Source organism: Limnohabitans sp. Jir61 (assembly GCF_003063545.1).
Lineage (GTDB): Bacteria > Pseudomonadota > Gammaproteobacteria > Burkholderiales > Burkholderiaceae_C > Limnohabitans.
In genome coordinates, this window is the sequence record NZ_NESD01000001.1 from 171,666 (window position 1) to 225,630 (window position 53,965).

Here is a 53,965-nt window from a genome sequence, read left to right on the forward strand (position 1 = left end):
TCACATGATGGCCACGAAGTCTTCAAAGGCTGGGAACAAATCAAGCCAGGCAAGATGTCTGAAAAAGAGTACGACGAAGCCATTGCTGACCTCGTGGGTTACCTGACATGGATGGCTGAGCCAGCACAAACAACTCGTACACGCCTTGGTGTGTTTGTGTTGTTGTTCTTGGCGGGCTTTATGTTCATTGCATACCGCTTGAATGCTTCCTTCTGGAAAGACATCAAGTAATTTGCGCAAATTCGGCAACAGTCTTCGTGCCTGTTGCCACCTCACGGAGTGACAGGTTAGCCTGCCACTCTTTTTGATTTTTAGGAGACACCCATCATGATGGTGCTTTATTCGGGAACTACGTGTCCCTACTCACATCGCTGCCGTTTTGTCTTGTTCGAAAAGGGCATGGACTTTGAAATTCGCGATGTAGATCTTTACAACAAGCCCGAAGACATCAATGTGATGAACCCATACGGTCAAGTGCCAATCTTGGTTGAGCGCGATTTGATCTTGTATGAATCCAACATCATCAACGAGTACATCGATGAGCGTTTTCCACATCCACAGTTGATGCCTGGCGACCCTGTTGAGCGTGCTCGCGTGCGTTTGTTCTTGTTGAACTTTGAAAAAGAGTTGTTCACACACGTGACCAATTTGGAGTCTCGCGCTGCCAAAGCCAACGACAAAGCCTTGGAAAAATCACGCGCTCACATCCGTGACCGTTTGACTCAGTTGGCTCCCGTGTTCTTGAAAAACAAGTACATGTTGGGTGAGAACTTCTCCATGCTCGACGTGGCGATTGCACCGTTGTTGTGGCGCTTGGACCACTACGGCATCGACTTGTCAAAGAACGCTGCGCCTTTGCTCAAGTACGCAGAGCGCATCTTCTCGCGCCCTGCCTACATCGAGGCATTGACGCCTTCTGAAAAGGTCATGCGCAAATAATTCGTATGTTGAACGCTCCAGACGCATCTTCAACCCGTCCTTACCTGCTGCGTGCTTTGCACGAGTGGTGCACGGACAGTGGTTTCACGCCGTATGTGGCTGTCTTGGTAGACGAGACAGTGCAAGTGCCCATGGAGTACGTCAAGAACGGAGAGATTGTGCTGAACGTGGGCTATGACGCCACGGCCGGTATGACCCTGGGTAATGAGTTCATCGAATTCAAAGCCCGCTTTGGTGGCGTGCCGCGTGAAATCATCATCCCGATCAATCGCGTGATGGCGATTTATGCACGTGAAAATGGGCAAGGCATGTCCTTCCCAATGGGTGCCGCTCCAACTGAAGTCGTGCCCTTGCAAAAGAAATCAACACCGGTCCGTCCTGTGTTGAGCGCGGTAGAGACATCTCACACGGAAGGTGGTTCAGATGACGAACCACCAACGCCCACATCACCTTCTGGTCGTCCCGCGCTCACGCGCGTGAAATAACGTACAAAAGTTAGGTTAGAATTCTGCCTGCGCCGCTTTAGCTCAGTTGGTAGAGCACCCGCCTTGTAAGCGGTAGGTCGTCAGTTCGATTCCGACAAGCGGCACCAAAATAAAACCCGTTACACCTCAGGTGTAGCGGGTTTTTCTTTGTGCATTTAACTTTAGCGCGTCGCGATGACCTTCACACGAATGGTGTTCACATTCCAGCCCTTGGTCCGCAGATGCGCGCATAAAGCCGGTAGGGTTTGGCGCAACTTGGCTGCTACTGCGCTGTTGGGTACCAACAAACACCACGCATCGTCTTCAACACCGCCCGATTGCACCAAAGGACGCAGTGAGGCGGGTAGCAGTGGCGCAATGGCTTTGAGTCGATTTTGGGTGTCACGAGCTACTGCTGAAAACTGAGCCAAGCCAGGCGCTGAGTCCACCACTTGCTCTAGGGTTTGCAATCTGCCACGTACCGACACCTTGGCTTTTGGGGGCGTGCTGTAGCCCAAAGCACGATATGCCGCGAGAGTGTCAGGGTGAGGCGTGGAGCGAGTAGCCATGCAGCAATTATGGGGCTGTGGACGGTTAAAATCCGTAGCTTCTATTAAGCCTTATCAAAAGGATTTTGCGACCCTTGTTTTCAAGTGAAAACAAGATACCCGCAGTGCTCGCATGGCCCTATCTTTCCTGACTCATATTTTCGGTAGCCGCAATGAGCGCCTACTTAAGCAATACCGCAAAACCGTCGCGCAGATCAATGCGTTGGAGCCATCGTTAGAGAAGCTCAACGACGAGGCCTTGCGTGCCAAAACCGACGAATTTAAAACGCGGGTGGCCAATGGCGAAACCTTAGATGCGTTGCTTCCCGAAGCCTACGCCGTGGTGCGTGAAGCATCGAAGCGCGTCATGAAGATGCGTCACTTCGATGTGCAGCTGCTCGGAGGTATTGCGTTGCACCAAGGCAAGATTTCTGAAATGCGTACGGGTGAAGGTAAAACCCTCACCGCTACATTGCCCGTGTACCTGAATGCCCTCACAGGCAATGGTGTGCATGTGGTGACCGTGAACGACTACTTGGCCAGTCGCGATGCGCAATGGATGTCGCGCCTCTACAACTGGCTGGGTTTGTCTGTGGGCATCAACTTGCCACAGATGCCACGCGAAGAAAAGCAAGCCGCTTACCGTGCCGATATCACTTACGGCACCAACAACGAATATGGCTTCGATTATTTGCGTGACAACATGGTCTATGAGGCCGCAGACCGTGTGCAACGCAAACTCAACTACGCCATCGTAGACGAGGTGGACTCGATCTTGATTGATGAGGCGCGCACACCACTGATCATCAGTGGTCAAGCGGATGACCACACAGCTCAGTATGTGGCGATCAATCGCATCGTGCCATTGCTTACACGCCAAGTTGGCGAAGAAGATCCACGCACAGGCGAGGGCATCATCACGCCAGGCGACTTCACGGTAGACGAAAAATCACACCAAGTGTTTATGACCGAGCAAGGCCATGAAAACGCCGAGCGCATTTTGAGCGCCAATGGTTTGTTGCCCGAAGGCGCGTCCTTGTACGACCCTGCCAACATTAGCTTGATGCACCACTTGTACGCAGCTTTGCGTGCCAACCACCTGTATCACCGCGACCAGCACTACGTGGTGCAAAACGGCGAGATCACCATCGTCGACGAGTTCACGGGTCGTTTGATGTCGGGTCGACGCTGGAGCGATGGCTTGCACCAAGCGGTTGAAGCCAAAGAAGGTGTGGAGATTCAAGCCGAGAACCAAACACTGGCTTCCATCACGTTCCAAAACTATTTCCGCTTGTACAGCAAGCTCGGTGGCATGACGGGTACGGCCGATACCGAAGCCTACGAGTTTCAAGAAATTTACGGTTTGGAAACGGTGGTCATTCCACCCAACCGCATCAGCAAGCGCGAAGACCAATTGGACCGCGTTTATAAAACCACTGCGGAAAAATACGTCGCAGCGATTGAAGACATTCGCGAGTGCTACGAACGTGGCCAACCCGTGTTGGTGGGTACGACCTCAATTGAAAACTCAGAGCTGATAGCCGAGATGTTGGAAAAGGCCAAGTTGCCTCACCAAGTGCTCAACGCCAAACAGCATGCCAGCGAAGCCACCATCATTGCGCAAGCAGGCCGTGCCAAGATGATCACCATTGCCACCAACATGGCCGGTCGTGGAACCGACATCGTGCTGGGCGGTAACGTTGAAAAAGCCATTGCCGAAGTGGAAGCTGATGAGTCGTTAGACGCTGCTGCAAAGCAAAAACAAATCGACGCCCTGCGCGTGCAATGGACCAAGGACCACGATTACGTGAAGTCACTCGGTGGCTTGCGCATCATCGCCACAGAGCGTCATGAGTCACGCCGCATTGACAACCAATTGCGTGGCCGCTCAGGCCGCCAAGGTGACCCAGGTTCCTCGCGTTTTTACTTGAGCTTGGATGACTCGCTGATGCGCATCTTCGCGGGCGAACGTGTCAAAGCCATCATGGATCGTTTGAAGATGCCAGAGGGCGAAGCTATCGAAGCAGGCATCGTCACGCGCAGCATCGAGAGCGCACAGCGCAAAGTCGAAGCGCGTAACTTTGACATCCGTAAGCAACTGCTGGAATACGACGATGTGTCCAACGACCAACGCCGTGTGATTTACCAGCAACGCAACGACATATTGGATGCCACCAATTTGACCGCTCAAATCGCCAGCTTGCGTGAAGGCAGCTTTACAGACCTGGTGCGTCAATACGTGCCAGAAGAATCAGTGGAAGAGCAATGGGACATCGCTGGTTTGGAGCGTGCCCTGTTGAATGAGTGGCTCATTGAGATGCCATTGCAAGCAACAGTGCAACAAGCATCCGCTATCACTGATGAAGAAATTCTTGAGCAAGTCATTGAAGCTGCGCACGTGGCTTTCCAAGTAAAGCTCGATCGCGTGGGCATTGAGCAGTTCACGCCGTTCATGCGCGTGGTGTTGTTGCAAAACATTGACAGTCATTGGCGCGAACACTTGGCGGCCTTGGACTATTTGCGTCAAGGCATCCACTTGCGTGGCTACGCACAAAAGCAGCCTAAGCAAGAGTACAAGCGCGAAGCGTTTGAGTTGTTTGGCCGGTTGCTCGATTTGGTGAAAAACGAAGTCACACGGGTGTTGATGACGGTCAAGATTGAATCGAACGAGCAAATCGAACAAGCTGCCTCAGAGCTAGAAGACCGAGCAGAGAATTTGCACAACGTCACCTATACCGCGCCCGATGAATCAGGCCAAGCCGTGACCACTGCCGATGAAGCTACTTTCGCAGCGCAAATGCCACCTGTCGGTCGCAACGATCCCTGTCCATGTGGCAGCGGTAAGAAATACAAACAATGCCACGGTAAGTTGGCCTAAGTTTCATGGCAGTACATCTCAATCCTCCCAATCCCGCAGATTTGCACGCTATTGCTGGCGTGCGCATTGGTGTCACCCAAGCTGGTATTCGCAAAGCAGGTCGTAAAGACTTGACTGTTGTGTTGATCGACGAAGGTGCATCCGTCAGCGGCGTGTTCACTCAAAACCGTTTTTGTGCGGCACCTGTGCAGGTATGTCGCGAGCACTTAGATGCTGGCCAAGGCATTCGTGGCATGGTGGTGAACACCGGTAATGCCAATGCGGGTACAGGTGAAGAAGGTTTGAAGCGCGCTCGCGAAACTTGCGTGGCATTGGCCGAAGCCTTGCACATTTCTCCGAATCAAGTGTTGCCGTTTTCGACGGGCGTGATCATGGAGCCGCTGCCGCACGACCGCATCATCGCGGGTATGCCAGCAGCCATTACCGCAGCCGGTAACGTGGGTAGTGCTCAACAATGGGCCGACGCTGCCGAAGGCATCATGACCACCGACACCGTGCCTAAAGCTGCCAGCACGCAAGTGCAAATCGGCGGTGCGACAGTGAGCGTGACTGGCATCAGCAAAGGTGCGGGCATGATTCGCCCCAACATGGCCACGATGCTTGGCTATGTAGCGACTGATGCGTGTGTGGCACCTGTGTTGATGAAAGAACTGTCCTTGGCTTTGGCCGAAGGGTCCTTCAACCGTGTCACGGTAGATGGCGACACATCAACCAACGACTCCTTTGTGGTCATTGCTACCAACAAAGCTAACCACGCGTCAATCACCAGTTTGCAAAGTGCAGAAGGCCAGGCCTTGTTGCAAGCCATGCTGCAAGTGGCGCGTCAACTCGCCCAAGCCATCGTGCGTGACGGTGAAGGTGCGACCAAGTTCATCACCATTCGCGTGGAAGGTGGCAACACCAGCGCCGAGTGCCGTCAAGTAGCCTACGCCATTGCACACTCACCTTTGGTGAAAACAGCTTTTTTTGCCAGCGATCCCAACTTAGGCCGAATCTTGGCAGCCGTGGGTTATGCCGGTATCACCGATCTCGATCAAACAGCGATTGATTTGTATTTGGACGATGTGCATGTCGCCATTCAAGGCGGCCGTCATCCCGAGTACCGTGAGGAAGACGGCCAACGCGTGATGAAGCAATCCGAAATCACTGTGCGTGTGGTCTTGGGGCGCGGCACTGCCAGCGACACCGTATGGACCTGTGACTTGAGCCACGACTATGTCAGTATCAACGCAGATTACCGCAGCTAATGACAGACCCAATTCACCCCCTAGAACGTTTGGTGCAACGCGCCGAGGCATTGATGGCGCGCATCGAACAGGTGCTGCCGCAGCCGATGGCAGAGCCTGACTGGTCAGCCAGTGTGGCCTTTCGCTACCGTAAGCGCACCAATGGTCGTGGCGGCTTAGAGCCCGTGCGTCATGTGGCCAAGCTGGGTTTGGCAGACCTGCAAGAGATCGACGGCCAAAAAGAAAAAATCCAGCGCAACACCGAACAGTTTGTGAAGGGCTTGCCCGCCAACAACGTGTTGCTCACCGGCGCACGTGGCACGGGCAAGTCATCGCTCATCAAAGCCTGCTTGAACGAGTACGGCCCTCAAGGTTTGCGTTTGATCGAGGTCGACAAAGACGACCTGACTGATTTGCCCGACATCATTGAGTTGGTGTCAGAGCGCCCCGAGAAGTTCATGATTTTTTGTGATGACTTGAGCTTTGAAGATGGCGAGCCCGGCTACAAAGCACTCAAGTCGATCTTGGATGGCTCGATTGCGGCAGCCACGCCCAATGTGCTGATTTACGCCACCAGCAACCGCCGCCACTTGTTGCCCGAGTACATGAAAGAAAACCTCACGTACACGCACACCGATGATGGCGAAGTGCATCCAGGTGAAGGCGTCGAAGAAAAAATTTCTTTGTCCGAGCGCTTTGGTTTGTGGGTGAGCTTTTATCCGTTCAGCCAAGACGAGTACCTGACCATTGCGGCGCAATGGTTGTCGTCGTTCGGTTTCAAGCCCGCCGAGATCGAGGCTGCCAAGCCTGAAGCTTTGGTGTGGGCGCTAGAGCGTGCGTCGCGTAGCGGCCGTGTGGCGTATCAGTTTGCACGCGATTACGCTGGCAAACACGCTGCGTAATTACACTTGATTAATCATGCGTATTAGCAGCATGACAGAAACCCTTGTACGCGTGGTCGATGCAGACCAGCCGCGTTCCGCTGATCGCAGTTTGGTACAGGTTGCTGTCGGCGTTTTGGTGCGTGACGACGAAGCATTCCTGTTGACCAGTCGCCCCGAAGGTAAGGCCTATGCTGGCTATTGGGAGTTTCCGGGCGGTAAGCTTGAAGCCGATGAAACGGTAGAGCAAGCTTTGCGTCGCGAGCTACAAGAAGAAATTGGCATCACCATCCAAGACTGCACCCTATGGAAGACCGAGCGAATTGACTATCCACATGCCTTGGTGCAACTGAACTTTTGCAAGGTCACGCAATGGACGGGTCAGTTGCAAATGTTGGAGTCTCAAACATTTGCTTGGCAGCAATTGCCGGTGATGGTGACGCCAGTCTTGCCAGGGACAGTGCCCGTGTTGCAATGGTTTGCCCAAGAGCGTGGGTTTGTGGGCGAGACTCACAACAACCAAGACTGAGCATGAATCTTTAGACATTAAAAAAGCGCCTTTGAGGGGGCGCTTTTTTTATTGCAAAGGTGTGTTCTCGAAGTCGGCGTCGTCTTGCGGCGTTTGGTCGGGCAAGCGATGTTCTTCGTTGGCCCAAGCGCCGAGGTCTATGTTGCGGCAGCGTTCGCCACAAAAAGGGCGGTATTTGTTGGCACTCTCGTAGCGGCTAGGGCCGCCACATTGGGGGCATACGACGATGCGAACCTCAGCTTCACTCATGGCTTAAACGCAAAGAGCCATTTCAAAAGGCACATCATCTGTGCTGTGCTGCAAGCGGCCATCTCCGTCTTGGCGCATCATGCGCACCCAAATCATCAAACGGTTACCGCTGATCTCGGGTACGAAACCGAGTGCGGGGTCAATCGCTACGCGCATGAGTTGGAACTTGCCTTGTGCCAGCGATTGCTGGAACTGGCCGCCCATGGCCATCATTTTTTGTGTCGTGCCGGTGTCACGCATGAGTGAGAGCAGCAGGTTCACGGACTCTTTCATAGGAACGAACACTTCAAACCAGCGCATGATGTCAGCGCTGCGAACATCAGGGCCTTGCTGTTGCCAAGCATGATAAGCAGGTAGGTCAAAACAGCACGTACCGCCAGGAATCGCCACACGGTTGCGCAGCGCAGACAGCCATTCGTTCTCGGTGATGTTTTGTCCGATTTTGCCCAAGGGCCCACTGAGGCCGCTGTAGCAATGTTCGATGTTGTCTAGCAACTGTTGCAATGCTGACTCAGAGACCGATGGGTTACCACGCAGCGCGCCAAATTGCTGTTTATGACGCTCTAAATCTTTGAGTACGTCTGACTTGAGGTCAGTCCGTCCACCAGCCTCGACCAACTCAAACAAGGTGGTGAGTGCAAAGTGGTTGTCCACTGGGTGATCGCGTTTGGTGAGTTCTTCGAATCTCTGAAACAGGTGTTCCAAGCGCAGGTAAGTGCGCACACGTTCGTTGAAGGGATGTTCGTACAGAATCACGCGGAAAACGGCTCAGGGCTGGACTTTGATAATGATCCGAATCATACCCGCTTGGCAAGCGGTTTCTAGGGCTTTAGTCAGCTTGAATCGGCAGCCAGTTCACCTGGTTTTCTAAGGTGTCGAGCGAGATGCCATCGTTATAGATGACCCAGTCAGCAGCGGTTAGTTTTTGCACGCGTGAGGCTTGTGCTGAAATGATGCGCTGGACGGCTTCGCGGCTTAGCCCATTGCGTGCAATGACCCGCTGAATTTGCGTTTCTTCTAAGCAGTCCACTACCAAGATGCGGTCGACTTGCGGGCGCCAGCGCTCGCCTGCCTCAACCAGCAACGGCACATCGAACACCAAGGTGCGATGGCCCTTTGAGATGGCTGCTTGCGCCTGTTGTTGGGTTTCTTGCGAGACCAAGGGGTGGATGATGGCTTCAAGGGCTTGCTTGGCCTCAGGCTGACTGAAAACATGAGCACGCATGCGTTCGCGGTCGAGTGCGCCATCTGGCGTGATGAACTCTGCCCCAAATGTTCGTGTGATTGCGGGCATGGCTGCCCCGTGTGCTGCAGTGACGTTGCGCGCAATGGCATCCGCATCTATGACCGCCGCCCCACGCGCTTGAAGCAATTGAGCCACAGTGCTTTTGCCACTGCCAATGCCGCCGGTCAATCCAATGCGAAGTGGGGAAGGTGTGGGTGTCATGGTGCTGAGTCTATGTAAAAAATCACCAGCCCATACCGAGTCCGATGGCCTCAATTCCGATCATGGCAACTGTCATGCCAGATGCAGCCAAGAAGGGGCCAAAGGGTACATAGCCATCATTGGGTAAACGATTTGTAAATTTGAGAAATAACCCCAAGCACGCGCCACAGATGCTGGCCAGCACGATCACAGGCAGTAGGGCCAGGGGGCCTAACCAAGCGCCTAAACCAGCCAATAGTTTGAAGTCACCAGCACCCATTCCCTGCTTGCCGGTGAGGCGCTCAAAAGCAGTTGCAACGGACCAAAGTGAGGCGTAGCCAACGGCGGCACCAAAAACGGATTGCGACGCGGGTAAGGTCAACCATCCCAAGGCAGAGGCTACCAGACCACTCCAGACCAAAGCTTGTGTGAGATCGTCTGGCAACAGGGTCGTTTGCCAATCGATGACCGACATCGCCAAAAGGACGGATGCACAGCTAGCCCAACAAAGACCGGCAGCATTCAAGCCCCAGTGCCATGTGCAGACAGACCAAATCAACGCTGTGACAAGTTCGATGATTGGGTATTGCAGGTCTATGGCGTGTTGGCAAAAGCCGCAACGGCCCTTGAGCCATAGGTAACTTAAAACTGGAATGTTGTGCCGGAGCTTGAGTTTGGTTTCGCAGTGTGGACAGTGTGATGCGGGGGTACACAAGTCGTAGCGTGGCGCATCAACCGCGGTTGAGTGACCAGCCATCACCATGCGCGGCAAGCGGTGAATGAGTACGTTCACAAAACTGCCAATCAGCAGACCTAAACCAAATGCGAGAGCCATGTCCGACGTCATACCACTTGCCCCAGTTGAAATATTGGAAGATACAAAGCCATGACCAAGCCGCCAATCAGTACGCCCAACACCACCATGATGAAAGGTTCTAAGAGTGTAGACATTCGCGCAACGGTGCTTTCCACTTCTCGCTCATAGTGTTCAGCAGTTTTTTCAAGCATGTGGTCTAGGGCGCCAGACTCTTCCCCGATGGCGCACATTTGTATCACCATGCTCGGAAACAGGCCGTGCGTATGTTCTAGGGCATAGGACAGCGTATGGCCCTCAATGAGCTGGGCTTGAATGCTTTGAGTGGCGGATTGAAACAGCAAGTGACCCGTGACACCTTGGACGGCTTCTAATGCTTCAGTCAGCGGTACACCCGCTGCAAACATAGTGGCTAATGTTCGCGTCCATCGCGCAGTGCAAGCATGTCGCGTTAGTTGGCCTGCGATGGGAAGGCGAAGCAACAAGGCATGTAAAAATTGTCGCCACTGTTCTCGTTGTTTGATTTGTTTTTGTAAATACCAAATAGCCATACACAAGCTTGTCAGCGCCCAGAGTCCGTGGTGTTGAAGTCCTTCACTCAGGCCAATCACACAACGTGTGAGCCAAGGTAGTTCAGCGCCAAAGGACGCAAAAATGTTTTGAAATGCCGGCACGACAAAAGCCAAAATCAAGATAAATACCGTTGCGGCAATGCCCAAAACTGAGCATGGATAAACAAGCGCAGAGCGAATTCTGACCCGCAAAGCCTCTGATTTTTCTAGGTGGTTTGCCAAACGCTCAAGCATGGTGTCGAGCATGCCTGCCAATTCGCCGACGGCAACGAGATTGCAGTACAAATCGTCAAACTCAGGGTGCAGTCGTAGCGCTTGGTTCAGAGCTGTTCCACCTTCAATTTGTTTGTGTATCGACTCGATGATGGTTTTTAATGACTTGCTTGTCTTGCCGCGATGCAGAATGGCAAAGGCTTGTAGTAAGGGCACCCCAGCTTGAATGAGTGTGGCAAGTTGGCGTGTGAACCGAGTAATTTCTTCGGTAGATGTACGTGACTTGGTAGTGAATAGAAGCCATTTTGGTGGATTGAATTCTCGTTGGATGCCGGTGATGCGAATGCGTTGTTGACGCAGAGTAGCTACAAGTTCTTCTTTGCTTGCAGCATCTAAACGTCCCCTGAGCGGATGGCCTTTGCGATCCACGCCGCGCCATGAATAACGGAATTTATCCATGATGGGTAAGCGCCATCACTTCTTCGACGGACGTGATGCCTTGCCAAACTTTCATCCAGCCTGCTTGCCGTAGCGTGCGTACACCCTCAAGCGCTGCGTGAGCTGCCAGTGCTTGGGTGTCGCTGTCTCGCATGATCAGTGTTTGCATGGCGTCGCTGATGGGCATGACTTGGTAAAGACCAATACGCCCCTTGTATCCCTTGTCGCAGGCCTCGCAGCCGATCGCTTTGTAGGGGCTCGCTGCAGTGTGCATGTGAGATGTGATGGCTTGTTTGTCTCGTTTGCCAAGTGTCCTGAAAAAGAAATCGATTTCAACCTCGTTCATCGGCTGTTTGCAGTGTTCACATAAACGTCGCACCAGGCGTTGTGCGGTGATTAGCCGAATACTGGCTGCGACATTGAATGCGGCAACACCCATATGTCTTAGGCGAGCCAAAGTTCCTGGTGCATCGTTGGTATGTAGCGTAGATAACACCAGATGACCTGTCTGTGCAGCTTGAATAGCAATTTCAGCGGTTTCAAAGTCGCGGATTTCACCGACCATGATCACGTCTGGATCTTGTCTAAGCAAAGCGCGCAATGTGGTGGCAAACGTTAGCCCTGCACGCTCATTGATGTTTACTTGATTAGCACCCGGCAAATGAATTTCTGATGGATCTTCGACGGTGGAAATGTTCACCTCTGTGCGATTGAGTAATTCAAGGCAGCTATACAAAGACAATGTTTTGCCAGAGCCGGTAGGGCCGGTCATCAGAATCAGTCCGTGAGGCTGTGCAATGGCTTGCACAAGCTTGGCTCTGTCGTCAGGTTCATACCCAAGAGCTGCAAGTCCAGGTCGTTCGCGACTGAAATTCAAAATACGCACAACGATTTTTTCGCCATGCAATGTGGGTAAAGAGCTCACCCTTAGATCAATGGTTTGGCCTTGAAATGGATATTGAATACGCCCGTCTTGAGGTAACCGCTTTTCAGCGATATCCATGCGAGCCAAGACTTTGAGTCGAGACACGATGGCATCTCGCAATGTCATCGCTGGCGTCGCTGCAAGGCGCAGTAAGCCATCAATTCGGAATCGAGCACGAAAGAAGTCCTCTCCACTTTCTAAATGAATATCGGAGGCGCCTTGAAAGAGTGCTTGATTCAGCAAATCATCGAGCGTTTTGACGGCAGTGTCCGGAGGCGTTGGCATGCAATTCCTCATTTGAAAATAAGTGGATTTTTGGAAAATAGCCCTTCGACTGGGTAAGGCGCTTGTCAAAAAATAAGATGGCGATGCGTGGTTTTTCGTACGCCAATTAGCGTATTTATTTTTTTACCAATTTAAGTAAACTGATGAAGTCAGCATTGCTGATAAACAAACCAACAATAGGAACAAGAACGTGAACAAGACCGAACTGATTGAACACATCGCAAGCAAATCTGACATTTCTAAAGCAGCCGCCACACGCGCTCTCGCTTCTATCATTGAGGCCGTCAAAAAGACCCTCAAAAAAGGCGACACCGTGACTTTGGTGGGTTTTGGTACCTTCAGCGTCAGCAAGCGTGCTGCACGCACAGGCCGTAACCCACGTACTGGCGCAGCCTTGAAGATCAAAGCCGCTAAGGTGCCACGCTTCAAGCCAGGCAAGGGTTTGAAAGATGCTTTGAATTAATATTAAATTCAAATCAATTTAACAAAAGCCCGCTTTGTGCGGGCTTTTTAATTTTTAAGAATATGTTTATAATATGTTTGTTTTCATTAAACATATTAAATAGGAATATCTCTCATGGCACGTACCACTGTCGAAAATCAACTCGCCGCCATTCGTAAACAGCGCGAACTCTTGGATAAAAAAGAACAAGCTTTGAAATCCAAATCTCATGAAAAAGTTTTGGCAAAAATTGTTGTAATGGCTAAAGATGCGGGTTTGTCAGCCTCTGATATCGCAAAAGCTTTGAGCTCAGGTAAACCAGCCAAGGCTGGTAAAGCCCCTAAAGCTGTAAAAAAAGGCGCATTGGCAGGAAAAAAAGTGGCTCCTAAATACCGCAATCCAGCAAATCCAGAGCAAACTTGGACTGGTCGTGGTGTTTCGCCAACCTGGGTGCAAGCACTCAAAGCGGCTGGCACTTTGGATTCGGCGTTGATTGCTCAGCCAGCACCTGTTGCTGCTTAATTAACCTACGGCCGAGATTGAATCATGAATCGTTTTAAATATTTGGTTTATGTCTTGGCTCTGATAGGTTTTGCCGTTGTGGCAAAACCGATTGGTCCATATCCCTCAATTCAATTGAGTGAGTTGCCAGATCCGTTGCGCTCAGTATGGAAAGAGCTCAAGCCTGAAATGGATCAAATGAGTCATTGCGCCACTGCATTTGACAGTCATTCCGATGGTGAAAAAATGGCATTTCGCTGCTCGATTCACATCAAAATGTCGGCCGAGGGTGAGCGCCGAGCTATGCGCTATTGCGAAGAAAAACGCCAAGAAAAGGGCATCAAAATGCCCTGTAAATTAGTCGAAGAATAAAATATCTGATGCGCAGTAATCAGCGCACCAGATTTAATTTTTGCATGATCTGTTGGCTTGCTTTAATAATAGGCTCAGCAGCTTTTGCTAATAGCAGCGCGTCTGTCGATTGATGTGCCCACTGATCTGCTCGATCTAGTATCAAATAAAAGTCGCTCATATCGCCAATCTCGAATGTTTCATCCTTGGCTTTCATGATTTCGAGTAGCGTGATGTAGCCTAAGAAATACAAAGCAAACATCAACGAAATCGAAGCGTTTTGAGAGAGTTCGTGATCGTCAACGATCTCAGCAAACATTTCACGAATCGTATCGATCGTGATAATTTCATTTGGATCAAATTTAAATTCTGCTTTGAAACAGTCGCAAGCAATATCCCATTGCTGAATGCTGTCGGTATAGGGTTTGTCTAAATCGTGCATTCGGTATTCAGTTAAGTTAATGACGGCGGTCTAATAGCTGGGCGGCCAATGTGTGCATTGCGTCGCGGTAGGGGCTTGCAGGCAAGATGTTAAGCGCTGCAATTGCCCGCTCGGCTTCTGCATTAGCGGCCGCTCGGGTGGCTTCAAGTGCACCTGTCGAGCGCACGATGTCGACAATGTCATCTAATGCATCCATCTCACCATTTTCAATTGCACTTTGGATGGTCTGGCGCTGTGCAGGTGTGCCACGTTGCATCGCAATGATGAGCGGCAAGGTGTTTTTGCCTTCACGCAAATCGTCGCCCAAGTTTTTACCCAGTTCTTTGGCGTCGCCGTCATAGTCGAGCACATCGTCGATTACTTGGAATGCGGTACCCAAAGCTTGGCCGTATTCAGCACAGGCAGTTTCGACTTCAGGTGAGCATTTCGCCAAGATGGCGGCCAAGCGGGTGCTGGCTTCAAAGAGCTTGGCCGTTTTAGAGCGGATCACACGCAAATAGCCCGCTTCGTCCAGCGAGGCGTCGTGCATGTTCATGAGTTGCAGCACTTCGCCTTCGGCAATTACGTTGGTGGCCTCTGCCAATACTTCCATGACGCGCATTTCGCCTGAATCCACCATCATTTGGAAGGCGCGGGAATACAAAAAGTCGCCTACCAGCACGCTAGCAGGGTTACCAAACGATTCATTGGCGGTAGGTCGGCCACGGCGCAGGGTGGATTCGTCCACCACATCGTCATGCAGCAAGGTAGCGGTGTGGATGAACTCGACCACGGCTGCCAAGTTGTGGCGCTGGGCGTTGGTGTAGCCCAAGGCGCCGGCCATGAGTAAGAGCAGGGCGGGGCGAATGCGCTTGCCACCTGCCGAGATGATGTACTGAGAAACGGTGCCCACCAGCGGCACGCCCGAATCCAAGCGTTGCGCGATGACGCGGTCAACTTCTGCCATATCGGCAGCAATCAGGGCTAAGGGGTTGGCGGGTGTAGTGGACAAAGCGTGACTAGGAAAAATGGGACGAAACGCGCCGAAACGCTGCTGGATTATAGGGATTGGCCAAGCAAGCCCTTTCACTGCTATAATTTCGGGCTCTGCGGAAATCCGTCCGTAGATATCCACATAGATTCTTATCTAGAGGTCTCACATGTACGCGGTCATAAAAACCGGTGGCAAACAGTATCGTGTTGCTGCTGGTGAAAAAATTAAAGTAGAACAGATTGCTGCGGACGTAGGCCAAGAGATTGTGATCGATCAAGTTTTGGCAGTCGGTAACGGCGCTGAACTCAAGGTCGGCACACCCTTGGTGTCCGGTGCAACTGTCACAGTGACAGTTTTGTCTCATGGCAAACACGACAAAGTTCGCATTTTCAAAATGCGTCGTCGTAAGCACTATCAAAAACGCCAAGGGCATCGTCAGCAATTCACTGAATTGCAGATTGCTTCCATCAACGGCTAAGGAGCATTTGACATGGCACAGAAAAAAGGCGGCGGCTCTACGCGCAACGGGCGTGATTCCAAGCCCAAAATGCTCGGTGTGAAGGCTTTCGGCGGTGAGTTGATCTCCGCTGGCTCCATCATCGTGCGTCAACGTGGTACCAAATTCCACCCCGGCGTTAACGTCGGCGTGGGCAAAGACCACACTTTGTTCGCATTGGTTGACGGCCACGTCTCGTTCGGCGTTAAAGGCGCTTTGAACAAGCACATGGTCAACATCACACCCGTTTGATTTTTTCAAACTGATTTGTGACAAAGCCCCGACTTGTCGGGGCTTTACTTTTTACACTAGACCCATGAAATTCGTAGACGAAGCCTATATCGACATCGCCGCTGGTGATGGGGGGAACGGCTGCGTCTCCTTCCGTCATGAGAAGTACAAAGAGTTCGGCGGCCCCAACGGTGGCGACGGCGGGCGCGGCGGCCATGTGTTCGCCGTGGCTGATCCCAACCTCAACACCTTGGTTGACTTCCGTTACTCACGCCGCCACGAGGCCAAACGCGGCCAACACGGCATGGGCTCCGACATGTTCGGCCATGCAGGCGACGACATTATTTTAAAAATGCCCGTGGGCACCATCATCACCGACGTCGAAACCGGCGACGTGTTGTTTGAGTTGCTCACCCCAGGTGAAGTTATCACTATCGCCAAAGGTGGTGACGGTGGCTTTGGCAATATGCGATTCAAGAGCGCGATCAACCGCGCACCGCGTCAAAAAACACCAGGCTGGCCTGGCGAAAAACGCGAGCTCAAACTTGAGTTGAAGGTGCTGGCCGATGTTGGTTTGTTGGGCATGCCCAACGCTGGCAAGTCCACTCTGATTTCCGCCATTTCCAATGCGCGCCCCAAGATTGCCGACTATCCCTTCACCACCTTACACCCCAACTTAGGCGTGGTTCGTGTGGCCGCAGAGCAAAGCTTTGTGGTGGCCGATGTGCCGGGTTTGATTGAAGGCGCGTCTGACGGCGCAGGCTTGGGTCATCAGTTCTTGCGCCACTTGCAACGCACACGTTTGTTGCTGCATCTTGTGGACATTGCACCGTTCGATGAAGGCGTGGACCCTGTGGCGCAAGCCAAGGCCATCGTCAACGAACTCAAAAAATACGACAAAGCCTTGTACGACAAGCCGCGTTGGATTGTGCTGAACAAGCTCGACATGGTCGCAGCGGATGAGCGCGATGCCTTGGTGGCTGACTTCGTTAAGCGCATGAAATACAAAGGTCCAGTGTTCCAAATCTCTGCGCTCACGCGGGAGGGCTGCGAGCACCTGATCAAAGACATCTACAAACACATCAAAGCGCAGCAAGTCTCTGAGCAACCACCAGAGTATGTTGATCCGCGCTTTGCTGATCCCACGCCTGAATAAGCAGCCATGACGCTTTCCACCTCCACCGTGTTGCGCGATGCACGCCGCATCGTGGTCAAGGTCGGCTCTAGCTTGGTCACCAATGAAGGCCGTGGCTTAGATGAGCAAGCCATTGGTGAATGGTGTCGCCAACTCAGCGCCTTGGTGCGTGATGGCCGTGAAGTCATCATGGTGTCCAGCGGTGCGATTGCTGAAGGCATGAAGCGCTTGGGCTGGACTACCCGCCCACAAGAACTGCACGAACTTCAAGCCGCCGCCGCTGTCGGCCAAATGGGCTTGGCCCACATGTACGAAACCAAGCTGCGCGAAAACGGTTTGGGTTCTGCCCAAGTCTTGCTCACGCACGCTGACCTTGCTGACCGCGAGCGTTACCTCAATGCCCGTTCTACTTTGCTGACTTTGCTCACACACGGCGTGTTGCCTGTGATCAACGAGAACGACACCGTGGTGAACGACGAAATCAAGTTTGGTGACAACGACACCTTGGGTGCTTTGGTGGCCAACTTGGTCGAGGCTGATGCGTTGATCATCTTGACCGACCAAAAAGGTTTGTACACCGCCGACCCGCGCCGTGACCCATCTGCCACCTTTGTGCACGAAGCACGCGCGGGTGACGCCAAGCTCGAAGAGATGGCAGGTGGTGCAGGCTCTAGCATCGGTAAGGGCGGCATGATCACCAAAATTTTGGCGGCCAAACGCGCGGCAGGTTCGGGTGCATCCACCGTCATTGCATGGGGCCGCGAGCCTGATGCCTTGGTACGTTTGACCCAAGGCGAAGCCATTGGCACATTGCTGGTGGCACAAACTCAAAAGCAGCAAGCTCGCAAGCAGTGGATGGCCGACCATCTGCAACTGCGCGGCTCGGTCACCATCGACGATGGCGCGGTGAGTAAGCTCAAGGGCGATGGTTCCAGCCTCTTGCCCATTGGCATGACCGGCGTAGTTGGTGATTTCTCACGTGGCGAAGTGATTGCGATTTTGGACAGCCAAGGTCAGGAAGTGGCACGCGGCTTGGCCAACTATGCAGCCGCTGAAGCGCGTTTGCTGTGCCGCAAGCCATCCAGCCAAATGTCGGAATTGCTTGGTTACGCCGCCGAGCCAGAGATGGTGCACCGCGACAACTTGGTGCTCTCCAGATAAGAAAAAGCCCACCGAAGTGGGCTTTTTTCATGAGCCGTCGCGATGTTGTCGCAATGACGCTTGAGGGTCTGGGTCAAACGTGGCGCCTGGTGGCAACTCCATGTTCATGGCTGCACCAAATTGCTTGGGCATGCCCCCGTTGTCTTGGCTCGGGTGGCCGCCACCATTACGTAAATATCGTGTGCGGCTGTCGTGACGTGGCAAAAAGCGTGACAACTCGGTCAGCGCCATTTCATACACGCCACGTTTGAACTCAACCACCACATCTAACGGCACCCAATAGTCGTTCCAGCGCCAAGCATCAAACTCGGGATGGTCGGTGGCACGCAGATTCAAATGGTGGTCGGGCGCGACCATTTGCAGCAAAAACCAAATTTGCTTTTGGCCTTTGTAAAAACCGCGCGCGTCACGGCGGATGAACCGGTCTGGCACCTCATAGCGCAACCAATCACGGGTACGGGCAACGATGCGCACATGCTCTGGCTTGAGCCCCACTTCTTCGTGCAATTCACGAATCATGGCCTGCTCTGGCGTTTCGCCACGGTCGATGCCGCCTTGCGGGAACTGCCAGCTGTGGGTGCGGATGCGTTTGCCCCAAAAAACCTGATTTTTCTGGTTGAGCAAGATGATGCCGACGTTGGGTCTGAACCCTTCTCGGTCAAGCATAATCGAACCTCAAATTTTTAAACTGAGTCGATTATGCACAGAGCTGCAGCACTTCACTCAGAATTTGCCCTAATTCCCCCACTAAATTGACGATTCGATTGCACGCATGAAAGCCTCCCAGTTTCTCATTTCCACCCTCAAAGACGCCCCCGCTGACGCCGAAGTGGTCAGCCACAAATTGATGATGCGTGCGGGCTTGATCAAAAAGCTCGGCGCTGGCATTTACAACTACATGCCCATGGGCTTGCGCGTGATCCGCAAGGTTGAGGCCATCGTGCGCGAAGAAATGAACAAAGCGGGCGCGATCGAGCTGACTATGCCCGTGGTGCAACCCGCTGAGCTGTGGCAAGAAACCGGCCGCTTCGACAAGATGGGCCCAGAACTCTTGCGTATCAAAGACCGCCACGGTCGGGACTTTGTGGTGCAACCCACCAGCGAAGAAGTGGTGACCGACATCGCCCGCCAAGAAATTCGCAGCTACAAACAGCTGCCCAAAAACTTCTACCAAATCCAAACCAAATTCCGCGACGAACGTCGCCCACGTTTTGGTTTGATGCGCGGCCGCGAATTCATCATGAAAGATGCGTATAGCTTTGACCGCGACCAAGACAGCGCCAAGCAAAGCTACCAAGTCATGGCGGGCGCGTACCGCAACATTTTTGACCGCTTCGGTTTGACCTACCGCGCTGTGGCCGCTGACAGCGGCGCGATTGGTGGCGACTTGAGCGAAGAGTTCCAAGTGATCGCTGCCACGGGTGAAGACGCCATCGTCTATTGCCCCACCAGTACCTACGCTGCCAACATGGAAAAGGCCGAAGCTTTGGCGCCTGCGCAAACGCGCGGTGCAGCCACACAGGCTCTGACCAAAACCGCCACACCCGGCAAGAGCACCTGCGAAGACGTGGCTGCTTTGTTGAATGTGCCGCTGAACACCACCGTCAAGTCATTGGTGTTGGCCACTGACACGCTCAACGACAAAGGGGAAGTCGTCAAATCACAAGTGTGGCTTTTGCTCTTGCGCGGCGACCACGACATGAACGAAGTCAAAGTGGGCAAGCTGCCCGGCTTTGAAGGCGGTTTCCGCTTTGCCACCACTTCTGAAATTGACGACCACTTCGGTTGCAAGCCAGGTTACCTCGGACCCGTCAATTTGAAGCAACCATTGAAGATCGTCGCCGACCGCGATGTGGCCGTGATGGCTGATTGGATTTGCGGCGCTAACGAGGTGGACTTCCACATGACAGGCGTTAACTTTGGCCGTGATGTGGCCGAGCCCGATTTGGTGGCTGACATCCGCAACGTGGTTGCCGGTGATACATCACCCGATGGCCAAGGCGTGCTCGCCATCGAGCGCGGCATCGAAGTGGGCCATGTGTTCTACCTCGGCACCAAATACAGCCAAGCCATGAACGCTACCTTCTTGGACGTGAACGGCAAACCGCAATTCATGGAAATGGGTTGCTACGGCATTGGCGTGACGCGTTTGCCTGCAGCGGCCATTGAGCAAAACCATGACGAGCGCGGCATCATTTGGCCCGACGCGATTGCGCCGTTCACTGCTGTGATTTGCCCCGTCAACATGGACCGCAGCGAAGACGTGAAAGCCGCTGCCTTCAAGCTCTACGAAGAGTTGTTGGCCTTGGGCGTGGACGTCATCTTGGACGACCGTGGCGAGCGACCCGGCGCGATGTTTGCCGATTGGGAGCTGATCGGTGTGCCACACCGCGTGACCATTGGTGACAAGGGCCTGAAAGACGGTGTTGTCGAGTACCAAAATCGCCGTGACACCGAGTCCACCAAAGTGGCCGTGGCCGATGTGTTGGCACATGTGAAGGCCAAGCTCGGTTTGTGATTCTGATGGCCCGCAGCTTGCGTCTTTTCAGTCGTGTGTTGCGCGCGCCATGGGCGATTGCTTTGAGGCGGCTCCGTTGGGGGCCGCTTTTGTTTGTGGCGTGCTTCACTGCTGCCGTGCAAGCGGGCACTCAACGTGAAGAGCCGTTGATTGACTCGGTGCGTACCGCACTGAGCGCCGCGGTGCATCAGTCTGGCCCACCAGTGCTGGTGCATGCCGATGTGAAGGCGGCCAATGCGTTTCAGCAGTGGCTCACCCAGACCGAGGCGCGCTTAGAAAAACAACTGCAACGCCGCAAAGCCAGCCCAGCCCCCGCTAATTTGGCCATCGCAGCATCCACGCCAAATGGCACGCCCGATGTGTTGGCGCATGAGTTAGCCAGCCCCCATTTGCGCCGTGAGTTTTTGCAAACGGTTTGGTACGAAAGCCAGCGTGCTGGCTTGGATCCATCGCTGGTGCTGGGCCTCATTCACGTGGAAAGCGGCTTTCGCAAATTTGCCATTAGCAGTGCAGGGGCGAGGGGATTCATGCAGGTCATGCCGTTTTGGACGCGTGTGCTGGCTGATGGGGATGCTGGTGTGCTGTTTCAAGCGCAAACCAATTTGCGCTTTGGCTGCGTCATCTTGCGGCACTACTTGAACGTTGAAAATGGAGACTTGTTTTTGGCGCTAGGCCGCTACAACGGCAGCCGTGGTCAAGCGCCCTATCCAAATGCTGTGCTAGCGGCACAAAAGGGGTGGCAATGAAAGTGTGGTTTTTCGTGTTGGCAACTGCGCTGTTGACAGGCTGCGCCACCAAAGCATATCGGGCTTTAGAAGGCGAGTGTGCGCCTCAAGCTTGGGCGGATTACCCAGAGAACAAAGTGCAAGTGGTGCAAACGCGTCAGCGTGTGATTCATGTGTCCACAGGCATGCGCAGCTGCTACACCTCGCGTGATGGAGCACACACCAACACGATATGCAATGACATCACGCGACCGGAATACATTCCCTATCAAGAAACTGTAGTGATTGACCAAAACGAAGCCGTGCGCAAAATGGCCATCGAATCGTGTGCAGCCAATCTGTGCTTGCAGCGCTACGGCAACGCCAAGTGCAAGACCGACCAGATCTTGGTCCCCGTCCAATAAAAAAGCCCGCTTCTGCGGGCTTTTTACTGGAGGCTTGAAATCAGCCTAGGCAGTGCTTAGCCGTTGATGACTTTTTGCAACTCACCAGATTCATACATTTCCATCATGATGTCAGAGCCACCGATGAACTCGCCCTTGATATAAAGCTGTGGAATCGTGGGCCAGTTGCTGTATTCCTTGATGCCTTGACGAATTTCGGCGTCGTCCAGCACGTTGACGGTTTTGATGGCCTTGGGTTCTACGCCGCAAGCTTTGAGCACTTGAATTGCACGGCCCGAAAAGCCACACATGGGGAAGCTGGCGCTACCCTTCATAAACAGCAACACGTCGTTGCCTTTCACGAGTTCATCAATGCGTTGTTGTGCGTCGCTCATGGGTTCTCTCCAAATAAAGGTTAATTATTTCACTGTTGGCCATTGTCCACCCGAGCAGCGCAGGATTCCCGCAAGGTCAGGACGGCTTTGTACGTTCACAAACCCTTGGTTTCCCAGCAAGGTTTGCACGGCATGGGCCTGGTCGTAGCCGTGTTCTAACAGCAGCCAGCCGTTGGGTTTGAGGTGCTGTGTCGCTTCGCGCACGATCACGCGGATGTCATCTAGGCCATCTGCGCCAGAGGCTAGTGCCGACAAAGGCTCGTGCTTCAAAGTGGCCAAGTGTTCGTCATCGCTGGCCACATAAGGCGGGTTGGACACAATCGCGTCAAAGGTTCGGCCTTTCAAAGGGGCAAACCACGAACCGTGGTGGAAGTCCACTGGCAACGCCAAACGTTCTGCGTTTGCGCTGGCCACAGCCAAGGCATCGGCGCTGGCATCCACCGCGCTGACTTGGGCATCGGGTCGTGTGTGTTTGATGGCCAAGGCAATCGCGCCGCTCCCCGTGCCAAGGTCCACCACTTCAGGTGACGAGGTATCGGCAAGGCAGGACATGGCCCACTCCACCAAGGTTTCGGTGTCGGCGCGTGGGTCGAGTACGCGCTGGTCCACGTGCAGCGTCAAGCCAAAAAATTCTTTTTGGCCTGTGATGTAAGCCACGGGTTCGGTGTTGAGGCGGCGTTGCGCATTCGTTTCAAAGGTGGCTTGGACAGTGGCATCTAGCGTGTCATCGCCATGCGCCAACAGCCATGCTCGGTCGTGCGGTGCGCGGCCCAAGGCATGTAACAACAGCACTTGCGCGTCAAGGCGAGGCAGACCCAAGGTTTGCGCCCAAGCTGCGGCTTGGGCCACGGACAACACGCTCATGTGTTGCCTTCCAGCGCAGCGAGTTGTTCAGCCTCGTGCGCATGCTTCAAGGCTTGCATCGCCTCACTCAAATCACCTTCCATGATGAAGTTGAGTTTGTACAGCGTGAGGTTGATGCGGTGATCGCTCCAACGCCCTTGCGGGAAGTTGTAGGTGCGAATTCGGTCGCTGCGGTCTCCCCTGCCAATCAGGCCTTTACGCATAGCGGCATCTTTGGCTGCCCGCTCGGAGCGGTCTTTTTCTTGGATGCGTGCGGTCAGCACTTTCAGCGCTTGCGCTTTGTTGCTGTGCTGGCTGCGGCCGTCTTGGCATTCGGCCACGATGCCTGTGGGCAAGTGGGTGATGCGCACAGCAGAGTCGGTTTTGTTGATGTGCTGGCCACCCGCACCGCTGGCGCGGTAGGTGTCGATGCGCAAATCAGACGGGTTGATTTTGATGGCCTCAGCTTCATCAGGCTCGGGCAACACCGCCACCGTGCAGGCGCTGGTGTGGATGCGGCCTTGGGTTTCGGTGGCTGGCACGCGCTGCACGCGGTGGCCGCCCGACTCGAACTTGAGCCAGCCGTACACGCCGTCGCCACTAGAGCCGCCGTCCATGCGGACCACCACTTCTTTGTAGCCTCCCAGCTCGCTTTGTGATTCGCTCACGATCTCGGTGCGCCACCCTTGGCGCTCGGCATAGCGCATGTACATGCGTAGCAAGTCTGCGGCAAACAAGGCAGATTCATCGCCACCTGTGCCTGCGCGAATTTCGATGAAGGCTGGGCGTGCATCGTCTGGGTCTTTGGGCAGCAACATGCGTTGCAGCTCGGCTTCGAGTTGCAACAGTTCAGCCTCGGCGCTGGCAATTTCTTCTTCGGCCATGGCGCGCATGTCGGCGTCATCGCCACCGTCTTGCAGCATCTGCTGTGCAGCTTGCACATCGGCTTCACGTTGTTGGTAGCGTGCGTAGCGGCCGGCAGTAGCGGTCACGTCGGTGTGTTCGCGTGACAGCGCCAAGAACTGCGTCATGTCTTTCATGATGTCTTCGCGAGACAGCAAGAAGTCGAGTTCGTTCAAGCGTTGGGTATGGCGCTCAAGCTGAGCGCGCAGAAAGTCTTTCATGGATTCAGCGCCTAACGGTTGCCGCGCAAAAAGAAATGCTCAATCGCATGACGCGCACGTTCGCGCGATTCCGCATCACCCGCATGCAATTCGGCCATTGCACCGTGCAGCATTTTTTGGGTCAGACCGCGCGACAGGCTTTCCAGCACCGCGTCTACATCGTCGCCTTTGGCAATCGCTTTACGGGCGCGGGCCAATTCGGCACTGCGCCAATCTTCGGATTGCGCGTTGAGTTGCTGAATCAGCGGCACGTTGCTGCGCTGGTCCATCCAGTGTTCGAAACTTTGCACGCCTGCATCGATGATGGCTTCAGCTTGCGCCACCGCCGCTTGGCGGTTGGCTTGACCGGTTTGCACCACGTCAGACAAATCGTCCACGGTGTACAGGTACACGTCCTCAAGCGACTTCACTTCGGGCTCGATGTCGCGCGGCACAGCCAAGTCGACCATGAATATGGGGCGGTGTTTGCGTTGCTTTAACGCACGCTCGACCGCGCCCAAACCAATCAAGGGCAGTGTGCTGGCGGTGCAGCTGATGACCACATCAAACTCATGCAGTCGCTGCGGCAAGTCGGCCAAGCGCATGACTTCGCCGCTAAATTGGGTGGCCAGCTTTTCGCCGCGTTCCAACGTGCGGTTGGCAATGGCAATCGCTTTGGGGTTCTTGGCTGCAAAGTGCGTGGCACACAGCTCAATCATTTCGCCCGCACCTACAAACAGCACGCGGGTTTCGCTCAAGTCTTCAAACAGCTGGCTAGCCAAACGTACAGCCGCAGCGGCCATACTGATAGAGTGCGCGCCAATTTCGGTAGAGCTGCGCACTTCTTTGGCCACAGCAAACGAGCGCTGGAACAGTTGGTTGAGTGTGGTGCCCAGTGCACCGGCTTCGGTGGCGGCGCGCACTGCGTCTTTCATCTGGCCCAAAATTTGGGGCTCGCCCAACACCATGGAGTCGAGGCCACTGGCTACGCGGAAGGCATGGCGGGCTGCATCGGCTTCGAGCAGCGCGTAGGTGTGGCCTTTCAGATCGTCAGCAGACACACCGCCAGACTTAGCCAACCAAGCCATGGTCTGCTGCATTTGCGCCTCGCTACCCGCGCAGTAAATCTCGGTGCGGTTGCAGGTGGATAGGATGGCCACCTCGCTGTCAGGTGCAAAAGAATGGCGCAGGGTCGCGAGGGTCGGACCCATTTGGTCGACCGCAAAAGCGAAACGGCCCCGCAAATCAAGCGGGGCTGTCGTGTGATTGAGGCCTAAAGCCCAGACTGCCATATCGCAGATTATAAAATTTACTCACATGGGCCCTTTAGAACAAATCCTTCACACTTTTAACTTCATCGCGCCGGCATGGGGCGTGGCCCTGTTTTGCGTGCTGGTAGCCCGCTTCACAGCCCGTTGGTGGCTACCCTTAGCCATTTGGAGCTTGATGACGCAGACCTTGGTGAGCGGTGTTTTAGGCACGGTGGTCTTAGTTGGCGGCTTAGTTCTGTGGGGCGTTGACGGAAAAATGGCCACATATTCGGCCTTGGTCATGACTTGCGGTACCGCCCAGTGGCTGATGTGCAAGGGTTGGCAGCGTTGATGTGAAGCGCCCAAGGCGAGCAGCCTGCGTGTACGTTGGCTCCTCTTCGCTGCGCTCAGAATGTCGCTCACCATACACGCAGGCTGTTCGCCTTGGGCTTTGCGCTGGCGATTTTGTGCACAAAGCGCACCTTAACTCCGCAAGACGGTGAGCAGGCCGTGTGCGCGGTGAGCGACATTCTGAGCGCAGCGAAGAGGAGCCAACGCGCATACGGCCTGATCACCGTCCAGAAGTGACTTCAAAACTCACATCACCAGCAATACCCCTAAAGATCAACACCCGACACCCCCAAACCCAGTAAGTGCACTCAGGCACTCCCCTCAGGGAACCTAAGCCCCTGCAGTAAAATCGGGCCTTAATTCGCGCCCCCAATGCGCCTTAGCGCGCACATCACACCATGAATGCTCCCACCTCGCTGAACCACTTGCTCGCCACGGCTGAAGAAAGCCCGCGACTGCGCGAAATTCCCTACAACTACACCTCCTTCTCTGACCGAGAAATCGTGCTCCGCTTGCTCGGCGCAGATGCATGGGAGTTGCTGCTGCGTTTGCGTCAAGAGCGCCGCACCGGTCGCTCGGCCCGCATGTTGTACGAAGTGTTGGGCGACATCTGGGTGGTGCAGCGCAACCCCTATTTGCAAGACGACTTGCTCGACAACCCCAAGCGCCGCCTGCAGTTGGTCGAGGCTTTGCATCACCGCCTTGGCGAAGTTCAGCAACGCCGCACACCTGACGTGGACGCCGAGCGTGATGTCATGGTGGGCCAACTGTTGCAAGCCGCCAGCCGCGCGATTGAAACATTCAACAGTCAATTCGAAGCGATTGCCGCCCTGCGCAAAAAAGCAGCGCGCATGCTCAAGAAGCACACCGCACACGACAACATCAAGTTCGACGGCCTCTCACGTGTGAGCCACGTGACCGACGCCACCGACTGGCGTGTGGAATACCCCTTCGTCGTGCTGACCCCAGACACCGAAGAAGAAATGGCCGGTTTGGTCAAAGGTTGTATCGACCTTGGCCTCACCATCGTCCCCCGTGGCGGCGGCACAGGCTACACGGGTGGCGCGATTCCGCTCACGTGGAAGAGCGCGGTCATCAACACCGAAAAGCTCGAAGCCATGACCGAAGTCGAAATGGTCGACTTGCCAGGCATCGCTCACAAGGTGCCCACGATTTACACCGAAGCCGGTGTGGTCACCCAGCGTGTGGCCGATGCGGCAGAGCGTGGTGGTTTTGTGTTTGCGGTGGACCCAACGTCTGCCGAAGCCTCATGCATTGGCGGCAACATCGCCATGAACGCGGGCGGCAAAAAAGCCGTGTTGTGGGGCACAGCGCTCGACAATTTGGCCAGCTGGCGCATGGTGACGCCCGACGCTGAATGGCTTGACGTCATTCGCGTGGACCACAACCTCGGCAAGATTCACGATGCCGAGATGGCCAGCTTCGATTTGAAGTACTACCAAGCCGACGGCAAAACATTCATCCGCCAAGAGCGTCTCGACATCCCCGGCAAGTCCTTCCGCAAAGAAGGCTTGGGCAAAGACGTGACTGACAAGTTCCTTAGTGGCTTGCCCGGTGTGCAAAAAGAAGGTTGCGATGGTTTGATTACCAGCGCACGTTGGATCCTGCATCGCATGCCCGCGCACACACGCACCGTGTGCATGGAATTCTTCGGTAATGCCAAAGACGCAGTGCCTAGCATTGTCGAAATCAAAGACTACATGTTTGCCGAGCAAAAGCGCAGCGGCGTGTTGCTGGCCGGCCTTGAGCATTTGGACGACCGCTACTTGCGCGCTGTGGGTTATGCCACCAAGAGCAAACGCGGCGGCTTGCCCAAGATGCTGCTGATTGGCGACATCGCCGGTGACGACGCTGACGAAGTGGCGCGCGTCACCTCCGAAGTCTCACGTATGGCCAACACCCGCAGCGGCGAGTGCTTTGTGGCCGTGAGTGCAGAAGCGCGTAAAAAGTTTTGGCTCGACCGCAAGCGCACCGCTGCGATCAGCCGTCACACCAACGCGTTCAAGGTTAACGAAGACGTGGTGATTCCTTTGCCACGCATGGCCGAGTACACCGACGGTATTGAGCGCATCAACATCGAGCTGAGCCTGCGCAACAAGCTTGAACTGTGCGATGCGTTGGAAGACTTCTTCGCCAAAGGTAATTTGCCTTTGGGCAAGTCTGACGACGCAGCCGATATCTCTACACCTGAGTTGCTCGAAGACCGCGTGCAACAAGCCCGCTCGCTCGTTGGCGAAGTGCGTGGCCTGTGGCAGCAGTGGCTCAACGAGTGCGATGCGCTCTTCCCACAGTTGCAAGACCACACCTTGCGTGCGAGCTGGAAAACACAAATCCGTGCGCAGCTGCAAAACATCTTCACAGGCGCACAACTCGCGCCCATCTTGGAAGAGTGCAACGCCATTCACAAGCGTGTGCTCAAAGGCCGTGTGTGGGTAGCCCTGCACATGCACGCCGGTGACGGTAATGTGCACACCAACATTCCCGTCAACAGCGACAACTACGCCATGCTGCAAACCGCTCACGAAGCGGTGGCCCGCATCATGGTGTTGGCGCGCTCGTTGGACGGCGTGATTTCTGGTGAGCATGGCATTGGCATAACCAAGCTGGAGTTTTTGACCGACGACGAGCTCAAGCCGTTTGCCGACTACAAAGCCAAAGTCGATCCAGAAGGCCGCTTCAATAAAGGTAAATTGCTGCGCAACCAAGATGTAGACACATCTTTGCGCCACGCCGATTTGAGCCAAGCCTACACACCGAGCTTTGGCTTGATGGGTCATGAATCTCTCATCATGCAGCAGTCCGACATTGGTGCGATTGCCGCCAGCGTGAAAGACTGTTTGCGTTGCGGTAAGTGCAAGCCCGTGTGCTCGACGCATGTGCCACGCGCCAACTTGCTGTACAGCCCACGTAACAAAATTTTGGCCACGTCACTCTTGGTCGAAGCTTTCTTGTACGAAGAACAAACCCGCCGTGGTGTGTCCATCAAACACTGGCAAGAGTTTGAAGACGTGGCCGACCACTGCACGGTGTGCCACAAGTGTTTGACACCTTGCCCTGTCAAGATTGACTTTGGCGATGTGACCATGAACATGCGTAACTTGTTGCGCAAGATGGGCCAGAAAACCTTCCGTCCCGGCAATGCGGCGGCGATGTTCATGCTCAATGCCACCAACCCCGAAACCATCAAGTTCGCGCGTACAGCGATGGTGGGCGTGGGTATGAAGCTGCAACGCTTTGGGCACGATCTGCTCCAAGTGGTGGCGCGCAAACAAACCAAGGCGCCCCCTGCCACCGTGGGCGCAGCGCCCATCAAAGAGCAGGTGATTCACTTCATCAACAAGAAGATGCCGGGCAACCTGCCGAAGAAGACTGCGCGTGCCTTGCTCGACATCGAGAACAACGATTACGTGCCGATCATTCGCGACCCGAAAACCACCACCTCTGAAACAGAAGCGGTGTTCTATTTCCCCGGTTGCGGCTCTGAGCGTTTGTTCAGCCAAGTGGGTCTCGCCACACAGGCCATGTTGTGGCACGCGGGTGTGCAAACCGTGTTGCCACCCGGCTACCTGTGCTGCGGTTATCCGCAAAAAGGCTCGGGCCAGTTTGACAAGGCCGACAAAATCATCACGGACAACCGCGTGTTGTTCCACCGTGTGGCCAATACGCTCAACTACCTCGATATCAAAACCGTGGTGGTGAGCTGCGGCACTTGCTTTGACCAACTGCAAGGCTACGAGTTCGACAAAATTTTCCCCGGCTGCCGCATCGTCGACATCCATGAATATTTGCTCGAGAAGGACATCAAGCTCAGCACGGCTGACCAAGCGGGCTATTTGTTCCACGACCCATGCCACAGCCCCATGAAGCAGCAAGACCCGATGAAAACGGTCAAAGCTTTGTTGGGCGATCAAATACGCAAGAGCGACCGCTGCTGTGGCGAATCTGGCACTTTGGGTGTGACGCGTCCTGACATCTCCACCCAAGTGCGTTTCCGCAAAGAAGCCGAGTTGCAGAAAGACGAAGCCGCTTTGCGGGCCATGACAGGCGATGCAAAAGGCGATATGAAGATTCTCACCAGCTGCCCCAGCTGCTTGCAAGGCCTGAGCCGCTATGGCGAAGACTTGCAAAACGGTTTGCTCGAAGCCGACTACATCGTGGTCGAGATGGCGCGCAAGATGTTGGGCGAGCAGTGGATGCCCGAGTACGTGGCCCAAGCCAATGCCGGTGGCATTGAGCGCGTGTTGGTTTAAACAGAAAGACACCTATGGCCGGCTTAGAAAAACACACGCCTACACCTCAAGACATCACGGTGCATGGCGCATCGCGTGTGTTGGAAGTCAGCTTTGCCGACGGCGCGAGTTTTCGTATCCCGTTTGAGCTGATGCGCGTGTACAGCCCCTCCGCTGAAGTGCAGGGCCATGGCCCAGGCCAAGAGGTGTTGCAAACCGGCAAGCGTTTGGTTGATCTCGAAGGCTTGGAGCCTATTGGCAACTACGCCATCAAACCAACTTTTAGCGATGGCCATGACAGCGGCTTGTTCACTTGGGAATACCTGTATTTCTTAGGTTCCGAGCAAGACCAGCTTTGGGCCGACTACGAACGCCGCTTGCAGGCATCCGGCACTGACCGCGACGCGGCCATGCCTGAAAAAGGTGGCGCAGGTTGTAGCAGCCACGCGCATTGATACCATTACAAATATGAGCAGCACACATTTCGGTTTCAAAACCGTCGACGAAAAAGAAAAAGCCAAACACGTCCGTGGCGTGTTTGACTCGGTCGCATCTAAGTACGACGTGATGAACGACCTCATGTCCGCTGGCCTGCATCGCGTTTGGAAGCGCTACACCGTCATGGTGGCCGACTTGCGCGAGGGCTCGCAAGTGCTCGACATTGCAGGCGGTACGGGCGATTTGGCGATGGCGTTTGCCAAGAGGGTGGGCAAAACTGGCCGCGTGGTGCACACCGACATCAACGAAGCCATGTTGCGCACTGGCCGTGACCGCTTGCTGGACCACGGCATGGTCTTGCCCACTTTGGTGTGCGATGCCGAAAAACTGCCTTTCCCTGACAACCACTTTGATGTGGTCAGCGTGGCCTTTGGACTGCGCAACATGACGCACAAAGACGCCGCATTGCGCGAAATGTGCCGTGTACTCAAGCCCCAAGGTAAGTTGTTGGTGTTGGAGTTCTCCAAAGTGGCCAAGCCGCTTGAGAAAGCCTACGACTGGTATTCCTTCAACATCTTGCCCAAGCTGGGCCAGATGATTGCGGGCGATGCGTCGAGCTACCAGTATTTGGCCGAGTCCATTCGCATGCACCCAGGCCAAGAGGAATTGAAATCCCTCATGAAACAAAATGGCTTTGGTCATGTGGACTTTCACAACATGAGCGCCGGCGTGGTCGCGCTTCATGTTGGAATCAAGTGCTGAACGATTGAGACAACAGGAGACGACGCGATGAAAAAACTTTTCACAGCTATTTTTGTGGTGGCCATGGCCTTTGCCACGATGCACGCCGAAGCTGCCAAACGCATGGGTGGTGGTAAATCAATGGGCCAGCAGTCCAGCAATGTGACGCAGCGCGAAGCTGCTAAGCCTGCGCCGGCTGCCACGCCCAACGCAGCGCCTGCAGCAACACCGCACGCGCCTGCAGCACCTGCTGCTCCAGCAGCTGCACCTAGCCGCTTTGGTGGCATGGGCGGAATGCTCGGTGGTTTGGCTGCCGGTTTGGGCCTTGCTTGGTTGGCTCACTCCATGGGCTTTGGTGCTGAGTTTGGTCAGTTCTTGATGTTTGGCGTGTTGGCTTTGGTCGTGATGATGGTCATTGGTGCCATCATGCGTCGCCGCCAACAACCTGAAGCGAGCAGTACCAGCCCCTATGCCTTTGAAGGCGCTGGCGCACCTGCCAACCCCAGCACTCTGCCTCAGTACAACCCCAAAAACGTGGGCAACGACTCGTCAGCCCGTCCTATGGATACACAAACCAACTTCGCCCCTGCATCAGGTGGCTCGATGATTGGCGCAGCTCTGGGCGGTAGCCAGACGTGGGGTATCCCTGCTGACTTTGACACCGCAGGCTTTGTCAATGCGGCCAAGCAAAACTTCATGACCTTGCAACATGCGTGGGACCGTTCCGACATTTCTGCTTTGCGCACCATGATGACCGACAGCATGTTGGAAGAAATCAAAGCCCAACTGGCTGAGCGCGAAGCCACAGCCAATGGCCAAGTCAACCACACCGACGTCGTCATGCTCGATGCGCACCTGTTGGGCATTGAAGACATGGGTAACAACTACATGGCCAGCGTGGAGTTCTCGGGCTTGATCCGTGAAGAGCCATCCTCTGGCCCCACACCATTCCGCGAAGTGTGGAACATGACCAAGCCCAAAGACGGCAGCTTGGGCTGGTTGGTGGCAGGCGTTCAAGCCTTGCAATAAACCGGTTAAATCAGGGCGACCCGAGAAGGTCGCCCAAACAAGGAATAATTGGGGACTATGGCAACACAGTCCCCTTTTTCTTGGTTGGCCGATGCAGCAGACACGCTGCTCGCCCAACTCCCCGCAGATTTCCCACAATCCTTCACCCCACCCGCCTGGGCGGTTGCTGAAGTGCAGCAGCGCGTGGTGCTCTTGTTGAACCACATACTCATGCAAGAGCCCGCGGCACGCGACCGCTTGCAGCGCCAAAAAGGCCGCCAAGTGCAAGTGTGCTGGCGCGACCAAGTGTTTCAATGCGCCTTCACCCCAGCTGGTTTGGTCGAGTTCATCACACCCGAAGCAGGTTCTAAAGCGGCCGACCTCGTGCTGCGTGTGAACGAACCTTCGCCGTTTGAGTTGGCCAAGACCGTGTTGCAAGGCGACAAGCCTGCCATTCGCATCGAAGGCGATGTGCAGTTGGCCGCCGAAGTCAATTGGCTGATCGATCACGTGCGTTGGGACCCCGAAGAAGACGTGGCCCGCCTCATTGGCGATGCGCCCGCGCACACACTGGTGCAAACCGCCAAGCGCATCGTCGATGCTCTGCGTAGTTTTGTGCAACAAGAAACTGCGAAGGCCGCGCCATGATGACCCGTTTGCTGCGCGGTATTTACATCGTCTTCATCGTTTTGCGTTACGGCTTGGATGAGCTGGTGCTCACCAGTTTTCAAAAGCCTGGCCTGCGTTTGCTGGCGCGCATTGTGTCGGTGGGTCGCGATTTGTCAGCACCACGTGGCCAACGTTTGCGTGAGGCGCTAGAGCACCTCGGCCCCATCTTTGTGAAGTTCGGTCAAGTGTTGTCGACACGCCGAGATTTGTTGCCGCCAGACATTGCCGATGAGTTGGCCTTTTTGCAAGACCGCGTGCCACCGTTCTCGTCTGACGTGGCGGTGGGCACCATTGAGCGTGCGTTTGGTCGCCCGCTGAATGAAATTTTTGTGGAGTTCACGCACAAGCCAGTGGCCAGCGCATCCATTGCGCAAGTGCACTTTGCGGTCATCAAAGACAGCAACGGTGTCACACGCGAAGTGGCCGTGAAGGTGCTTCGCCCCGGTATGTTGACGGTGATCGACAAAGACCTGAGCCTCATGCGCATGATGGCCGGTTGGGTCGATCGCCTCAGTGCCGATGGCAAACGCTTGAAGCCACGCGAAGTGGTGGCCGAGTTTGACAAGTACCTGCATGACGAACTCGACTTCATGCGCGAAGCCTCGAACGCCGCGCAATTGCGCCGCAACATGGAAGGCCTCAACTTGGTACTGATTCCTGAAATGATTTGGGACTTCTGCCGCGATGACGTGATCGTGATGGAGCGCATGAAGGGTGTGCCCATCAGCCAAGTGGACCAGCTGCGTGCGGCGGGCGTGGACATTCCTAAGCTGGCACGCGATGGCGTGACCATCTTCTTTACCCAAGTGTTTCGCGATGGTTTTTTCCATGCCGATATGCACCCCGGCAACATCCAGGTCAGCTTAGAACCCGCCACCTTTGGCCGCTACATCTCGTTGGACTTTGGCATCGTGGGCACGCTCACGGAAACCGACAAAGAGTATTTGGCGCAAAACTTCACGGCCTTCTTCCGTCGCGACTACAAGCGTGTGGCCGAGCTGCACATTGAGTCGGGCTGGGTGCCCTCTGACACGCGTGTGGATGAACTCGAGTCTGCTATTCGCGCTGTGTGCGAACCTTACTTTGACCGCCCGCTGAAAGAAATTTCTTTGGGTCTGGTGCTCATGCGTTTGTTCCAAACCTCGCGTCGTTTCAATGTGGAGATTCAGCCGCAACTGGTGTTGCTGCAAAAAACGCTGCTTAACATCGAAGGCTTGGGCCGTCAGCTCGATCCCAATTTGGACTTATGGAGCACCGCTAAGCCATTCTTGGAAAGCTGGATGCTGGAACAAGTGGGCCCCAAAAAGCTATGGAAGCAATTGGTCGCCGAAGCGCCGCGCTACGCCAAGCTCATCCCTGAGTTACCGCGTTTGGTGCATGACTTCTTGAAGCATCGCCAAAACAATGACCACGCCCAGTTGCAGCTGCTCATCCAAGAGCAACGCCGCACCAACCGTCTGCTGCAAGGCATTGCTTGGGTGGGCGGTGGTTTTGTGCTCGGCATGCTTGCCATGCAAATTTTTGTGCGTCTGCACCATTTTTATTAATCACTTTGCGGAGTTGACCCGTGCTGCTCACACTCGTCATCGTCTATTTGCTGGTCACCATTGCCATCGGTTTGATGGCGGCCAAGCGCGTTCAAAACTCGTCTGATTTCGCCATCGCAGGTCGCCACCTGCCGATGGCCATGATCGTCACCACCACGTTTGCCACGTGGTTTGGTTCTGAAACCGTGCTCGGTATTCCGGCTAAGTTCGTGAATGGTGGTTTGCACGGTGTGGTGGAAGACCCATTCGGCGCAGGTTTTTGCCTCATCTTTGTGGGTCTGTTCTTTGCGGGCAAGCTCTACCGCATGACGCTCCTGACAATCAGCGACTACTTCCGCGAGCGCTATGGTCGCGTAGTAGAGGTGGTGTGCTCGCTCATCATCATGGTCAGCTACCTCGGATGGGTGTCGGCACAGGTCACGGCTTTGGGCTTGGTGTTCAACCTGCTGTCTGACGGTGTGGTCAGCATGGAGCTGGGCATGGTCATTGGTGTGGTGTCGATCTTGGCTTACACCTTGTTTGGTGGCATGTGGTCGGTGGCCATTACCGACTTCATTCAAATGATCATCTTGGTGGTGGGTTTGTCTGTTCTTGCGGTGTTTGCTGCTGATCAAGCAGGCGGTGCGGACAAGGTGGTGGCATTGGCCATCAGCCAAGACATGTTCAAGTTCTGGCCTGAGCCGAACATGAAAGATATTTTGTTCTTCTTTGCCTCAGCCATCACCATCATGCTGGGCTCCATTCCTCAGCAAGACGTGTTTCAGCGTGTCATGTCGGCCAACAGCATCAAGGCAGCTACGCATGGTCCCGTGATTGGTGGCATTTGCTACATCTTGTTTGCGTTTGTGCCCATGTTCTTGGTGGTCAGCGCCATGATCATCATGCCCGAGCAAGCCAAAGCGTTGATTGCCGATGATCCGCAAAAAGTGCTGCCCACTTTGGTGATGACGCAAATGCCGTTTGTCATGCAAGTGCTGTTCTTTGGTGCGTTGTTGTCGGCCATCAAGTCGTGCGCCTCGGCCACCTTGCTCGCGCCTAGCGTCACGTTTACCGAAAACATTTGGCGTCAGTTCCATCCCCACCAAACCGACAAGCAAGAACTGCGTGCCATGCGGGTGACGGTGTTGGTGTTCAGCATCTTGGTGCTTGGCTATGCCATTCGCATGCAAGGCACGTCGATATATGAAATGGTGTCTGGTGCTTACCAAGTGCCACTGGTGGGCGCGTTTGTGCCCCTCACGTTTGGCTTGTACTGGAAGCGTGCCACCACACAGGGCGCGATCTTTGCCTTGGTCATGGGCTTGCTCACTTGGGGCTTGTTCTTGGCGACGCCTGCGGGTGATGAGTTTCCGGCCCAATTGGCTGGGGTGTTGGCCAGTTTGGCAGGTATGGTGCTGGGTTCTTTGGGCCCACAGGCCATTCGCAATGCCCACGGCAGCCACCACAAACTGGTGGGCGCGGCCTAAGTCGACATGTCAGGCGTGAAAGACGGTAGGGCAGGTGCCTGTGCCCCCTTGAAATAGGGGCTGGGCGCCTATAATTCAGGGTTTTACCGAATCCTCCGCGCCATGCCAATTTATGCCTACAAATGCGGGTCCTGCGGCCATGCCAAGGACGTCCTGCAAAAAATTTCAGATGCACCGCTGACCGACTGCCCTGAGTGCGGCAAAGCCACGTTTTCTAAGCAGCTCACCGCTGCGGGTTTTCAGCTCAAAGGCTCGGGTTGGTACGCCACAGATTTCAAGGGCGGTTCGGGTGGTACGTCTGCCCCAGCTGCTTCGGCAGGTACTGCGGCCACCGCTGCAGTTGCGAACAGCGACAGCGCATCTGCAAGCACCAGTGCCAGTAGCACCGACACCACAGCCAGTAGCTCAGCTGCTTCGGGCGGTTGCGCCACAGGCTGCGCGTGCCATTAATTTTTAAATACCACTAGGGTCTTCATGCCGATTAAAAAATACCTGCTCGCAGGCCTCTTGGTCTGGACGCCACTGGTCATCACCGCGGCTGTGTTGAGCTGGTTGGTGGGTTCACTAGACAGTGCGTTCCTCAATACGCTGACCAAGCTGCGTCTCGTGTCTCCCGACATGATTTATTGGCTCGACCACGTGCCAGGCCTTGGTGTGATCTTGCTGGTGTTGGTCTTGTTGCTGACAGGTGCTTTGGTGTCGAACGTGGCCGGTCGTTGGTGGATGAAGCAATGGGACCGTTTGCTGAACCAAATCCCAATCGTCAAGTCCATCTACTCCAGCGTGAAGAAGGTGTCAGATACCTTGTTCTCTGACGGCGGCAATGCGTTTCGCAAAGCCTTGTTGGTGCAATACCCACACAGCGGCACATGGACCATCGCTTTCCAAACAGGCACACCTGTGGGTGAAGTTGCCAGCAAACTCGATGGCGAGTTTTTGAGCGTTTACGTGCCCACCACACCCAACCCCACCAGCGGCTACTTTCTGCTGGTTCCAAAGACCGATGTCATTGAGCTTGATCTCAGCGTTGACGAAGCTTTGACTTATGTAATTTCCATGGGTGCTGTCTCTCCCAGCATCCCCGCACTCAAAGAAAAGAGAAACTAAAAATGGCAATGCGCTCCCACTACTGCGGTCTCGTGACCGAAGCCCTCAATGGCCAAACCGTGAGCCTGTGCGGCTGGGTTAACCGTCGTCGTGACCACGGCGGCGTGATCTTCATCGACTTGCGTGACCGCGAAGGCTACGTGCAAGTGGTGTGCGATCCCGATCGCGCTGAGATGTTCAAAGTGGCCGAAGACGTACGCAACGAGTTCTGCGTGCAGATCAAAGGCTTGGTGCGCCCACGTCCTGATGGCACGACCAACGACAACCTCAAGAGCGGCAAGATCGAAGTGTTGTGCCACGAGTTGACCGTGCTCAACGCGTCTGTCACGCCTCCGTTTCAAATCGACGACGACAACTTGTCTGAGACCACACGCCTCACACACCGCGTGCTCGACCTCCGTCGCCCGTACATGCAAAACAACCTGATGCTGCGCTACAAAGTGTCGATGGAAGTGCGCAAGTACTTGGACGAAAACGGTTTTGTCGATATTGAAACACCGATGCTCACCAAGAGCACACCCGAAGGCGCGCGCGATTACCTCGTACCTAGCCGTGTGCATGATGGTCACTTCTTTGCGTTGCCACAGTCGCCTCAGTTGTTCAAACAGCTGTTGATGGTGGCGGGCTATGACCGTTACTACCAAATCACCAAGTGCTTCCGCGACGAAGACTTGCGCGCTGACCGTCAGCCTGAATTCACCCAGATTGATATTGAAACCTCGTTCTTGAGAGAGGAGGAAATTCGCGACATGTTCCAAGGCATGATCAAGCGCGTGTTCCAAAACACCATCGGCGTGGACCTTGGCGAGTTCCCTGTCATGACGTACCAAGACGCCATGCACATTTATGGCTCAGACAAGCCAGACCTGCGCGTGAAATTGCAGTTCACCGAAGTGACCGATGTCATGGGCGATGTGGACTTCAAAGTGTTCTCAGGCGCTGCCAACATGAAGGGTGGCCGCGTGGTGGCCCTGCGCGTGCCGAATGGTTCCGTGGAAGGCGGCGGCATCAGCCGTGGCGAGATCGACGCGTACACCGAGTTCGTCAAGATCTACGGGGCGAAGGGCTTGGCCTACATCCGCGTCAACGACCTGTCCAAAGGCCGTGATGGGTTGCAGTCACCCATCGTCAAGAACATCCACGACGCAGCATTGAATGCGGTGTTGGAGCGTTCAGGCGCGCAAAACGGCGACTTGATTTTCTTCGGCGCAGACAAAGCCAAGATCGTGAATGACGCCATCGGTGCTTTGCGCATCAAGATTGGTCACAGCGAGTTCGGCAAGAAGAACGGTTTGTTTGAAGACCGTTGGGCCCCAATGTGGGTGGTCGACTTCCCGATGTTCGAGTTCGACGACGAAAGCCAGCGCTATACCGCCGTGCACCACCCCTTCACCGCCCCCAAAGACGGCCACGAAGACTGGATGGTCACTGCGCCCGAGAAGTGCATCTCCAAGGGCTACGACATGGTGTTGAACGGTTGGGAAATGGGTGGCGGCTCCGTCCGTATCCACCGCGCTGACGTGCAACAAAAAGTGTTTGACGCTTTGAAGATCACGCCAGAAGAAGCCCAGCTCAAGTTCGGCTTCTTGCTCGACGCACTGCAATACGGCGCGCCTCCACACGGCGGCTTGGCCTTCGGTTTGGACCGCATCGTGACCTTGATGACCGGCGCTGAATCCATCCGCGACGTGATTGCTTTCCCCAAGACCCAACGCGCTCAGTGTTTGCTCACCCAAGCACCAAGCCCTGTGGACGAGAAGCAATTGCGCGAATTGCACATTCGCTTGCGCAATTTGGATGCAGCCAAGGCCTAACATTGGCTCAATGGCATTGGCTCAGTTGCACTTCGGTGCAAACGACAAAGGCTCCCTCGGGAGCCTTTTTTCATGTGTGCGATTTATTGCTGTGCGTCTAAATTCAAGACGCTTGCGAGTGGCACATCGTCAGGTGCGGTGTAGTCCGCTACGATCCATGCGCGACTCGGGTGTTCCGCTGCTTCATGTAAAAACTCTTTGATGATGCGAATCGAGCCAAAGTCGAGTGCGGCAAACGGTTGGTCTAGCAAAGTGATGGTTGCGCCTGAGGCAAGGGCCGCGATCACCATCACCTTGCGACGACTGCCTGCGGAGAGCATGTGCAGTTGCTTCTCGCGATGCTCATTCATATTCAGCGCATCAACCAAGTCGTTGAGTACTTCGTGATGCCACTGTGGGTAGTGTGGGCGCAGGGCATCCCAGCAAGCTTGCACAGTCGTGGCATCGTGTTCGGGGCTTTGCAGGTCGATCCAGAACACACCACCTTCAGGTGCAATCACCTTTCCAGCAGTGGGCTGCAGATCTCCTGCCAATAAGCGCAACAGCGTGGTTTTGCCTTTGCATTCATCACCACACACCCAGCTCACGCCAGGTGACCAAGTGAAAGATAAGTTGTGAATCGGGCCGCAAGTGACGCCTTGGACTTCGAGGTGAAACATAGATGAGGTACACATGCCGTTATCGTACGCAAAACAACTGCGTGATCTTCTGTGTATCGACTAGGATGATTGCAGTTATGACTGTCTCCAAATTCCCCGCTGTTCAATTTCATCTGCCCAAAGGCAGCCGTCACTTGGCCTATAGCTCAGTCGGCGACGTCAAAAGCCCGCATGTGTTGTTGTGCTTGCCTGGCTTGTTAGAAACCCGCGCCACGTTTGACTCGCTGCTGCAAGATGCTGAAGGGTTACATGGTTTGCGGGTGGTGAGCCTTGATGTGTGCGGACGTGGCGATGCCAGCATCTTGCCGGGTGACAAGGGCTACACCATGCAGGTGTATTTGGAAGACGTCGAACATTTCATTCGCGCCGAGTTGATGCCCGAAGGCAAGCCCGTGCCCTGCATCGAAGTCTTGGGCACGAGCATGGGCGGAATTTTGGGCATGTACTTGGCCAGCGATGTGCACAACCATGTCAGCGGTTTGTTTCTGAACGACATCGGTTTGGATTTGCCTTGGATGTCGATCTACGGGCTGTACGACGGCATGAAGAAAGACGGTCGTCTGCCCACGCCCGAAGAGATGGCTGCCAAGTTCAATGTGAGCATTGGCGCTGTTTTGGCGGTGCAGTCGCCTTCGCATTTTGATTTGCCCTACCGCAAAGACTGGAAGGGTATGAAGTTTGGCCACTTGTTGAGTGCATTCAAAGGACCGTTGCGTTTGATGCATGGCAGCGACTCTGGCGTGTGCACAGCTCAGCAGGTGAAAGAGTTGAAAAGCGAGTTTCCTAAGGCACAAGTGCTTGAGGTAGCGGGTGCTGCGCACCCTGTGCCGTTCAATGCAGCGGTGAACAAGTTTGTGTTGGCTTCTCTCGATTTGCCTGTTGCGCCTGTCGCCAAGGCTGAGCTACCTAAGGTCGAACCACACAAAGCCTTTAAGCAAATGGACATGGCTCTTGAACCGGGCTCAGTTTGGAAAGAAACCACTGTGGCAATCGATGAGCCCGTTGAGGTGATGACATCGGTGGAAGTGATGAAACCCTTAGAAGTAGCCGAGCCAACGCAGCCACCTAGCCTGTGGGCTTGGCTTAAGCGGCAGTTGTTAGGCACCACAAAGAAGTAACTTCTTTGGCACGTGCAGCGTGCAGTGGGTCGTTCTCGTCAGTCGCTTTGCCATGACGTGGCTTGATGTCGTGGCGGTTGGTCACTTGCAAACCCGCTTCACTGATCCAGTTCAGCAACTCTTCGCGGCTACGCAGCCCCAAGTGCTCAGCCAAGTCCGACAAGATAAGCCAACCTTCGCCATTGGGTGCGAGGTGCTCACGCAAACCACTGAGGAAACCACGCAACATGCGGCTGCCTTCGTCATACACAGCGTGTTCGATGGGTGAGCTGGGGCGCGCAGGCACCCACGGTGGGTTGCACACAATCAAGGGTGCTTGCCCTTCTGGAAATAAATTGGTTTGCAACAGCTCTACTTTGTCGATGCGTTGCAAGCGTTTCAAGTTTTCGTGTGCACAGGCGAGGGCACGTGGGTCTTGGTCTGTCGCGATGATGCGTTGCACGCCGCGTTTGGCCAACACGGCAGACAACACGCCAGTGCCAACGCCAATGTCAAACGCGAGTGATTTGTCTTTGATGGGCGTATTCGCTACCAGGTCTACATACTCGCCTCGCACGGGCGAGAACACGCCGTAGTGTGGGTAGATGCGGTTGTTGGGTGCATCACCTAAGGCTGTAATTTCGACACCTTTTTTGCGCCACTCGTGCGCACCCACCACGCCTAAAAGTTCGCGCAGCGACACCATGCAGGCATCACCATTGGCGGGGCCCCACGCTTCGGTGCAGGCTTGCTTCAAATCTGGTGCGCGGCGCAGGGGGATGGTGTAGTCGCCATCCAAAGGCACGATCACCATGGCCAAGATGCGGGCGCGTTGGCCCAAAGCGAGGCGATGTGCATTGAAGGCTTGTACGGGCGAGAGTTCAGTCTCTGGCTTTTTGTTTTTCTTTGGCTTGCGCTCAGTGCGACGGGCCAAGGCTTGCAGCAGTTGGCGAGCGTTGTGAAAGTCACCTTTCCACAACAGGCCCGTGCCCTCACAGGCCAAGCGGTAGGCTGTGTCGGCTGACATCGTGTCGTCAGCGGCTACCACGCGGCGAGGGGCTGCAGCGCCGCTTTCGGCGCGCCAGGTGGGTAAGTTGTCTAGTGGGGTTGGCATGGCGGCATCATAGAGGGCTGCTGCCATGTGTCTGGCTGTTACTGTGGGCTAAATTCCCAAATGACGCCTGTTTGCCAGCGATTGCTTTCTGGCTCTACCCAAAATTTCCCGCCCATGGCTACGGTATTGGAGTCTGCCAAGTGTGTAAAGCGAACGAAGGGTTTGATCGATTCGCCATTGCTCAATGCCACATTCATGGCGACTTGTGCATATTGCCCTCGGCGTTGGGTGTTCACGATGTCTTTGTAGCCCGTATTGACTTCTGACAGCTTGGATGTGTGTCGGCCGTAAATCAACATCCCAGCATCTATTTCCCACATATCGCCGCTTGACCAGCGAACTGGCAGCCAGAGCTGACTGGCGCTGCGTTGATAGCCACCATAGGTCGTACCTTGGAAGGTAGAGGTGCCTCGAAGGTCATTCCAGAGTGTGTGGTACGCCAAGCCGGAGAAGAATCCTTCTTTGGTCGGACTGTCACTGAACAAAGGGAACAAGGCTCGCCAACGTGTTTCTAGGTTGGTTACCCCACTCATGCTGCCTGAGCTTTTGCTGTCGTAATTTTGTCTGCCCAGCAAAATATCGCCTTCAAATTGACCCAGCGGCATAGGCGCCCATTGGTTGATGCGCGAATGCAAACCAATTTCAGGCCCCTTCAATTGCATGAGGTCTGGCTCTTTGTATGAGTTGAAGCCTGCACTCAAACCCCATTGGACGTAGGTGTTAGTTGGCTCAGTTGTCTGTGCCCAACTCATGGGTAAGGTCGCTAGGGTAAGAATTGCAATGAGTATTTTTTTGGCATGCGCAGTTTTTACCAGACTTTTGTGTAGCTTATGAGCTGAGGCACACTTGCGCTCACAACATGAAAACATTCAAAGTCGCCACCTACAACATCCACAAAGGCGTGCAAGGCCTAGGGCCTGCGCGTCGACTTGAGATACACAACCTCGGACACGCCGTTGAGCAGTTTGATGCCGACATAGTGTGCCTGCAAGAAGTGCGCGCCTTCAATCGCCAGCAAGCTCGCCGTTTCAAGCATTGGCCTACGCAAGGCCAGGCTGACTTTCTGGCGCCTGAAGGCTACACGCCTGTCTATTGCACCAACGCCATCACCAAACACGGCGAGCACGGTAACGCCTTGCTCAGTCGCTGGCCCGTGCTGCAGCACCGCCATGAAGACATGTCGGACCATCGCCTTGAGCAACGTGGCCTTTTGCATGTCTTGCTACAACTGCAAGAGCGCGAAGTCCATGTCATCGTGGTTCACCTCGGGCTTTTGCCAGGAAGCCGAATTCGCCAAACGCAGCAATTGCACGATTTCATCGAACGCGAAATTCCTGCCAATGCACCACTGTTGGTGGCAGGTGACTTCAATGATTGGGGTAGCGCCGTGGCACGCATGATGGCCACTGTGGGCTTGCACACCAATCAGGGTAAGGCGCACCCTACGTACCCCTCGCGTTTGCCGCTGGTGCAGCTCGACCACGTTTACGCCCGTGGCGTGCATCGCGTGGCTACGCACGTGCCGCGTGGCCCGATTTGGGGCCAAATGTCCGACCACTTGCCTTTATTGGTCGAGTTTGCTTGGGATGCGCCTTGAGTCATACACACGCTCATTCACACGACATGCGCCTGTTGATTGGCGGTGTGGATTTGTTTGCGGCCATGGTCGAAGCCATGGATGCGGCGCAGCATGAGGTATTGCTAGAAACCTATATCTTTGACTTTGCTGGATCGGGGGCCGATGTAGGCCAAGCACTTGTCCGCGCAGGGCAACGGGGTGTGCGCGTGTGTGTGGTGGTTGACGGGGTCGGTACAGGTGAGTTGCCTGCGCTATGGGCTCAACGATTTGATCAAGCCGGTGTTCAGGTGCGTGTTTTTGAACCCGCTGTCGGTCTAGGTTTCTGGTTGCCACATCGTTGGCGGCGTATGCACCGCAAGCTGTGCGTGGTGGATTGTGCCGTGGCGTTCTGTGGCGGCATCAACATCTTGGACGACTACCTCGACCCGCATGTGGATGGCTTGCTCAAATTTCCTCGTTTGGACTATGCGGTGCGCATGCAAGGCCCTTTGGTTGATGCGGCACACGACACCATGACGCAGCTGTGGTCGCGCATCGAGGCCGTCCGCGATTTACGCAGCCAAGATTTGAGTCGCGCAATTGACGCTTTGCGCAGCGCATCGCAGAAGCTGCATTTGCCTGCGCGAGATGAAACGCAGCTTGTTCTGCGGGATAACGTGCGCCATCGCACCCACATCGAACGCACCTATCGCAAAGCCATTGGTGCGGCGCGGCACGACATTCTTGTGGCCAATGCTTATTTCTTTCCAGGGCTGCGGTTGCGCCGTGCTTTGGTGATGGCGGCGCGCCGTGGCGTGCGTGTGCGTTTGTTGTTGCAAGGGCAGTACGAATACTTCTTGCCCTACCGCGCGGCGCGTCAACTGTATGGTCAGTTGATGGCGGCCGGCGTGGAGATTTACGAATACCACGCCAGCTTTTTGCACGCTAAGGTGGCGGTGGTCGATGGCAAGTGGCTCACCGTGGGCTCCTCTAACCTTGACCCTTTCAGCCTCCTGCTGGCGCGTGAGGCCAATGTGGTGGCACACAACCCGCCCTTGGCCCAAGCGCTACAAGCCAGTTTGACGGATGCCATCGCGCAGGGCGCTACCCGTGTGGACCCTCACGCTTATCTCAGCCGTGGCTGGCGCGAACGCTTGGTCGATGCCTTGGCCTCAGCCGTGCTGCGCTTTGGCGTGTTCTTAACGGGTAAACGCTACTGAACTCTGCGCACATAGGGTTTTTGCTTCGCTGATACCATCATCCCTATGACTGCAAAAGACAACTTCGAAGGCACGCCCGTTTCTGTCAAGATCCGCGAGCGCATTGCTGCCTCACGCAAACGCTTCCACAGCAATGACAACATTGCTGAGTTCATCCAACCTGGCGAATTAGAAGCCCTGCTCGACGAAGTCGAAGTCAAGATGCAAGGCGTGCTCGACAGCTTGGTGATTGACACCGAGCACGACCACAACACCGGCGACACCGCTCGCCGCGTGGCCAAGATGTACTTGCAAGAAGTCTTCAAAGGCCGCTACGTCAAAGCACCGGCCATCACCGAATTCCCCAACGCTGAGCATTTGAATGAGCTGATGATCGTCGGCCCCATCACTGTGCGCAGCGCCTGTAGCCACCACTTTTGCCCCGTCATCGGCAAGATTTGGATTGGCGTTTTGCCCAACGAGCGCACCAACGTCATTGGTTTGTCTAAGTACGCACGCTTGGCCGAATGGGTCATGGGCCGTCCCCAAATTCAAGAAGAGGCCGTGGTCCAGCTGGCCGACCTCATTCAAGAAAAAACACAGCCCGATGGCTTGGCCATCGTGATGGAGGCCAGCCATTTCTGCATGTCATGGCGCGGTGTGAAAGACATGGACAGCAAGATGATCAACTCGGTCATGCGCGGTGCTTTCTTGAAAGACCCCAACTTGCGTCGTGAGTTCTTGTCTCTGATCCCCAAATAAGGATAAATGCCATGTTGGTTCGTTTGCTATACGTCAGCCGTTCGGTCAAACCCGAAACCCCAGAAGAGACAGAATCTATTCTCAACAGCTCCCGCGAGCACAACATTAGTAACGGCATTACCGGCGTGCTGTGTTTTGGTGGCGGCATTTACTTGCAAGCCATCGAAGGTGGCCGCAACCAAGTGAACGCTCTTTACACCCACATCGTCAAAGACCCGCGCCACAAAGACGTGGTGATCTTGGACTACCAAGAAATCACCGAGCGACGCTTTGGTGGTTGGACCATGGGCCATGTGCGCCTCGACAAACTCAACCCATCCATCGTGTTGAAGTACTCTGAAACACCTGAGCTCGACCCCTACGGTGTGTCGGGTAATGTGTCGTTCGCGTTGCTGGAAGAACTGATGGCCACTGCGTCCATCGTCGGTCGCGCTTGATGTGACTTTGATCGGCTGCGACTTCAGCAGCAGCCCCACCAAACGTAAACCCATCGTCGTGGCTGTCGGCCACGCCAAGTCTGGTCGCGTGCAGCTACAAAGCCTGCTGCGCTTTGACACCCTTGCATCCTTTGCTAATTGGTTGAAGCAGCCCCAGGCGTGGGTGGGCGGTTTCGATTTACCTTTCGGTTTGCCGCGCGAGTTGGTTGAAACCTTGGGCTGGCCCACCAACTGGCTGCCTTGCATGCAGCACATCACCGCACTCAGCCGCGCCGAGATACGCGACACCTTCAAAGCCTTTTGCGATGCACGCCCTGTGGGCGGCAAATTTGCCCATCGCGCTACAGATACTCCCGCAGGCTCAAGCCCATCCATGAAGTGGGTCAACCCACCCGTCGCCTACATGCTGCATGCGGGCGTACCGTTACTCATTGAGGCAGGCGTCTCGTTGCCACGCTTGCACAGCGCAGACCCATCACGCATCGCACTCGAAGCCTACCCAGGCCTGCTGGCGCGTGAGCTGATTGGCAACACCAGCTACAAAAGCGACGACAAAGCCAAACAAACGCCCGAGCGCCTGATTGCCCGCAAGCAGCTGCTGCAAGCGCTGGAGGTGGGCCAAACCCGTTTGGGCTTGCGCCTCAAGCTCACCCACGCCCAGCACGACACGTTGGTCGACGATGCCAGCGGTGACAGCCTAGACGCCGTGCTTTGCATGGTGCAAGCCGCGTGGGCACTGGCCCAACACGAGGCAGGAGATGCTCACTATGGCCTTCCAGGGTGTGATTCGCTCGAAGGCTGGATCGTCACCGCTTAAAAAATGAATTAATTGGTATTAATTTTTGTGCCATTTTGGCTATAGTTGTGCATCGCAACAAAACTGCTTGGCGCAGAAGTTTTTATGAATCGCAAGGACTGGCTGATAGCGCTCTTGGCAGCCGTCATCGGTATTTTGGCTACTTTATGCGGCAGCTTGGTCGCTGGGTACCAGCACGAGAGAGCCGTTGCACGCCAGGCTGAGGTGGACTTTGCCAAACAGCTTGCAGTAGAGCGCGCCACAGAGCTAAAAGCGCTGAAGGACACAGGTTTGCGCTACATGACGGCTGCAGATGCGATGGTCAATCACTTGGTGTTCAACACTGCGCGAGAAAAATCGGTGGTCGAGTATTTGGCCATGGTGCAAAGCGCGGGAAACGAAGTGGTGTTAATCGCAGACGATGAACTCACCCGCCAAACCATGGCACTGACTCAATCCCTGACCCAGCTTCCCACCCCAAGCACCAAGCCGATGGCGCAGCGTTTGGCTGAGCTCAACGCCATGGTGGTGGATTGGATCAAGTTGTTCAAACACAGCTTGAATGCCCTGAAAGCCCAAAACGAAGAGGCCTTAGGCTTGCGCGCCAGTGCGCAGGTAGCAACCCCTCTCAAACGTTAATTTTTTGGAGTTGTATGAAGTACGTTGCAGCCGCTGTTGGGGCGCTGGTGTTGGTATTTTTCGGATCCCAGTATGTGGGCGAACGCATCGATCAGAAAGAGCAAGCCCTGTGCGTGGACAACTTTTACAAAACCGTCATCGCGCTAGATGTGCGCGGTGCGCCATCAAAGGACGAAGTAGAAATACTTTCACCCTTCATCTCATCCAAACTTCATGACAGCTTGTTGCAAGCCTCGGTTGCCGAAGAGAAGCACGCACTAGAAATGAAAGGTGATGAAGCCCCTTTGTTTGAGGGGCCTATGTTTTTGGGTGTGTGGGAAGGAGCCAGTCGTATGAAGGCAGCCACGCGCGAAGTGATGACGGGGCAAATCACCTATCTTGTGACTTTGCAGATGATGAGCCCCTACGACAAAGACCCAAACAACGATTGGAAAGACCGTGCCATCCTCATTCAAGAAAACGACAAATGGGTGGTGGACGAGTTGGTGTTTTTGATCAAAGAGGGCAGTGTGAACAACCGAACTTTGTCGCAGAGTTTTCTGCCCAAGTACTAACGCTCCGACTCCAAATCAGGAATCCGATTAAACGCAATCCGCATCGGCGCGTGGTCCAGCCCCGCTTGTGCGCTGGCAAAGTACACCGTGTTTTTGCCGTGCTTGCTGTTGAGCGTGTCTATCGCGGCCATCAGTTTGCGACGGTCTTTGGCGGGGGCGACTCGGGCTGACAACGAGCCTGACACATTGGGCGCAGTGCCTGCTGCCGCCGCATCTAAAGCAGCATCAGCCGCAGCTTCCTCAAACCCAAACAAATCGCCTGTGTGCTGACCCGCTTCAATCAGGCCGTGCAGCTGCACGCCCACACTCACGGGCTGGCGCAACAGGTGCAGGCCGCTGTGCCAGAGCTGCTCTAGCGTGTGCAGCAAAAACGCGGTGTCTTGGGTTTCGCCTACATGCGCGGCGCGGTCGTCACCCATCAGCCCACGGTTGCCGCCATAGCCGTGGCGGCAGCGCACATGCACGCTCATGCTGGTGGCGTACACGTTTTGCTTGCGCAGGCGCATGGCGGCTTTTTGTGTGAGGCGGTTGAGCACTGCAAACGCGCCTGCGGGGTTGCGCAGGTCGGGCGGCAGCACGTGCGAGTGGCCCAGCGACTTAGCCACCGTCTCACGCGGTCCGTACCATTGGCCGCGTAGCTTGTCGTACATCTCGGCCCCCGCCACGCCGCCCCATGCTGTGCGCAGCAGCTCGCGGGGCGCGGCATACAGCTGCTCCATCGTGTGAATGCCGCAGCGCTCTAGCCGCTGCACCATGCGCGGGCCAATGCCGTTGATCGCCTTGGGCTTGAGCCCATACAAACGCTGCGGCAGCTCGTGCGCCTCAATCACCGTCAGCCCATCGGGCTTTTGCATGTTCGACGCCAGCTTGGCCAGCAGCGTGTTGGGCGCAATGCCCACCGACGTGCGCATGCATTCGCCCAGCTGCGCCACTACCTCGGCCTTCACGCGCTCGGCCAGCCCCACCGCACGTTCGCGCTGTTGCCAGCGGCCGGTTAGCTCGCACTCCATTTCGTCAATCGACAGCACTTGTCGCACGGGGGCCAGCGTGTCCACCACCGCCACCGCTCGGTGGTGCATCTCTACATACTTGGCGTGGTCGGCCAGCACGATGGCAATGTCGGGGCACAGCCGCCGCGCTTCTGCCACACCCGTGCCCGTGCCAATGCCCAGCGCCTTGGCCTCGTAACTGGCGGCAATGCAGCACGACGTTTCGGCCAGCACCGGCACCACGCCCACAGGCCGCCCGCGCAGCGCGGGATTGAGCTGTTGTTCAACCGAAGCGAAGTAGCTGTTGAAGTCGACGAAGAGGGAGCGGAGCATGTGCTGTATTTAAACACAGTATATTTGAGTGTGTTTTTGCTTTAAACAGCCGTTTGTACGAACAAAATATAAACTATGGTTTTATTTTTTCAGCTATGGGAGTGCTTAGTGAAATTCGATGTTGATTATTGGCTGTGGAAAGACTGCAAGAGCGAGTGGGAAGCCTTTTGCCAAAACAACTTGAATGGTGTTTGGTACTTTAGATACGCAGCCGCCGCGTTGGCTTTGTTTGTTGCGTATTTATTTTGGGATGCAACAAGTATCGAAAAATATGATCATGGACTCAACTTCGCAATGCTTGCTCTGTTTTCTCTTGTGTTTGTGATTTACGCAATCGCGATGATGAAAGAGATAACAAAAATTGTGTTTTGGTGTGCAATTGCTTTCGGTTGCTTTCGGTTGCTATCTAGCTATATCAGGTGCAGGTACGACAGGTATTTGTATATTGATTGGGGCTTATTGGATTTCGAGTGCTATTAAAAATCGATAGTCAATGAAGGTAATTTTGTATGTCTCTGGAACCACTAAAACCCGAAGTTGAGGAAGCGATAAAGCAAGCTTTAAACAAAAGCTGGTCCGAGCGCACAGGGATTTGGACAAGTGAAAATTATCAGTGCCGATCAGCTAACCAATGCATGCAAACTTCACTTGTGATTCGTGAAAAGTTTGGTGGCCACATTCTAAAAACCGAAGTGCCCAGCACATCAAATGGGAAAATCCCGCACTATTACAACTTCATTGGAGGGCAGCGATATGACTTTACTGTTGATCAATTCAGTGGACCCGAACATGCAGGTTGGAAAGGTACGTACGAAGACGAGCGAGTCGACGTGGATGTTGTTGAGCAACGGCTAAATAATGACGCTTATCTTCAAGCGCTGTATTCCGCGTTTGACAGGGAATATAAAAAGCTACCGAATAGCGACATAACTTAAATACACCACCCCATATCCGCAGGCAACGCCTCCAGTTGCCGCAGTTGCTGAATAGCCTCCGCATCCGTGCGATACATGTGCAGCCTCGCATGCGCTTGCAGGCAGCCTGCGCGGCGCAGCACGGTTTCTACCGGTAGCTTCATGCCGCTGATGTGCAGGCTGATGCCGCGCTCGCGCAGCATGGCTTCTAGCTTGGCGAGGCTTTCTACGCCTGTGGCGTCGATGCGGTTGATGGGCAGTGCAAACAGGCACACATGGCGCACGTTGGGGTGCTGGCCTAGATGCTCCATGATGGCTCGCTCTAGGGTGCTGGCTGCAGCAAAGTCCAGCTCGGCATCCATGCGCAGGGCGTAGAGGTGGTTGGCCAAGGGAGGTAATTTCCACAGGTGGCGGTCGCGCAGGCTGCCGTCGGGGTGCAGGCCCACTTCAATGATGCGCGGGTGCAAGCGCGTGTGCAAAAAGTGGCTCAGGCCCATCACCACCCCGGCCAGCACGCCCCAATACAAACGCGGGGCCGACAGCAGGGTGATGACAAACGTCACCACCGCCGTAGCGGCCTCGACACGGTTGATTTTGTAAAGCTGCACAAACGCGCGTGGTTTGATGAGGCCCAACACGGCGGCCACCACGATGGCCGCCAACACCGACTGCGGCACAGGCTGCAACACCGCGGTGAAGCACAAGAGGATGACCAAAATCACTGCCACCGAAAAGATGGTGGCCCAGGCCGACTGCGCGCCTGCATACAGGTTGAGCGCCGAGCGGCTGAACGACGAGCTGGTGGGAAACGCGCCGCACAAACCCGACGCCACTTTGGCTAAGCCTTGGCCAATGAGGTCTTGGTCTTGGTCCCAGCGTTTGCCGCTGCGGTCGTTGTCTACCTTGGCGCTGGATGCGGTTTCTAAAAAGCTCACCAACGTAATCACCAACGTGGGCAGCACCAACTGTTTGAACATTTCCCACTCAATGACGCTGGGCACAAACAAGGCAGGCAAGCCCTGCGGCAACGCGCCCACCACCGCCGTGCCCGAGGCCTCTAGCCCCAGCGCCCAGCTAGCGCCCGCCGCACCCAGCACCACCACCAACACGGTGGGGAAGGTGGGCCGCCAGCGCCGTGCCAACAGCAGCAACACCAGCGTGACCACGCCAAACACCAAGCTGGCCCAGTCAACGCCCGCGCCTATGACCAACGTGGACCAGCCATTTGTAAAACCCAACATCGCCGGAATTTGCGACGAGATGATGAGCACGCCCGCACCCTGTGTGAACGCCATCAACACCGGCGAGCTGACCAAGTTGAGCAGCCAGCCAAAACGCGCAAAGCCCAACACCACTTGCAGCAAGCCCGTCATGAGTGACAGCCACACCGTGAGGTTGACCCACTCGGCACTGCCAGGCGCCGCCATGCCGCTGAGCGAGGCCGATACCAAAATAGCTGTCAGCGCCGTAGGCCCCACCGACAAACGCTGCGACGCGCTAAACAGCACCGCCATCAGCGCAGGCAACAGCGACGCATAAATGCCGGTGATGAGCGGCATACCCGCCAACGCCGCATACGCCACACCTTGCGGAATAACCATGAGGCCCACGCTCAGCCCCGCGAATGCTTCGCTCTTCAGGAGTTGAGGGGTGGGCTTGGGCCAGTTGAGGAACGGGAAGAAACGCTTTGCAGAGTGCATGTGCTAATCGTAACGGCTGGCTCACCACCTGATACGCGGTGGTTTGCACAATGCAGGTTTTGGTTTGAGGTGGTCGATGTTTTTTACACGGAGCAAGCAGATGGCAGCAAAGATGCAGGGCATGCGGCTTTTGTTGCGTGTCTTGGTTGTTTCGTTCGCGGTTTGCGTGTGCATCACCACGCCCGCGCACGCATGGCCCGGCATCGTCACCCATGTGAGCGATGGCGACACGGTGTGGGTGCAGCCGCTGCATGGCGGCGAGGCACACAAGGTGCGGCTGCTGGGCATTGATGCGCCCGAGATTTGCCAGCCGTGGGGCCCACAGTCACGTGCCGCTTTGCACGCCGCGCTGCAAGGCCAAGTGGTGGAGGTGCGTGCCCGCACGCGTGACAGCTATGGCCGCTTGCTGGCGCAACTCACGCGCCAAGGCAACGATGTGGGCGCATGGATGGTGGGGCAGGGCTATGCGTGGTCGTACAGCTACAAAAGCAACGCAGGCCCGTATGAGGCGCTGCAGCTACAGGCGCAAACGCAGCACTTGGGGCTGTTTTCAGATGGGCGGGCTTTGCAGCCGAGGTGGTTTAGGAAACGCTTTGGGTCGTGCCACACACCGGGCAGCTAGCGTTGCGCTGCAAGCGCACTTCGTTCCACTCCATGCCACGGCCATCCAGCATTTGCAGGCGGCCCGTCAGGCGTGAGCCAATGCCTGTGATGAGCTTGACGGTTTCCATGGCTTGCATCGTGCCGATCACGCCCACAAGCGGCGCGAGCACGCCCATGGTGGAGCACAGCACTTCTTCGGGCGCTTGGTCGGGCGGGAAGATGCAGGCATAGCAGGGGGATTTGTCGTCACGCGCGTCGTACACCGACAGCTGGCCATCCATGCGAATGGCCGCGCCTGAGACGAGCGGCACTTTGTGCTTTACACATGCGGCGTTCACGGCTTGGCGGGTGGGGAAGTTGTCGCAGCAGTCCACCACCACGGTCACGGTGGGCACGAGGGCGTCGAGTTGGGCGGCGTCTAGCTTGTGGGACAGCGCGGTCACGCGCACTTCGGGGTTGAGGGCCAGCATGGCGTGTGCGGCTGACTCCACCTTGGGGTGGCCCACACGCGCGGTGGAGTGGGCGATTTGGCGTTGCAAGTTGGTGAGGTCGACCGTGTCATGGTCAGCAATGGTGATGTGGCCTACGCCGCTTGCAGCTAAGTACAACGCAACGGGAGAACCCAAGCCACCTGCACCCACCACCAGAACATGGCTGTCAACCAAGCGCTGCTGGCCTTCGATGCCCACATCGTCAAGCAGGATGTGGCGCGAATAGCGCAGCAGTTGGTCGTCGTTCACCGCAAACTCAGTGTTGAGTTATTTCTCTTTTTTCTCAGCAGGACGCTCGCTTTGCGTCTTGCTGGCCAACACGGGTTGGCCTTTGAGGCGTTTCAAGGCTTGCTCGAGTTGGAAGTCTTTGTCGCTGCCAAATTCAGGTGGGCGGCGTTCGCTGTTGGGCTTTTTGGATTCTTCTTCCAAACGCTTCATGGCTTCTTCGCGGGCCTTCTCTTTTTCTTTTTCCTTGGCTGCGTCTTTGGCATCTTTGCCTTGGCCGCTTTCTAAGTGCTTGTCGAGGTCGGCTTCACGCATGCGCAGGATGGCGTAAGGGCTGCCTTCGGCGGTGTCGTCCAGCAACACATCAGGCACGATGCCTTTCGCTTGAATGCTGCGGCCACTTGGTGTGTAGTAACGCGCGGTGGTAATTTTCAAAGCGGTATCAGGACCTAACTGGCGCACGGTTTGCACCGAGCCTTTGCCAAAAGTTTGGCTGCCCATGATGGTGGCGCGCTTGTGGTCTTGCAGGGCACCAGCCACGATTTCGCTGGCAGAGGCCGAGCCTTCGTTCACCAACACCACCAAGGGTACTGTGCGGTAAATGCCTTTGGTGTTTTGGTGCAAGCGGGCAACGGGGTCGTTGCCGCTGCTGCGGCGGTAGAACTCGGGCGATGCTTTGTAAACAAACTTGCTTTCAGCCAATTGGCCATTGGTGGATACCACGGCAATGTTCTCAGGCAAGAACACAGCAGACACAGCCACGGCTGCGTCCAGCAAGCCACCTGGGTCGTTGCGCAGGTCGAGCACCAAGCCTTTGAGCTTGGGTTCTTGTTTGTAGATTTCTTCGAGCTTCTTGGTGAAGTCGTCCACCGAGCGGTCTTGGAACTGGCTCAAGCGAATCCAGCCATAGCCGCTTTCCATCACTTTGCCTTTGACGCTTTGGGTTTTGATTTCCTCGCGAACGATGTTCACGGGGAAGGTGCGGTTTTCGTCTTTGCGATAGATGGTCAGCAGCACTTTGGTGCCAGGTTCGCCACGCATGCGCTTGACGGCTTCGTTGAGCGACAGGCCTTTGACGGCGGTGTCGTCAATCTTGGTGATCAAGTCGCCAGACTTCATGCCTGCGCGGAAAGCGGGTGAGCCCTCAATAGGCGACACGATTTTGATC

Annotated in this window: 60 protein-coding genes and 1 tRNA gene (2 of these 61 only partly in view); 40 read left to right on the top strand and 21 right to left on the bottom strand. The window is 55.3% G+C overall.

The features are described 5' to 3' along the window. The 4 genes from B9Z35_RS00790 to B9Z35_RS00805 form a co-directional block, all read left to right on the top strand. On the top strand, nt 1-231 hold the 3' portion of the coding sequence (locus B9Z35_RS00790; protein WP_108281776.1) for a cytochrome c1. The gene continues 513 nt to the left of window position 1, outside the view; the window shows 231 of its 744 coding nt (coding positions 514-744); the start codon falls outside the window, past its left edge; the stop codon is at nt 229-231. Nucleotides 232-327: 96 nt separating this feature from the next. Next, a complete protein-coding gene (locus B9Z35_RS00795; RefSeq protein ID WP_108281777.1) occupies nt 328-939 on the top strand; it encodes a glutathione S-transferase N-terminal domain-containing protein in 612 nt (203 codons plus the stop codon). Nucleotides 940-944: 5 nt separating this feature from the next. Further along, nucleotides 945-1,424, top strand: coding sequence for a ClpXP protease specificity-enhancing factor (locus tag B9Z35_RS00800; RefSeq protein ID WP_108281778.1), 480 nt, complete (start codon nt 945-947; stop codon nt 1,422-1,424). Between the two features lie 31 nt (nt 1,425-1,455). Further along, a tRNA-Thr gene (locus B9Z35_RS00805) sits at nt 1,456-1,531 on the top strand. Nucleotides 1,532-1,585: 54 nt separating this feature from the next. On the opposite strand, the gene B9Z35_RS00810 is transcribed toward B9Z35_RS00805, so the two are convergent. Further along, nucleotides 1,586-1,972: a hypothetical protein gene (locus B9Z35_RS00810; RefSeq protein WP_370444102.1), complete on the bottom strand. Its 387-nt coding sequence runs from the start codon at nt 1,970-1,972 to the stop codon at nt 1,586-1,588. A 112-nt stretch (nt 1,973-2,084) separates the two neighbouring features. Between B9Z35_RS00810 and secA the strand changes: the two genes are divergently transcribed. Genes secA through B9Z35_RS00830 form a run of 4 tightly spaced genes read left to right on the top strand, consistent with a single transcriptional unit; the run spans nt 2,085 to nt 7,465 of the window. Continuing rightward, nucleotides 2,085-4,829, top strand: a complete 2,745-nt coding sequence (gene secA, locus B9Z35_RS00815) for a preprotein translocase subunit SecA (protein ID WP_108281779.1) — start codon at nt 2,085-2,087, stop codon at nt 4,827-4,829. 5 nt (nt 4,830-4,834) lie between these two features. Next, on the top strand, nt 4,835-6,076 hold the full coding sequence (gene argJ, locus B9Z35_RS00820) for a bifunctional glutamate N-acetyltransferase/amino-acid acetyltransferase ArgJ (protein WP_108281780.1): 1,242 nt from the start codon (nt 4,835-4,837) through the stop codon (nt 6,074-6,076). Beyond that, complete coding sequence (locus B9Z35_RS00825) at nt 6,076-6,957, top strand: ATP-binding protein (protein ID WP_108281781.1); 882 nt, start codon at nt 6,076-6,078, stop codon at nt 6,955-6,957. The genes argJ and B9Z35_RS00825 overlap by 1 nt, the downstream gene beginning before the upstream one ends. A 31-nt stretch (nt 6,958-6,988) precedes the next feature. Continuing rightward, the gene (locus B9Z35_RS00830) at nt 6,989-7,465 is read left to right on the top strand and encodes an NUDIX domain-containing protein (RefSeq protein ID WP_108281782.1); all 477 of its coding nucleotides are present in this window, start codon (nt 6,989-6,991) and stop codon (nt 7,463-7,465) included. A 48-nt stretch (nt 7,466-7,513) separates the two neighbouring features. On the opposite strand, the gene B9Z35_RS00835 is transcribed toward B9Z35_RS00830, so the two are convergent. The 6 genes from B9Z35_RS00835 to B9Z35_RS00860 all read right to left on the bottom strand — a co-directional run bounded on the left by B9Z35_RS00835 (nt 7,514) and on the right by B9Z35_RS00860 (nt 12,387). Further along, on the bottom strand, nt 7,514-7,714 hold the full coding sequence (locus B9Z35_RS00835) for a DNA gyrase inhibitor YacG (RefSeq protein WP_108281783.1): 201 nt from the start codon (nt 7,712-7,714) through the stop codon (nt 7,514-7,516). Nucleotides 7,715-7,717: 3 nt separating this feature from the next. After that, the gene (gene zapD, locus B9Z35_RS00840; RefSeq protein WP_108281784.1) at nt 7,718-8,470 is read right to left on the bottom strand and encodes a cell division protein ZapD; all 753 of its coding nucleotides are present in this window, start codon (nt 8,468-8,470) and stop codon (nt 7,718-7,720) included. Between the two features lie 73 nt (nt 8,471-8,543). Then, entirely contained in the window at nt 8,544-9,161 is a 618-nt protein-coding gene (gene coaE / locus B9Z35_RS00845) for a dephospho-CoA kinase (RefSeq protein ID WP_108281785.1), read from the bottom strand. A 22-nt stretch (nt 9,162-9,183) separates the two neighbouring features. Beyond that, entirely contained in the window at nt 9,184-9,975 is a 792-nt protein-coding gene (locus tag B9Z35_RS00850) for an A24 family peptidase (protein WP_233246437.1), read from the bottom strand. 8 nt (nt 9,976-9,983) lie between these two features. Beyond that, entirely contained in the window at nt 9,984-11,198 is a 1,215-nt protein-coding gene (locus B9Z35_RS00855; RefSeq protein ID WP_108281787.1) for a type II secretion system F family protein, read from the bottom strand. Beyond that, a complete protein-coding gene (locus tag B9Z35_RS00860; RefSeq protein WP_233246438.1) occupies nt 11,191-12,387 on the bottom strand; it encodes a GspE/PulE family protein in 1,197 nt (398 codons plus the stop codon). The genes B9Z35_RS00855 and B9Z35_RS00860 overlap by 8 nt, the downstream gene beginning before the upstream one ends. Before the next feature lie 190 nt (nt 12,388-12,577). Between B9Z35_RS00860 and B9Z35_RS00865 the strand changes: the two genes are divergently transcribed. The 3 genes from B9Z35_RS00865 (at nt 12,578) to B9Z35_RS00875 (ending at nt 13,702) form a co-directional block, all read left to right on the top strand. Beyond that, entirely contained in the window at nt 12,578-12,850 is a 273-nt protein-coding gene (locus tag B9Z35_RS00865) for an HU family DNA-binding protein (RefSeq protein WP_108281789.1), read from the top strand. 114 nt (nt 12,851-12,964) lie between these two features. Then, on the top strand, nt 12,965-13,351 hold the full coding sequence (locus B9Z35_RS00870) for an H-NS family nucleoid-associated regulatory protein (protein ID WP_108281790.1): 387 nt from the start codon (nt 12,965-12,967) through the stop codon (nt 13,349-13,351). Nucleotides 13,352-13,375: 24 nt separating this feature from the next. After that, on the top strand, nt 13,376-13,702 hold the full coding sequence (locus B9Z35_RS00875; protein WP_108281791.1) for a hypothetical protein: 327 nt from the start codon (nt 13,376-13,378) through the stop codon (nt 13,700-13,702). A gap of 19 nt (nt 13,703-13,721) precedes the next feature. Here B9Z35_RS00875 and B9Z35_RS00880 read toward each other — a convergent pair whose 3' ends face one another. After that, nucleotides 13,722-14,123, bottom strand: a complete 402-nt coding sequence (locus tag B9Z35_RS00880) for a hypothetical protein (RefSeq protein WP_108281792.1) — start codon at nt 14,121-14,123, stop codon at nt 13,722-13,724. Nucleotides 14,124-14,139: 16 nt separating this feature from the next. After that, on the bottom strand, nt 14,140-15,069 hold the full coding sequence (locus B9Z35_RS00885; RefSeq protein ID WP_108282759.1) for a polyprenyl synthetase family protein: 930 nt from the start codon (nt 15,067-15,069) through the stop codon (nt 14,140-14,142). Nucleotides 15,070-15,262: 193 nt separating this feature from the next. On the opposite strand from B9Z35_RS00885, the gene rplU reads away from it, so the two are divergent. The 4 genes from rplU (at nt 15,263) to proB (ending at nt 18,119) form a co-directional block, all read left to right on the top strand. Then, nucleotides 15,263-15,574, top strand: coding sequence for a 50S ribosomal protein L21 (gene rplU, locus B9Z35_RS00890; RefSeq protein WP_104796975.1), 312 nt, complete (start codon nt 15,263-15,265; stop codon nt 15,572-15,574). 12 nt (nt 15,575-15,586) lie between these two features. Continuing rightward, on the top strand, nt 15,587-15,844 hold the full coding sequence (gene rpmA / locus B9Z35_RS00895) for a 50S ribosomal protein L27 (protein ID WP_104796974.1): 258 nt from the start codon (nt 15,587-15,589) through the stop codon (nt 15,842-15,844). Nucleotides 15,845-15,908: 64 nt separating this feature from the next. Then, nucleotides 15,909-16,979, top strand: coding sequence for an Obg family GTPase CgtA (gene cgtA / locus B9Z35_RS00900; protein WP_108281793.1), 1,071 nt, complete (start codon nt 15,909-15,911; stop codon nt 16,977-16,979). Nucleotides 16,980-16,985: 6 nt separating this feature from the next. After that, nucleotides 16,986-18,119 carry a glutamate 5-kinase gene (gene proB / locus B9Z35_RS00905; protein WP_108281794.1) on the top strand — a complete coding sequence of 378 codons (1,134 nt, stop codon included), beginning with the start codon at nt 16,986-16,988 and terminating at the stop codon, nt 18,117-18,119. A gap of 27 nt (nt 18,120-18,146) precedes the next feature. On the opposite strand, the gene B9Z35_RS00910 is transcribed toward proB, so the two are convergent. Continuing rightward, on the bottom strand, nt 18,147-18,785 hold the full coding sequence (locus B9Z35_RS00910) for an RNA pyrophosphohydrolase (protein ID WP_108281795.1): 639 nt from the start codon (nt 18,783-18,785) through the stop codon (nt 18,147-18,149). A 106-nt stretch (nt 18,786-18,891) separates the two neighbouring features. Between B9Z35_RS00910 and B9Z35_RS00915 the strand changes: the two genes are divergently transcribed. Genes B9Z35_RS00915 through B9Z35_RS00925 form a run of 3 tightly spaced genes read left to right on the top strand, consistent with a single transcriptional unit; the run spans nt 18,892 to nt 21,766 of the window. Beyond that, on the top strand, nt 18,892-20,637 hold the full coding sequence (locus B9Z35_RS00915; protein ID WP_108281796.1) for a proline--tRNA ligase: 1,746 nt from the start codon (nt 18,892-18,894) through the stop codon (nt 20,635-20,637). 5 nt (nt 20,638-20,642) lie between these two features. Next, the gene (locus tag B9Z35_RS00920) at nt 20,643-21,383 is read left to right on the top strand and encodes a lytic transglycosylase domain-containing protein (RefSeq protein WP_108281797.1); all 741 of its coding nucleotides are present in this window, start codon (nt 20,643-20,645) and stop codon (nt 21,381-21,383) included. Beyond that, the gene (locus B9Z35_RS00925; RefSeq protein ID WP_108281798.1) at nt 21,380-21,766 is read left to right on the top strand and encodes a hypothetical protein; all 387 of its coding nucleotides are present in this window, start codon (nt 21,380-21,382) and stop codon (nt 21,764-21,766) included. Before B9Z35_RS00920 ends, B9Z35_RS00925 begins: the two co-directional genes overlap by 4 nt. 56 nt (nt 21,767-21,822) lie before the next feature. Here B9Z35_RS00925 and grxD read toward each other — a convergent pair whose 3' ends face one another. The 4 genes from grxD to hemA are packed head-to-tail and all read right to left on the bottom strand — an operon-like array spanning nt 21,823 to nt 25,378. Beyond that, nucleotides 21,823-22,140: a Grx4 family monothiol glutaredoxin gene (gene grxD, locus B9Z35_RS00930; RefSeq protein WP_108281799.1), complete on the bottom strand. Its 318-nt coding sequence runs from the start codon at nt 22,138-22,140 to the stop codon at nt 21,823-21,825. Between the two features lie 24 nt (nt 22,141-22,164). Further along, a complete protein-coding gene (prmC, locus tag B9Z35_RS00935) occupies nt 22,165-23,004 on the bottom strand; it encodes a peptide chain release factor N(5)-glutamine methyltransferase (RefSeq protein WP_108281800.1) in 840 nt (279 codons plus the stop codon). Then, nucleotides 23,001-24,107 carry a peptide chain release factor 1 gene (gene prfA, locus B9Z35_RS00940; RefSeq protein WP_108281801.1) on the bottom strand — a complete coding sequence of 369 codons (1,107 nt, stop codon included), beginning with the start codon at nt 24,105-24,107 and terminating at the stop codon, nt 23,001-23,003. The genes prmC and prfA overlap by 4 nt, the downstream gene beginning before the upstream one ends. 11 nt (nt 24,108-24,118) lie before the next feature. Beyond that, entirely contained in the window at nt 24,119-25,378 is a 1,260-nt protein-coding gene (gene hemA / locus B9Z35_RS00945) for a glutamyl-tRNA reductase (RefSeq protein ID WP_108281802.1), read from the bottom strand. 25 nt (nt 25,379-25,403) lie between these two features. Between hemA and B9Z35_RS00950 the strand changes: the two genes are divergently transcribed. The 11 genes from B9Z35_RS00950 to aspS all read left to right on the top strand — a co-directional run bounded on the left by B9Z35_RS00950 (nt 25,404) and on the right by aspS (nt 38,727). After that, nucleotides 25,404-25,688: a hypothetical protein gene (locus B9Z35_RS00950; protein ID WP_108281803.1), complete on the top strand. Its 285-nt coding sequence runs from the start codon at nt 25,404-25,406 to the stop codon at nt 25,686-25,688. 397 nt (nt 25,689-26,085) lie between these two features. Beyond that, a complete protein-coding gene (locus B9Z35_RS00955; protein ID WP_108281804.1) occupies nt 26,086-29,958 on the top strand; it encodes a DUF3683 domain-containing protein in 3,873 nt (1,290 codons plus the stop codon). Nucleotides 29,959-29,972: 14 nt separating this feature from the next. Continuing rightward, nucleotides 29,973-30,392 carry a gamma-butyrobetaine hydroxylase-like domain-containing protein gene (locus tag B9Z35_RS00960; RefSeq protein ID WP_108281805.1) on the top strand — a complete coding sequence of 140 codons (420 nt, stop codon included), beginning with the start codon at nt 29,973-29,975 and terminating at the stop codon, nt 30,390-30,392. A 13-nt stretch (nt 30,393-30,405) separates the two neighbouring features. Then, nucleotides 30,406-31,137 carry a bifunctional demethylmenaquinone methyltransferase/2-methoxy-6-polyprenyl-1,4-benzoquinol methylase UbiE gene (gene ubiE, locus B9Z35_RS00965; RefSeq protein WP_108281806.1) on the top strand — a complete coding sequence of 244 codons (732 nt, stop codon included), beginning with the start codon at nt 30,406-30,408 and terminating at the stop codon, nt 31,135-31,137. A gap of 27 nt (nt 31,138-31,164) precedes the next feature. Then, entirely contained in the window at nt 31,165-32,145 is a 981-nt protein-coding gene (locus B9Z35_RS00970) for a Tim44 domain-containing protein (protein WP_108281807.1), read from the top strand. Nucleotides 32,146-32,202: 57 nt separating this feature from the next. Continuing rightward, a complete protein-coding gene (locus B9Z35_RS00975) occupies nt 32,203-32,772 on the top strand; it encodes a hypothetical protein (protein ID WP_108281808.1) in 570 nt (189 codons plus the stop codon). After that, complete coding sequence (ubiB, locus tag B9Z35_RS00980; protein ID WP_108282760.1) at nt 32,772-34,340, top strand: ubiquinone biosynthesis regulatory protein kinase UbiB; 1,569 nt, start codon at nt 32,772-32,774, stop codon at nt 34,338-34,340. The genes B9Z35_RS00975 and ubiB overlap by 1 nt, the downstream gene beginning before the upstream one ends. 20 nt (nt 34,341-34,360) lie before the next feature. Continuing rightward, the gene (locus tag B9Z35_RS00985) at nt 34,361-35,806 is read left to right on the top strand and encodes a sodium:solute symporter family protein (RefSeq protein WP_108281809.1); all 1,446 of its coding nucleotides are present in this window, start codon (nt 34,361-34,363) and stop codon (nt 35,804-35,806) included. Between the two features lie 102 nt (nt 35,807-35,908). Next, nucleotides 35,909-36,256, top strand: a complete 348-nt coding sequence (locus B9Z35_RS00990; protein WP_108281810.1) for an FmdB family zinc ribbon protein — start codon at nt 35,909-35,911, stop codon at nt 36,254-36,256. 24 nt (nt 36,257-36,280) lie between these two features. Next, nucleotides 36,281-36,913, top strand: coding sequence for a DUF502 domain-containing protein (locus B9Z35_RS00995; protein WP_108281811.1), 633 nt, complete (start codon nt 36,281-36,283; stop codon nt 36,911-36,913). A 2-nt stretch (nt 36,914-36,915) separates the two neighbouring features. Next, nucleotides 36,916-38,727 (top strand): aspartate--tRNA ligase, encoded by a 1,812-nt coding sequence (gene aspS / locus B9Z35_RS01000; RefSeq protein WP_108281812.1) that lies wholly within the window; start codon nt 36,916-36,918, stop codon nt 38,725-38,727. An 83-nt stretch (nt 38,728-38,810) separates the two neighbouring features. Here the strand turns inward: aspS and B9Z35_RS01005 are convergent, their stop codons facing one another. Continuing rightward, nucleotides 38,811-39,401: an ATP-binding cassette domain-containing protein gene (locus B9Z35_RS01005; protein WP_108282761.1), complete on the bottom strand. Its 591-nt coding sequence runs from the start codon at nt 39,399-39,401 to the stop codon at nt 38,811-38,813. Between the two features lie 62 nt (nt 39,402-39,463). Here B9Z35_RS01005 and B9Z35_RS01010 point away from each other — a divergent pair, with 62 nt between their 5' ends. Then, a complete protein-coding gene (locus B9Z35_RS01010) occupies nt 39,464-40,504 on the top strand; it encodes an alpha/beta fold hydrolase (RefSeq protein ID WP_158268101.1) in 1,041 nt (346 codons plus the stop codon). On the opposite strand, the gene B9Z35_RS01015 is transcribed toward B9Z35_RS01010, so the two are convergent. Both B9Z35_RS01015 and B9Z35_RS01020 read right to left on the bottom strand, forming a co-directional pair. After that, nucleotides 40,470-41,624, bottom strand: a complete 1,155-nt coding sequence (locus B9Z35_RS01015; RefSeq protein ID WP_233246439.1) for a class I SAM-dependent methyltransferase — start codon at nt 41,622-41,624, stop codon at nt 40,470-40,472. The two genes, B9Z35_RS01010 and B9Z35_RS01015, sit on opposite strands and share 35 nt — an antisense overlap. Before the next feature lie 11 nt (nt 41,625-41,635). Continuing rightward, entirely contained in the window at nt 41,636-42,349 is a 714-nt protein-coding gene (locus B9Z35_RS01020) for a hypothetical protein (protein WP_108281814.1), read from the bottom strand. A 107-nt stretch (nt 42,350-42,456) separates the two neighbouring features. On the opposite strand from B9Z35_RS01020, the gene B9Z35_RS01025 reads away from it, so the two are divergent. The 7 genes from B9Z35_RS01025 (at nt 42,457) to B9Z35_RS01055 (ending at nt 47,542) form a co-directional block, all read left to right on the top strand. Continuing rightward, a complete protein-coding gene (locus B9Z35_RS01025; RefSeq protein ID WP_108281815.1) occupies nt 42,457-43,194 on the top strand; it encodes an endonuclease/exonuclease/phosphatase family protein in 738 nt (245 codons plus the stop codon). After that, a complete protein-coding gene (gene clsB / locus B9Z35_RS01030) occupies nt 43,191-44,375 on the top strand; it encodes a cardiolipin synthase ClsB (RefSeq protein ID WP_255416664.1) in 1,185 nt (394 codons plus the stop codon). Before B9Z35_RS01025 ends, clsB begins: the two co-directional genes overlap by 4 nt. A gap of 45 nt (nt 44,376-44,420) precedes the next feature. Further along, entirely contained in the window at nt 44,421-45,116 is a 696-nt protein-coding gene (gene folE / locus B9Z35_RS01035; RefSeq protein WP_108281817.1) for a GTP cyclohydrolase I, read from the top strand. 11 nt (nt 45,117-45,127) lie between these two features. Beyond that, entirely contained in the window at nt 45,128-45,553 is a 426-nt protein-coding gene (locus tag B9Z35_RS01040) for a BLUF domain-containing protein (protein ID WP_108281818.1), read from the top strand. 1 nt (nt 45,554) lies between these two features. Beyond that, complete coding sequence (locus B9Z35_RS01045; RefSeq protein WP_108281819.1) at nt 45,555-46,370, top strand: DUF429 domain-containing protein; 816 nt, start codon at nt 45,555-45,557, stop codon at nt 46,368-46,370. 84 nt (nt 46,371-46,454) lie between these two features. Next, nucleotides 46,455-46,988, top strand: a complete 534-nt coding sequence (locus B9Z35_RS01050) for a hypothetical protein (RefSeq protein ID WP_108281820.1) — start codon at nt 46,455-46,457, stop codon at nt 46,986-46,988. Nucleotides 46,989-47,002: 14 nt separating this feature from the next. After that, complete coding sequence (locus tag B9Z35_RS01055) at nt 47,003-47,542, top strand: hypothetical protein (RefSeq protein WP_108281821.1); 540 nt, start codon at nt 47,003-47,005, stop codon at nt 47,540-47,542. Here the strand turns inward: B9Z35_RS01055 and B9Z35_RS01060 are convergent. Beyond that, nucleotides 47,539-48,864, bottom strand: coding sequence for a DUF4113 domain-containing protein (locus B9Z35_RS01060; RefSeq protein ID WP_108281822.1), 1,326 nt, complete (start codon nt 48,862-48,864; stop codon nt 47,539-47,541). The two genes, B9Z35_RS01055 and B9Z35_RS01060, sit on opposite strands and share 4 nt — an antisense overlap. Before the next feature lie 75 nt (nt 48,865-48,939). Here B9Z35_RS01060 and B9Z35_RS01065 point away from each other — a divergent pair, with 75 nt between their 5' ends. Both B9Z35_RS01065 and B9Z35_RS01070 read left to right on the top strand, forming a co-directional pair. Further along, nucleotides 48,940-49,344 carry a hypothetical protein gene (locus B9Z35_RS01065; protein WP_108281823.1) on the top strand — a complete coding sequence of 135 codons (405 nt, stop codon included), beginning with the start codon at nt 48,940-48,942 and terminating at the stop codon, nt 49,342-49,344. A 29-nt stretch (nt 49,345-49,373) separates the two neighbouring features. Further along, on the top strand, nt 49,374-49,799 hold the full coding sequence (locus tag B9Z35_RS01070) for a hypothetical protein (protein WP_108281824.1): 426 nt from the start codon (nt 49,374-49,376) through the stop codon (nt 49,797-49,799). Here the strand turns inward: B9Z35_RS01070 and B9Z35_RS01075 are convergent. Further along, on the bottom strand, nt 49,796-51,478 hold the full coding sequence (locus B9Z35_RS01075) for a SulP family inorganic anion transporter (RefSeq protein ID WP_108281825.1): 1,683 nt from the start codon (nt 51,476-51,478) through the stop codon (nt 49,796-49,798). The genes B9Z35_RS01070 and B9Z35_RS01075 overlap by 4 nt on opposite strands. Before the next feature lie 100 nt (nt 51,479-51,578). On the opposite strand from B9Z35_RS01075, the gene B9Z35_RS01080 reads away from it, so the two are divergent. Further along, nucleotides 51,579-52,100 (top strand): thermonuclease family protein, encoded by a 522-nt coding sequence (locus tag B9Z35_RS01080; RefSeq protein WP_233246440.1) that lies wholly within the window; start codon nt 51,579-51,581, stop codon nt 52,098-52,100. Here B9Z35_RS01080 and B9Z35_RS01085 read toward each other — a convergent pair. Next, nucleotides 52,060-52,821, bottom strand: coding sequence for a molybdopterin-synthase adenylyltransferase MoeB (locus B9Z35_RS01085; RefSeq protein ID WP_108281826.1), 762 nt, complete (start codon nt 52,819-52,821; stop codon nt 52,060-52,062). The genes B9Z35_RS01080 and B9Z35_RS01085 overlap by 41 nt on opposite strands. A gap of 18 nt (nt 52,822-52,839) precedes the next feature. Continuing rightward, on the bottom strand, nt 52,840-53,965 hold the 3' portion of the coding sequence (locus B9Z35_RS01090; protein WP_108281827.1) for a S41 family peptidase. 335 nt of this gene lie beyond the right edge of the window; the window shows 1,126 of its 1,461 coding nt (coding positions 336-1,461); its start codon lies off the right edge, out of view — the gene reads right to left on this strand; it ends in the stop codon at nt 52,840-52,842.

Excerpts from the sequence above, each read along its gene's own strand:
- B9Z35_RS00795 (WP_108281777.1), top strand. The coding sequence starts at position 328 with ATGATGGTGCTTTATTCGGGAACTACGTGTCCCTACTCACATCGCTGC.
- B9Z35_RS00800 (WP_108281778.1), top strand. The coding sequence starts at position 945 with ATGTTGAACGCTCCAGACGCATCTTCAACCCGTCCTTACCTGCTGCGT.
- B9Z35_RS00810 (WP_370444102.1), bottom strand. The coding sequence starts at position 1,972 with ATGGCTACTCGCTCCACGCCTCACCCTGACACTCTCGCGGCATATCGT.
- secA (WP_108281779.1), top strand. The coding sequence starts at position 2,085 with ATGGCCCTATCTTTCCTGACTCATATTTTCGGTAGCCGCAATGAGCGC.
- argJ (WP_108281780.1), top strand. The coding sequence starts at position 4,835 with ATGGCAGTACATCTCAATCCTCCCAATCCCGCAGATTTGCACGCTATT.
- B9Z35_RS00825 (WP_108281781.1), top strand. The coding sequence starts at position 6,076 with ATGACAGACCCAATTCACCCCCTAGAACGTTTGGTGCAACGCGCCGAG.
- B9Z35_RS00830 (WP_108281782.1), top strand. The coding sequence starts at position 6,989 with ATGACAGAAACCCTTGTACGCGTGGTCGATGCAGACCAGCCGCGTTCC.
- B9Z35_RS00835 (WP_108281783.1), bottom strand. The coding sequence starts at position 7,714 with ATGAGTGAAGCTGAGGTTCGCATCGTCGTATGCCCCCAATGTGGCGGC.
- coaE (WP_108281785.1), bottom strand. The coding sequence starts at position 9,161 with ATGACACCCACACCTTCCCCACTTCGCATTGGATTGACCGGCGGCATT.
- B9Z35_RS00850 (WP_233246437.1), bottom strand. The coding sequence starts at position 9,975 with ATGGCTCTCGCATTTGGTTTAGGTCTGCTGATTGGCAGTTTTGTGAAC.
- B9Z35_RS00855 (WP_108281787.1), bottom strand. The coding sequence starts at position 11,198 with ATGGATAAATTCCGTTATTCATGGCGCGGCGTGGATCGCAAAGGCCAT.
- B9Z35_RS00860 (WP_233246438.1), bottom strand. The coding sequence starts at position 12,387 with ATGCCAACGCCTCCGGACACTGCCGTCAAAACGCTCGATGATTTGCTG.
- B9Z35_RS00870 (WP_108281790.1), top strand. The coding sequence starts at position 12,965 with ATGGCACGTACCACTGTCGAAAATCAACTCGCCGCCATTCGTAAACAG.
- B9Z35_RS00875 (WP_108281791.1), top strand. The coding sequence starts at position 13,376 with ATGAATCGTTTTAAATATTTGGTTTATGTCTTGGCTCTGATAGGTTTT.
- B9Z35_RS00880 (WP_108281792.1), bottom strand. The coding sequence starts at position 14,123 with ATGCACGATTTAGACAAACCCTATACCGACAGCATTCAGCAATGGGAT.
- B9Z35_RS00885 (WP_108282759.1), bottom strand. The coding sequence starts at position 15,069 with ATGGCAGAAGTTGACCGCGTCATCGCGCAACGCTTGGATTCGGGCGTG.
- rplU (WP_104796975.1), top strand. The coding sequence starts at position 15,263 with ATGTACGCGGTCATAAAAACCGGTGGCAAACAGTATCGTGTTGCTGCT.
- rpmA (WP_104796974.1), top strand. The coding sequence starts at position 15,587 with ATGGCACAGAAAAAAGGCGGCGGCTCTACGCGCAACGGGCGTGATTCC.
- cgtA (WP_108281793.1), top strand. The coding sequence starts at position 15,909 with ATGAAATTCGTAGACGAAGCCTATATCGACATCGCCGCTGGTGATGGG.
- proB (WP_108281794.1), top strand. The coding sequence starts at position 16,986 with ATGACGCTTTCCACCTCCACCGTGTTGCGCGATGCACGCCGCATCGTG.
- B9Z35_RS00910 (WP_108281795.1), bottom strand. The coding sequence starts at position 18,785 with ATGCTTGACCGAGAAGGGTTCAGACCCAACGTCGGCATCATCTTGCTC.
- B9Z35_RS00915 (WP_108281796.1), top strand. The coding sequence starts at position 18,892 with ATGAAAGCCTCCCAGTTTCTCATTTCCACCCTCAAAGACGCCCCCGCT.
- B9Z35_RS00920 (WP_108281797.1), top strand. The coding sequence starts at position 20,643 with ATGGCCCGCAGCTTGCGTCTTTTCAGTCGTGTGTTGCGCGCGCCATGG.
- B9Z35_RS00925 (WP_108281798.1), top strand. The coding sequence starts at position 21,380 with ATGAAAGTGTGGTTTTTCGTGTTGGCAACTGCGCTGTTGACAGGCTGC.
- grxD (WP_108281799.1), bottom strand. The coding sequence starts at position 22,140 with ATGAGCGACGCACAACAACGCATTGATGAACTCGTGAAAGGCAACGAC.
- prmC (WP_108281800.1), bottom strand. The coding sequence starts at position 23,004 with ATGAGCGTGTTGTCCGTGGCCCAAGCCGCAGCTTGGGCGCAAACCTTG.
- prfA (WP_108281801.1), bottom strand. The coding sequence starts at position 24,107 with ATGAAAGACTTTCTGCGCGCTCAGCTTGAGCGCCATACCCAACGCTTG.
- hemA (WP_108281802.1), bottom strand. The coding sequence starts at position 25,378 with ATGGCAGTCTGGGCTTTAGGCCTCAATCACACGACAGCCCCGCTTGAT.
- B9Z35_RS00950 (WP_108281803.1), top strand. The coding sequence starts at position 25,404 with ATGGGCCCTTTAGAACAAATCCTTCACACTTTTAACTTCATCGCGCCG.
- B9Z35_RS00955 (WP_108281804.1), top strand. The coding sequence starts at position 26,086 with ATGAATGCTCCCACCTCGCTGAACCACTTGCTCGCCACGGCTGAAGAA.
- B9Z35_RS00960 (WP_108281805.1), top strand. The coding sequence starts at position 29,973 with ATGGCCGGCTTAGAAAAACACACGCCTACACCTCAAGACATCACGGTG.
- ubiE (WP_108281806.1), top strand. The coding sequence starts at position 30,406 with ATGAGCAGCACACATTTCGGTTTCAAAACCGTCGACGAAAAAGAAAAA.
- B9Z35_RS00970 (WP_108281807.1), top strand. The coding sequence starts at position 31,165 with ATGAAAAAACTTTTCACAGCTATTTTTGTGGTGGCCATGGCCTTTGCC.
- B9Z35_RS00975 (WP_108281808.1), top strand. The coding sequence starts at position 32,203 with ATGGCAACACAGTCCCCTTTTTCTTGGTTGGCCGATGCAGCAGACACG.
- ubiB (WP_108282760.1), top strand. The coding sequence starts at position 32,772 with ATGACCCGTTTGCTGCGCGGTATTTACATCGTCTTCATCGTTTTGCGT.
- B9Z35_RS00990 (WP_108281810.1), top strand. The coding sequence starts at position 35,909 with ATGCCAATTTATGCCTACAAATGCGGGTCCTGCGGCCATGCCAAGGAC.
- B9Z35_RS00995 (WP_108281811.1), top strand. The coding sequence starts at position 36,281 with ATGCCGATTAAAAAATACCTGCTCGCAGGCCTCTTGGTCTGGACGCCA.
- aspS (WP_108281812.1), top strand. The coding sequence starts at position 36,916 with ATGGCAATGCGCTCCCACTACTGCGGTCTCGTGACCGAAGCCCTCAAT.
- B9Z35_RS01005 (WP_108282761.1), bottom strand. The coding sequence starts at position 39,401 with ATGTGTACCTCATCTATGTTTCACCTCGAAGTCCAAGGCGTCACTTGC.
- B9Z35_RS01010 (WP_158268101.1), top strand. The coding sequence starts at position 39,464 with ATGACTGTCTCCAAATTCCCCGCTGTTCAATTTCATCTGCCCAAAGGC.
- B9Z35_RS01015 (WP_233246439.1), bottom strand. The coding sequence starts at position 41,624 with ATGGCAGCAGCCCTCTATGATGCCGCCATGCCAACCCCACTAGACAAC.
- B9Z35_RS01020 (WP_108281814.1), bottom strand. The coding sequence starts at position 42,349 with ATGAGTTGGGCACAGACAACTGAGCCAACTAACACCTACGTCCAATGG.
- B9Z35_RS01025 (WP_108281815.1), top strand. The coding sequence starts at position 42,457 with ATGAAAACATTCAAAGTCGCCACCTACAACATCCACAAAGGCGTGCAA.
- folE (WP_108281817.1), top strand. The coding sequence starts at position 44,421 with ATGACTGCAAAAGACAACTTCGAAGGCACGCCCGTTTCTGTCAAGATC.
- B9Z35_RS01040 (WP_108281818.1), top strand. The coding sequence starts at position 45,128 with ATGTTGGTTCGTTTGCTATACGTCAGCCGTTCGGTCAAACCCGAAACC.
- B9Z35_RS01050 (WP_108281820.1), top strand. The coding sequence starts at position 46,455 with ATGAATCGCAAGGACTGGCTGATAGCGCTCTTGGCAGCCGTCATCGGT.
- B9Z35_RS01055 (WP_108281821.1), top strand. The coding sequence starts at position 47,003 with ATGAAGTACGTTGCAGCCGCTGTTGGGGCGCTGGTGTTGGTATTTTTC.
- B9Z35_RS01060 (WP_108281822.1), bottom strand. The coding sequence starts at position 48,864 with ATGCTCCGCTCCCTCTTCGTCGACTTCAACAGCTACTTCGCTTCGGTT.
- B9Z35_RS01065 (WP_108281823.1), top strand. The coding sequence starts at position 48,940 with ATGGTTTTATTTTTTCAGCTATGGGAGTGCTTAGTGAAATTCGATGTT.
- B9Z35_RS01070 (WP_108281824.1), top strand. The coding sequence starts at position 49,374 with ATGTCTCTGGAACCACTAAAACCCGAAGTTGAGGAAGCGATAAAGCAA.
- B9Z35_RS01075 (WP_108281825.1), bottom strand. The coding sequence starts at position 51,478 with ATGCACTCTGCAAAGCGTTTCTTCCCGTTCCTCAACTGGCCCAAGCCC.
- B9Z35_RS01080 (WP_233246440.1), top strand. The coding sequence starts at position 51,579 with ATGGCAGCAAAGATGCAGGGCATGCGGCTTTTGTTGCGTGTCTTGGTT.